Raw genomic sequence first — 54439 nt, forward strand, 5'->3', positions numbered from 1 at the left:
CCCTTCCATCGCCCAGCGGGGCGAGGGAAGGGCGGGGGGTTGGGAGTGGGGAGTTGTGCCTACTGTCGCGGGCTAACCGGCGACGCAGCGTGATGCGGGAGTGGCTAGCGCGCCTGCTGTTCCCCGGCCAAGTCGTTCAGGATCGGACATTCCGGCCTGTCGTTGCCCTGGCAACAGTGCACCAGGTGGGCCAGGGTCTGCTGCATGGCTTGCATGTCAGTAATGCGTTGGGCCAGGTCGTCGGCGTGTTTCTGCGCGATGCGTCGCACGCTGGCGCTGGCGCGGCGGCGGTTTTGCCAGAGGCTGACCAGTTCGGCGATTTCGGCCATCGAAAAACCGAGATCACGGGCGCGCTTGATGAAGCGCAGCGTGTGGACCTCCGCTTCTGTGTACTGGCGGTAGCCGCTGTCGCTGCGGTGCACTTGTGGCAGCAGTCCCAGTGACTCGTAGTGGCGCACCATCTTGGCCGACACACCGGACTGGCGCGCCGCCTCGCCGATGTTCATGGGCGCGCTCATGCGGTGGCGTAGCCTTCTTCGGTAATCGCCGCGATGAGGGCCTCGCGCGCTTGGTCTGACTGCACTTCCACCTTGCCCGTCGCGCGGTCTATCTTTACTTCTGCCTGCGGGTCCAGGGTTTTGACGGCCTGGGTCACGGCTCGTTCGCAATGGCCGCAGGTCATGCCTTTGACGTTGAAGGTCTGGTTCATGGTGTTGTCCTCTGATGTGAAAGTGGAAGAAGCCTCAAGCTTGAACCTTGCCATGATGGTAAGGTCAAGCCGCTCGGAATCAAGCCCCTGAACCGCGTGAGGTTGATCTGCATCAAGTCTTGACCTTGCCATCATGGCAAGGTTGATGATTCACCCATGACTACCACCACCCTCTCTTCCTCTACCCTGGACCTTGGCGTCGGCGGCATGACCTGTGCGTCGTGTGTGTCGCGCGTCGAGAAAGCCATCAAAAAAATTCCCGGCGTGCAGGATGCCACCGTGAACCTGGCCACCGAAACGGCGCGTGTGGTCTATGCCCCCTCGGCGCAGATGGATGCACAAATCCGCCGTGCCGTGCGCAACGCCGGTTACGAGCCGATCTCTCCCGAAGAAGCAATGCCGGAAGACCTGTCGCCCTGGGCCGGCTTCCTGCCGGTGGCCATCGGCCTGCTGCTCTCGGCGCCGCTGGTCGTGCCCATGTTCGGTGACTTGCTGGGTTACCACTGGATGCTGCCGGCGTGGCAGCAGTTTCTGCTGGCAACCCCGGTGCAGTTCATATTGGGTGCGCGTTTCTACAAGGCCGGCTGGCACGCGCTGAAGGCGCTGACCGGCAACATGGACCTGCTGGTGGCCATCGGCACCAGCGCGGGCTGGGGCCTGTCGATGTGGTTGTGGCTCAGCGCCGAGACTGGCACGATGCCGCATCTTTATTTCGAGGCATCCGCCGTGGTGGTGACGCTGGTGCTGCTGGGCAAATGGCTCGAGGCGCGCGCCAAGCGCCAGACCACGGCGGCCATTCGCGCGCTGCATGCCTTGCGGCCCGAGGTGGCGCACGTGCTGCAAGGTACGGGCGAGGAAGCCGACCTGCCGGTGGCCGAGGTGCTGCTGGGCGACCGGCTGGTGGTGCGGCCAGGCGAGCGCATTCCGATGGACGGCCTGCTGCAGGAAGGCCAGACGCAGGTGGACGAATCCATGCTTACCGGCGAGCCGCTGCCCGTGACCAAGCAGCCCGGCGACAAGCTCACCGGCGGCAGCATCAACGGCGACGGGCGTGTGGTGCTGCAGGTGAGTGCGGTGGGCAGCGAAAGTGTGCTGGCGCACATCATCCGCCTGGTCGAGGACGCGCAGGCGGCCAAGGCGCCTATCCAGCGCCTGGTCGATCAGGTGTCGGCCGTGTTTGTGCCGGTGGTGCTGGTGATTGCGCTGGCCACCCTGCTGGGCTGGCTTTTTGTCGGTGCGGGCATAGAGGCTGCGCTGATTCACGCGGTGGCGGTGCTGGTGATTGCCTGCCCCTGTGCGTTGGGCCTGGCCACGCCGGCGGCCATCATGGCGGGCACCGGGGTGGCGGCGAAAAACGGCATTTTGATCAAGGACGCGCAGGCGCTTGAGCTGGCGCACAAAGTCGACACCGTGGCGTTTGACAAGACCGGCACGCTGACGGTCGGGCGGCCGCGGCTGGTTGCATTCATTGCGACGCCGGGCGTGGACGAGGCAGAACAACTGGCGGCGGCCGCCAGCCTGCAAAGCGGCAGCGAACACCCGCTGGCGCGGGCCGTGGTGGCCGCCGCGCAGGAGCGCGGCATGACGGTAGCCCAGCCCGACGGCCTGCGTGCCGTGCCGGGCCGCGGCAGCGAAGGCGAAGTGGGCGTGCGCAGCTACCTGATCGGCAGCCTGCGCTGGATGGACGAGCTGGGGGTGGACCTCGGCGCGCTGGCGCCGCAGGCGCAGCGGCTGCAGGGGGAAGGCGCCACGCTGGCGCTGCTGGTGGAACGCACGACCCAAGGTTTGACGCCGATGGCCCTGATGGCGTTTGCCGACGAACCCAAGCCCGAAGCGAAACAGGCGCTGGCAGCGCTGCGGGCGCGCGGGATCCGGGTCGTGATGATCTCCGGCGACAACCGCGGCGCCGCGTTGGCCATGGGCGCCCGCCTGGGCCTGGGCGCTGACGAGGTGATGGCGGAGGTGCTGCCTGGCGACAAGGCCGCCGCAGTGACAAAACTCAAGGAAGAGGGGACGGTCTTGACCAGCCGGGGCCGCGGAACCGGCTTTGCCGGGCCGCAGGCGCAGCGCCCCCCCGGGGGGCAGCGTAGTACACGAAGTGACAAGCGTGGGGGCCATACAGTCCTCATGGTTGGGGATGGCGTCAACGATGCACCGGCGCTGGCGGCAGCGGATGTCGGCATGGCCATGGGCACGGGCACTGATGTAGCCATGCATGCTGCCGGCATCACGCTGATGCGCGGCGACGTGGCGTTGGTGGCCGGCGCGCTCGACATCTCGCACCGCACGGTGATGAAGATCCGGCAGAACCTGTTCTGGGCCTTTGCCTACAACGTGGCCGGCATCCCGCTGGCGGCGCTGGGTTTCCTGAGCCCGGTCGTGGCGGGTGCCGCCATGGCGCTGTCCAGCGTCAGCGTGATCTCCAACGCCCTGTTGCTCAAGCGCTGGCGGCTGCAGAGCCAGCGCAGGCCTTGACCTGGATCAACCCGCAATCCCGGCGCCTGTGTGAAGCTTGCAGCCATGCCGAATTCGACTCTGCAAATCATCCGTGACGAACACGCTGCCGTGGCCGCCGTGCTGCGCTCGCTGTCGATGATGCTGGAGCGTGGTCCGGGCGACGAGCCCGAGCGCTTTTTTGACGTGCTGCGCGCGATGCTGTTTTACATCGACGAGTTTCCCGAGAAGCTGCACCACCCCAAGGAGTCGGACCTGCTGTTTCCGCGGATCGCACGCGCGGCCCCCGAGCTGATGCCGGTGATCCAGCGGCTGGAGGCCGACCACATGATGGGCGAGAGCCGCGTGCGCGAACTGCAACACCTGTTGCTGGCCTGGGAGCTGATTGGCGAGTCTCGACACGCCGCTTTTGCCGAGGCGGCGCAAGCCTATGTGAGCTTTTACCTGGACCACATGCGCACCGAAGAAACGCAGCTGCTGCCGGCCGCGCAAAAAGCACTGACGGCCAGCGACTGGGCCCAGCTCGACGCGGCCTTCCAGCATGAGCGCGACCCTCTGGCCGGTGGTATGCGCGACCCGTGTTACGACCGGCTGTTCACACGCATCGTGCTGACCGCGCCCGCGCCTATCGGTGTGGGCGCCGCCTGAATTCTCTTCAAAAGTGCCTGTGTCCCTTTTCTGACGGGCGGCGCAAGCTATCTATTTGGTAGCGAGCCCGGCCCGGCGCTGCTGCCAAGCCTCAAAATGACTGCTTGAGCCCGATGCTGACCAGTGTTTCCCGGTTGCTGCGGCCCACGGTCGCATCGAGCTGGAGCTGGTTTGTCAGGCTGGCGCGTGCGCCGACCTGGAAGGTGGGCTTGGCCAGCCGCTGGCCGAAAGCCTCCACATGCAGGGTAGCCGGGCCGAACCCGCGTTCATGGGCCAGCCCCCAAGTCGTCACGCCAGGTCCGCCCGAAGGCCGCTGTCCGCCAAGGTTGAAGTGCGAGGTACCCCACGCGCTGCTGCAGCTCAGCAGGCCGTTGAGGTAAGGCGTGGTGCCGCCCTGGCCTCGGGTTTGCGTGGCGCCCAGCACGGCGGCGGTATTGCAGCCGGCCTCCTGCGACGGAGTGATGCGCCACTTGGCCTGCAGCGCCTGACTGGTGGCGGCGGCGGTCCGGTCGCGCGTGACCGAGGCGCCAAGCTCCAGGCCATCGACCGGCGCGTAGGCCGGTGCCACCGTCCAGGTGTGTGCGTGGCCTGGCTGGCGCGCGTACCAGCCTTCGACGTGGCCGGTCCCAGCGTCGTCGGTGCTGGCATCGTCCACCGTCAGCGGTCGCCCGGCATGGGCGGCGCTGCTGGCGAGCAGGCAGGCCGCCAGGGCCAGGCGGCAGGGACAAAGCGGCAGGGTCCACATGCCGCCGAGTTTATGTCAGCTCAGGGCGGCTCAGGCCAGTGCAGGGTAGTCGGTGTAGCCCTTGGCGCCGCCGCCGTAGAAGGTCGCCTTGTCGGGCGTGTTCAGCGGCGCGCCCTCGCGCAGGCGGCGCACCAGGTCGGGGTTGGCGATATAGGGCTTGCCGAAGGCGACCAGGTCGGCGCCTTCCTTGACGGCCTGCCCGGCCAGGGCCTGGTCGTAACCGTTGTTCACCATCCACGCACCCTTGCCGCCGGCGGTGCGGTAAGCCGCCTTCAATGCCGCGTAGTCAAACGGCCGCTCCGGCAGCTCGCGCGGGCCGCCGGTCGCGCCTTCGATGATGTGGATGTAGGCCAGGTTCAACGTGGCCAATTGCCTGACCACGTGGTCAAACAGCGGCTGCGGATCGGGATCAAACGCGTCATTGGCCGGCGTTACGGGCGACAGGCGTATGCCGGTGCGGCCACCACCGATGGCGCTGGTGACGGCGCGCACCACCTCGAGCATCAGTCGGGTGCGGTTTTCAATGCTGCCGCCGTAGTCGTCGGTGCGCTGGTTGGAGCCGCTCTTGAGGAACTGGTCAAGCAGGTAGCCGTTGGCGCCGTGGATTTCCACACCGTCGAAGCCCGCGGTTTCAACCGCGTTGCGCGCCGCGGCCTGGTAGGTGTGCACGATGCCTGGCAGTTCCTGCGACTGCAGGGCTCGCGGCTCGGAGGTATCGACAAAACCGGGCACCCCGTCCTTGATCAGCACGGTTTTGGTTTTGGCAGTGATGGCCGACGGCGCCACCGGCTTGCCGCCGTCGGGCTGCAGCTCGTTGTGCGAGACGCGGCCCACGTGCCAGAGCTGCACCACAATCTTGCCGCCGGCCTGGTGCACCGCCTCGGTGACGCGCTTCCAGCCATCGAGCTGCTCCGTGCCGTACAGGCCCGGCACGTCCGAATAGCCCTGGCCCTGGTGGCTGATGGCCGTGGCCTCGGTGATCAGCAGGCCGGCGCTGGCCCGCTGGGCGTAATAGGTGGCGGCAATGTCGGGCGGGATCGCGTTGGGCGAACGGTTGCGCGTGAGGGGCGCCATGACGATGCGATTGGCAAGTTCAAGGTCACCGGCCTGGGTGGGGTCAAAGAGGGTAGGCATGGGAGGTCCGCTGTTGGTGAAGTTGTTGGAACACCTTGCAGTGTGGGCTCAGTTCAATTGGCTTGTGCAACACGGGGTGCTGGTTTCGTGGTATCCGGGGTTTGGCAGGCTCTTGAAAGTCTGTCGTCGATTGGAGGTCATGGGTGTGCCAGCTAGCCGGGGGTTGCCCGGCGGCTACTCACTTTCTTTTGCTCGCCAAAAGAAAGTAAGCAAAGAAAAGGCGACTCCGCTGCCTGCGTCCCTCCGCTACGCTGCGGGTAGCCTGCGGTGCTCGGTCCAGCCGGGGTCGAGCTAGCACTCTCCCGTCTCAGACAATCGCTCGCCCTGATCCGTCTGGCCCTGCGCTCCTCGGCGCAGTCAGAAGGGGTTGGGACGAAATCGGGAGCGGCAGCGGGAGCGCAATCGGACTCCGGCGAGGTCGCGCAAAGCGCGTCCTCGCCTCCCCGAATTTGTTTTTGGTATTTGTCTTTCCCCCCAACCCGTCGGGCTGGGCCGAGGAGCGCAGGCAAAAGCGGATCAGGGCTCGCGATTGTCTGAGGCGTAGCCGAGTTCGAGCGAGACCCCGCTTTTGGCGAGCACCGCAGGTCGCCCCGAAGCGCAGCGCAGGGGACCCAGACCATCGGGTCGCCTTTTCTTTGGCTTACTTTTCTTTTGGCGACACAAAAGAAAAGTGAGCTGCCGCCGGGCAACCCCCGGCTAGCTGGCAAGCTACAGCACGTCAAAAAAAGTAGTGAACATACATGGATCCCGAATCAAGTCCGGGGATGACCAACCGGCTCAAGTCCGCTTACTTGATCAACCCTTCATGCTTCATCGCCGCCTGTACCGCAGGCCGCGCCGCCATGCGTTCGCGAAACGCGTTGATGTTTGCAAAGCCTGTGATATCCACCCCCATGCGCGGCGCCCAGTTGGTGACGGTGAACAGGTAAGGGTCGGCCACGCTGAAGTTGTCGCCCATCAGGTACTGCTTGCCGGCGAGCTGGGCGTCCACCCATTTCAGGCGGGACATCAGCTTGTCGATGACCCCGGTTTTATAGTCGGCCGGTGTCGCCGGGTTGAACAGCGGGCTGAAGCCCTTGTGCAGCTCGGTGCCGATGAAGGTCAACCAGGACTGCATCTTGTAGCGTTCCAGGGTGCCGTTGGCCGGCGCGAGTTTTTTGTCGGGGACCTGGTCGGCAATGTATTGCACGATGGCCGGGCCCTCGGTGAGGCGCGTGCCGTCGTCCAGCTCCAGCAGAGGCACATAACCGAGCGGGTTGATGGTGTAGTAGTCGGTGCCGTCGTCAAGCTGGTGGGTTTTGGTGGGGGCAGCCAGGTGTTCGAACTTCAGGCCGGACTCGTGCAGCGTAATGTGGGGAGAAAGGGAGCAGGCGCCGGGAGAATAATAAAGTTTCATGGTTTTCCTTCGGGATGGAGGCGTGGGCGCCAGGACGGGGCCACGCGCCTGCCGATGCTATCGCTTACCGGCCTTCCTTGCAGGCCCAGCACAATACGTGCATGGCAAGAATTTTCAAATGGGTGTTGGCTGCGGCACTGGCCGCTGTGCTTTTGCTGGTCGGTGTGGCGCTGGTGCTGCAAGGCTGGGTGAGCAGCGACGATTTCAGGCAGCGCATGGAGCGTGAGGCCACGGCAGTGCTGGGCCTGCCGGTTCAGCTCGAGGGTATCGAGGTGGCGCTCTGGCCGCTGCCTGCGGTGGCGCTGAACGGTGTTCGTGTGCAGAGCCGGCCGCCCCTGACCCTGGCGCGCCTGGAGTTGCGGCCGGGCTGGCTGGCATTGCTGCAGGGTCGGCTGGAAATCGCCACGCTGGTGCTGCGCGATGCGGTGCTGCCGCAGCAGGCGATTGATGTGGTGCTGCTTTCGCTACAAAAAAGGAAGCAGTCTGCGCCCGCCGGATCCGGGCTGCCGCCAGAAAAAGCGCCCAAGCCGGACGGCGATGCCAAAGTTGCCGTGACCGACTGGCTGCCGCGCCGCGCGCTACTGCAGGGCGTGAGCTGGATCAGCCTCAAGGGCGCCGCCACTACGATGGATGCGGAACTGCGCCTGGGCGGCGACGGCCTGCTCGACGACGCGACACTGCATGTGGTCAAGGGCAACCTGCAGGGGCTGCGCGGCCGCCTGCAGCGCGAGGAGGCCGGGCAATGGGCGCTGCATGTGGACGTTGGCGGCGGCACGGTGGCCGGCCGCATCGGCATGCAGACCGCACCGGGTGCTCAGGCGCTGACGCTGCAGGGCCAGCTGGAGACCAGGGGCGTCGAGGTTTCGGCGCTGACGGCGCCGAACCGGCCGCTCAGCGGCAAGCTCGAAGCATCAACCACCCTCAACGCCAGTGCCGCGACAACGGCCGGCCTGGTGGAGGCGCTGCGCACCGAGACACGTTTCACGGTGAAAGATGCTGTGCTCAACGGCATGGACCTGGTGAAAGCGGTGCAAACCGTGGGCTTGAACCGGGGCGGGCAGACGCGGCTGGACACCTTGGCCGGGCAGGTCCAGTCGCAGGGCCGGGCGGCGCAGCTGAACAACCTGGTGGCAAGTTCGGGTGCGCTGAGCGCCACCGGCCAGGTGGCGGTGTCGGCCACGCAGGCATTGAACGGGCGTGTCAACGTGAGCTTGGGCAACACCTTGGGCGTGCCGCTGGTGGTGGGCGGCACGCTGGCTGCGCCGGAAGTTACGCTGACCCGGGGTGCCCTGCTGGGTGCGGCCATCGGCACGGTCATGGTGCCCGGCGTGGGGACCGGCGTCGGCATGGAGCTGGGCGACCGCGCCAGCGAGCGCCTGAAGAAGCTTTTTGGCCGTTGAGTAGCTACCATTTTTCGGTCAGAATGACCGGAAGCCCCTGTTGAGCGTGCATTTTCAGCTATTGAAAATATAGCGCTATGGGGATCCGGGTATTGTCCTACAGCGGCATGGGTGGGCTGCTGATTCGTCAGGCGGCACCCGGGATTTACGATTTCCCGGATGTATGGACAGTTCGCACGCGGAAGCGTTCGATGTGTTCGTGCACGGTATTTTCCGGGAGAACCAAGATGTTGAAGTACGCCATTATTTTCGCGATCATTTCTCTGATTGCCGGAGCCTTGGGCTTCGGCGGCATTGCCGCAGGATCGGCGGGCATTGCCAAGATCCTGTTCGGCCTGTTCCTGATCCTGGCCGTTGTTTTTGTGGTGTTGGCAGCCCTCGGTGTGGGTGCGGCCAAAAAAGTACTCAAGTAGATGCCGGCTGGGATTGTCTGGACTGGCAATGGCATGGCTGTGCTGAAACCGTCCCGGCCGGATGGCCGGGCGACGGAAGTAGAAGTAAAGCGCGACACGGGGCGGTGGGCCAGCATTGCGCAGCTATTGTTGCTGGCACGCCTGCGCGCACGCAACCGCCGCGACCTCGCCGTAGACTCACTCGAGCGCGCTGCCCAGGTGATGCTGGTCACCTGCAAACACTGGTTTTCCGTGGCTCACGGCAGCGCCCCTTCCGCTGAAGAGCCGGCACCGGTTGCCGACGCTTCATCCACCTCCAAAGGCCCTGATGCACATCGCGACGATTGACTGCCTGCTCGAGTACGAGGTAGCGAGCCCCACCCATTTCTGTTTCAACATTGAGGCGGCCTTTCACGAGGCCCACCAGGTGGTGGAAGAGCGGCTGACGGTGACGCCCAGCGTCAAGGTGCGCCACTTCTGCGATGAGCGCACCGGCACCCGCTTTTTCCGGCTCGATGCGGCGCGTGGCCAGGTGTCGGTGAACTACCACGCGCAGGTCGAGCTCCGGCATGCGCCTGTGCCGGCGCACCTGGAAGAGGCGGCCGTGACAGCGGTGCCCGACGAGGTGCTGCATTACCTGATGCCCAGCCGCTATTGCGAGTCCGACGTGATGAGCCGTGCGGCGCAACAACTGTTCGGCCATATCTCGCCGGGCCTCTCGCGGGTGCAGGCCATTGAAACCTGGATTCACGATTCCATCCAGTACCTGCCGGGCTTCAGCAATTCAACCACCACCGCTCAGGAGGTGTTTGTGCAGCGCGCCGGTGTCTGCCGCGATTTTGCGCATCTGGGCATCACGCTGTGCCGGGCGCTGAACATTCCGGCGCGCCTGGTGGTGGGCTATGTTTATTTTGACGAGCCGCCGCAGGACTTTCACGCGGTGTTCGAAGCCTGGCTTGACGGCCGCTGGGTGCTGTTTGACGCGACCCGCATGGCACCGAACGACCGGCTGGTGCGTGTGGGCACCGGACGCGATGCCAAGGACGTGGCCTTTGCCACGATATTCGGCCAGGTGCAGATGCTGCGCAAGGAGCTCATGGTGGACCAGGGCGACAGGCCGGCCGACGAGGCTGTCGGTGAACAGCCCGCCGCGCCGTCCCTGGTGCCGGCCTGATCAGGTTCCGGCTGCTTCGGCCGCCGCCGCCCGGGTGCCGCGCCTGAGCACCAGCAGCCCGAAGAGCGTGGCCGTGATGTACATGCTGACGGAATAAATGGCCGCCGGCAGCGCAAGCTGAAAATTGTCCAGCACCGCCAGTGCAATAAAAATAGCCAATGTGGAGTTGTGGATGCCGATCTCGTAGCTGATGGCGGTAGACATGGGCTTGTCCAGGCCGGCCGCGCGCGAGAGGTAATAGCCGGCCAGCAGGCTCACCAGATTGAACGCCACCACGGCCGGACCTATCGATGCAAAGCTGGTGCTCAGCGCCTGCCACTCCTTGGCGAGCGCACCGATAGCCACCACGGCCAATACCAGGGCGCTGAATACCTTCATCGGTTTTTCCGAGCGTGCCGCGAAAACCGGCTTCAGCCGGCGCACCCACATGCCGATGAACACCGGCACCAACACAATCGCGATCACCTCGACGACCTTGCCGAACTGCAGCGGCACCACCTGTCCGGTTTTGGCAAAGTGGTTGATGGCCCAGTTGGCGATCAGCGGCAGGGTGACGATGGACAGCACGGTGTTGATGGCCGTCAGCGAGATGTTCATGGCCACATTGCCGCCGAACAGGTGGCTGAACAGGTTGGCCGAAATACCGCCGGGGGAAGCGGCCAGCAGCATCAGGCCCACGGCAAACAGCGGCGGCACCTTGAGCAGCACAATCAGCCCGTAGCAGGCCAACGGCAGGGCTACGATTTGCAGCAGCAGCGCAACCACTACAGCCTTGGGGTGTTTGAAGAGGCGCGTGAAGTCCTGGGTGCCCAGCGACAGCCCCAGGCCGAACATGACCAGGGCCAGCGCGGCCACCAGCAGCTGGGTCACGATGGGTGAACCGGTCATGCGGATGCCTCCGTGCGGTTCATGACTTGTAGCTTTCGTCGAGCCGGTCCAGCTTTCTGATCAGTGCCGGCCAGGCAAAGGCGCCGCCCAGGCCGCTGGTCTGTACCCGCATAGCCTCGGCCACACCCTTGACGATTTGCGGATGGACTTCAATGAGTTCGCCGCCAGCCTGGGCGTCGAGCTGGATGCGGCAGGTGTTTTCGAAGGTGTACATGGAGAGAAAAGCATCGGCAATTGTCTTGCCGACCACCAGCAGGCCGTGGTTGCGCAGCATGAGGAAGTTGGCCTTGCCCAGGTCGGCCTGCAGGCGCGGCTTTTCGTCGTCACGGAAGGCCACGCCTTCATACGCGTGGTAAGCCAGCGAGCCCAGCACAAAGGTGGACTGCTGGCTAATGGGCAGCACGCCGCATTTTTGCGCGCTGACGGCAACGCCGGCGCGGGTATGGGTGTGCAGCACGCAGCCGGCGTCGCTTCTGGCTTCATGCACGGCGCTGTGGATCACAAAGCCGGCCGGGTTGACCGGAAACGGCGAGTCGATCACCTTGTTGCATTTGTCGTCCACCTTGACCAGGCTGGACGCCGTGATCTCGTCGAACATCAGGCCGTAGGGGTTGATCAGGAAATGGTGCGCGCCTGCACCGCTGACGGAGTCGGGCAGCTTGGCGCTGATGTGGGTGAACACCAGGTCGCTCCAGCCGTAAAGGGCTGCCAGCCGGTAACACGCGGCCAGATCGCAGCGGAGCTGCCATTCTTCGGCGCTGACAACTTCCTTGAGTGAGGGGATATGCATGGTGTCTCCTGTGGGGTGGTTGGGTGTGTGTTGCACGATACGCCGGTACCAAGGTGGCAGCGGTCACCTGTTTGACATGCGACACATGAGCGTGGGTGTTTTTGGTTGCTATAAAATCAGGAGCTGACAGCGCCCGTGTGATAAGGGCTGAGGGCCAGTTTGACCTTGAATTTGGGTTGGTGTCAATGCCGGACCGGACCGGCCTCCAGGCCTGGTGGGCAGGCCTGCCGGAATTCGCTGGGGCTCAGGCCCGTGTGCTCGCGGAACACGCGGCTGAAGTGCGAGAGGTTGCTGAAACCCCAATACAGCGCTATGTCAGTGATGGGGCGCGCCTGGGGCCCGCTTTGCTGCAGCTCGCGTATGCAGGCCTCCAGACGCAGGTGCAGGATGTGGCTGGCCAGGGTGTCGGTTTCGCCGGCGAAGGCGTTGTGCAGATGCCGCTTGCTGCAGTTCAGCGCCTGGGCAATCTGGTCGATGGACAGGGCCGGGTCGCGCAGCCGGGTGGCGACGTAGCCGCGTATCCGGTCCTTGAGCGCTTCGCGCTGGGTCACGGCGGTTTCCTGCCCGGCGAGTTCGATCAACGAGAGCCGCACCAGCTGGGCAATGAGTTCACCGGCACCGCGCGCCGCGGCCGCGCTCATGTTGGGCAGCTCCTGGTAGGTGCTGCGCATGGTGGTCAGCGCCACGCGGGCGATGCCGCTGGCGCCACCGACATGGCGCGCCATCAGGGTGTCCAGCGGCAGGCCGCGCTCGAGGATCTGGGCCTTGGGCAGCATGACGATCAGGTGTTCTACGCGTTCGGGGTTGTCCACCGCGTAGGAGCCGGTGGTGTCGTAAATGGTCCAGGCTCCTGGGCTGACCCAGGCGCGCCGGCCCATCTGCTCGACACCAGCGCGGCCCTGCAGCGGCGCGACGATCTTGAGGTAGCCGGCGTCGCTGGCGCGCGCCATGTCGGGCGTGCGCACGACGCGATGGCGGTTCGCTTCCAGCCGTGTCAGCACCACATCGCCCGCCTGGGCAGTGACCATTTCACCGTCGAAATCGGTGTCGCCGTAAAGGTCCGATTCCAGGCCACCGAAATGTTTCCAGACCCACTCGCGCCACACGGGCGCGCGCTCACGCGGCGCGAAATTGTCGGTGGATACCAGGGTGGCCGCGGTCATGCTTGTCTCCGGTGGGATGGGGCTCGGCCCATGACAAAGATTATGGGCGTTGGGGCCGGTTCTGTTGCAGCGTGGGGCCGAGGGTTAACCCCAGTCGCCATGCGCTGCCCGACAACTGCTTTGTGCGCGCTCAGCAAAGCGCAGACGGCTGCCCCTGCTTACCATCTGCTTTCACTGCCCGCCGGGCGCCTACAACGAGGAGACATTCATGGTTCAGCCATCCAGACGCACATTGATCCAGGGCGCCGCAGCCGCCGTCGGCGCCGCGGCCTTCGCGCCTTCCCTTTTTGCCCAGACGGGCCCCGTGCGCATCGGCTACGCGATTGCCCGCACTGGCCCGTGGACGGGCGGCGCGCAGGTCAGCCAGGAGCCCAACTACCTGCTGTGGGCCGAGCAGCAGAACGCGGCTGGTGGCCTGGACGTCAAGGGCACCAAACGGCCTATCGAGCTGATCAGTTCCGACGACCGCAGCGACATCGAAACCTGCGTGCGCTCGTATGAAAAACTCATGGGCAGCGACAAGGTCGATTTGATCCTGCCGCCCTGGGGCTCGAACGCCAATTTTGCGATCGCTCCGTTGGCCAACCGCATGGGTTACCCAGTGCTGGCGCCCACCGCGCTGTCGCGCAAGCTGGTTGAGCTGAAGCTGCCGAACTTCTTCTTGCTGCTGCAGCAGCCCGACCGCATGGTGGGCGCGCTGGTAGACATGCTGGTGGCGAATGGTGTGAAAACGGTGGCCGTTATCTACGTGGACGACCTCTTCGGTCTGGAGAATTTCTCGGCGCTGAAAGTGGCGCTGCGCAGCACCGGCATTCAGGTGGTGGAAGAAAAAAGCTACCCCGGCGACATCAAGGATCTGTCACCGGTGCTGCGTTCCATCAAGGACAAGAACCCGGAGGCCTTCATTGGCCTGAGCTACCCGCCCGACACCATCCTGGCCAGCAAGCAGTCCAAGGAAATCGGCTTCAACCCGCGCTTCTACTATGCCTCGGTCGGCACCGCCTTCCAGCTTTACCGCAACGTGATGACACCGGCCGGCGCCGAAGGCGTGCTGGGCATGGGCTCGTGGAACAGCAAGACCAGCCCGGCCGCCAAGGCTTACTTCGACGCACACACCAAGAAGTTCGGCGGCAAGGAGCCGGACCGCTGGGCCAGCGGCCACTGCTGGGCCGGCCTGGAGATCCTGCAGGCGGCCGTGGCCAAGGCCGGTCTGGACCGCAAAGCGATCCGCGACTACATTGCCGGCAACACGCACAAGACCATCATCGGCGACATCAAGTTCACCGGCAGTGAAAACACCGCCACGCCGGGGACGGTGGGCCAGTGGCAGAACGGCGAGTTCGAGGTGGTGTGGCCGCAGAAGGTGGCCACTGCCAAGCTCAGCCTCGTCAAGTCCGCCTGGAAATAAATAGAAGACTCCCCCCGAAGCGCCTTTGGCGCCTCCCCCTCGAGGGGGCGACACCTGCGGCCCGGCATAGCCGGTTCCGCGGTGTCCCTGAAACAGACACCCATGTCCCTTTTTTCCTGGTTTGAATTGATTGCCTCCGGGCTCATCACCGGCGGTATTTACGCGCTGGTGGCGCTCGGCCTGAATTTGCAGTACGGCCTGATGCGCATCCTGAACATTGCGCACGGCGAGTTCCTGATGCTGGGCGCCTACCTGACCTGGATGGCGCACACCACACTGGGCCTCTCGCCGCTGCTGATGGTGCCGGTGTCCTTTCTGGCGCTGATGGCGCTGGGCCTGGTGATCCACAGGCTGTGTTTCCGGCGCCTGACCGTCACCTCGCCGAATCTCGACATCTTCGAGGCGCGCGGGTTGATGGTGGCTTTCGGCCTGATGTTCCTGGTGCAGAACTTTGCCTCCTTCATGTGGGGCGGCGACCTGCGCGGCTACGACTATCTGGCCGAGCCGGTGAAGATTGGCGAGGCGCAGTTTGCCGGCAACAAGCTGCTGGTGTTTGGCCTGGCGTTGTTGTTCAGCGGCGCGCTGATTGCGCTGCTGCGTTTCACGCTGCTCGGCAAGGGTGTGCGCGCACTGATGCAGTCACCGACCGGCGCTCAGCTGGTTGGCATCGACACCCAGCGCCTGCACCCGCTGATGTTCGGCATTGGCCTGGGCCTGTCCGGCGTGGCGGGCTGCCTGCTGTCCATGGCCTACACCATCACGCCTTCCATGGGCGAGCCCTACACGGTGACCGCGCTGATCGTCATCACCTTGGGCGGCTTCGGCAGCATGAGCGGCGCGCTGGCCGGCGGCCTGCTGCTGGGCGTGGTCGAGGCGCTGGGCATGCACTTTACGAATCCCTCGCTGAAGGCGTTGCTGTCGTACAGCGTGTTTATTGCGGTGCTGCTGCTGCGGCCGCGCGGTTTGTTTGCCAAATAAGAAGAACATGAAAGACAAACAAGTTTTGATCCGGGATCTGCTATTGCTGCTGGCCTTTGCCGGCTGGGCGCTGGCACTGCCACATTACGGCAGCGAGTTCGTCGTCTCGATGGCGCTGACCTGCCTGATGTATGTGGCGCTGTCCTCAAGCTGGGGCCTTTTCTGTGGCAGCACGCGTTACCTGTCGCTGGCGACCTCGGCCTTCTTCGGCATCGGGGCCTACAGCAGTGCAATTGCACTGGAAAAAATGGCCTGGCTCGAGTCGATTGCGCTGGGCGCCGGCATTGCGGCCGTGGTGGCGGTGGTCATGGGTGCTGCCGTGCTGCATTTGCGCGGCACCTACTTTGCGGTGCTGACCTTCGGCATGACCGAGCTGATCCGCCATGCGGTGACCTACTTCGAGAAAAAGGTCACCGGCACGGTGGGCCGGGTGTTGACCGTGGTGCCGGATCGCGACACGATTTACCTGACCGTGCTCGCGCTGGCCGTGCTGGCGGTGTTGGTGTCCATCATCCTCCGGCGCAGCCGCTTCGGCCTGGCGCTGATGGGCATAGGCGCGGACGAGCAGCGCGCGCAGACCCTGGGCGTGAACACACGGCTGATCAAGGTGGCAGGCTTTGCCATGACGGCGGCGTTTGCCGGCGCCGTGGGTGCGGCCATGGCCGTGCGCTGGACCTACATCGACCCGCACACGGTGTTCAATCCCTTCATTGGTTTCCAGACGGTGCTGATTGCGCTGATCGGCGGCGCGATGACTTTGTGGGGGCCGCTGATTGCCGCGATTGTGTTCAGCGTGCTGGCCGAGACCCTGCGACTGCAGGCGCCGCAGGTCTACATGATGTCGCTGGGTTTGCTGCTGATTTTGAGCGTGCTCTACCTACCGGGCGGCCTGGCCTCTCTGCGCTGGGCTACCTTCAGCGGCTGGTGGCGGGACAGCCGCGGCTGGCTGCGCGACCTGGGTAGCAAGGAGCGCAACAATGGCTGAGCTCCTTTTGCAGGCGCGCGACGTCACCGTGCGTTTCGGTGGCCTGACAGCCGTCGATGCCGTCAGTGCTGATTTTCATGCCGGCGAGCTGGTGGGCATCATTGGCCCCAACGGCGCCGGCAAGACCACTTTCTTCAATGCCATCTCCGGCGTGATTGCTCCAACCTCGGGCCAATTGATGGCCGACGGGAAGAATCTGGGCGGCAAGGGTCCGCATCGTTATGCCGCGGCGGGCATTGCGCGTACGTTCCAGACGCCGCGCGTGTTCCCCGACATGGCGGTGGCCGCCAACATTGACTTCGGGCTGAAGTTTGCGGGGCGAAAGCGCAAGGGCTCCTGGCACCTGCGCGACGCGGACAGCATTCTTGAGCTGATTGGCCTGCAAGGGCAGGCAGCGCTGCCTGCTGGAGCCATCACGCCTTCACAGCAGCGCCTGCTTGAGGTCGGCATGGCGCTGGCCACGCGGCCGCGCATGCTGCTGCTCGACGAGGTGGCGGCCGGGCTGACCGAAGCCGAGATTGAAAACATGGCGCAGCTGATACGCCGCATGCGCGACGAACTGGACCTGACCGTGGTGTGGATTGAGCATGCGGTGACGACCCTGTTGCGTCATGTGGAGCGCGTGATCGTGCTGCACCAGGGCCGCAAGATTGCCGACGGCACGCCGGCCGAGGTGGTGCGCAATGCAGAAGTGATTGAAGCCTATCTGGGTGATGAGATGACATCATGATGTGGTTTGCTCCCCCCTTCGTGCTTGGCGGTGCCAGCGGCGCGCATCTGAAAGTCCAGGGCCTGAGCGCCGGTTACGCCGCTTTCCTGGTGTTGCGTGATCTGACACTTGACGTCGAACCGGGCTTGACCTTGATTCTCGGCCCCAATGGTGCGGGCAAGACCACCTTGCTCAAGGCGCTGTCCGGCCTGATTCCGCGCGGCGGGGAAGCGCAGCTCAATGGTGAAGCGCTGCCCAAAAAAGCCAGTGACATCGTTAAAGGCGGCATGGCTTTGGTGCCGGAAGGCCGGCAGTTGTTCCCCCAGATGACGGTTACTGAAAATCTGGAGCTCGGCGGCTGGCTGGTTGCCAAGGCCGAACGTGCGCGGCGGCTGGAGCAGGCCTTCAACGATTTTCCCAAGCTGCGCGAACGCGCGCAGCAACTGGCCGGCACCATGAGCGGCGGCGAGCAGCAGATGGTGGCGGTGGCGCGCGCCATGATGAGTGCGCCGCGCCTCTTGATGCTCGACGAACCGTCGCTGGGCCTGGCGCCGCGCATGGTCGACGAGCTGCTGGCGATCACGCGCCGCATTGCCGACGCCGGCACCACGGTGCTGATGGTCGAGCAGAACGTGAAGAAGGCGCTGGCCGTGGCCGACCGCGGCTACGTGCTGGAGCGCGGCACGCTGGTGGCTAGCGGGCCGGCGGCGCTGCTGGCGCGTTCGACCGTCATTCGCGAAGCCTATCTCGGTGCGGCGCCCGCGCCCACTAAAACCATCGCGTCTCAACCCGAGCGCATCCTGTAATTTTCAAGGAGTATTTCCATGTCTGACATGTCCATGCAGATCAACGGCCTGAAGGTCACCGCTGAAAAGGGCGCCACGTTCGAGCGCCGCAACCCGCTTGATGGCAGCGTCGCCACGCGCGCGCCGGCAGCCTCGCCGGCCGACGCGGTGATGGCGGTGGAAGCTGCTGCCGAGGCCTTCAAGACCTGGAGCGAAACCGGACCGGGCACGCGCCGGGCCTTGCTGCTGAAGGCCGCCGACGCCCTCGAAGCCAAGACGCCGCAATTCATAGAGGCCGTGGCCGCTGAAACCGGCGCTTCGGGCATGTGGGCCGGCTTCAACGTGATGCTGGCTGCCGGCATGATCCGCGAGGCGGCCTCGCTGACCACACAGATCAGCGGCGAGGTGATTCCATCCGACGTGCCGGGCAGCCTGGCCATGGGGGTGCGCCAGCCGGCTGGTGTGGTGCTGGGCATTGCGCCGTGGAATGCACCCATCATTCTCGGGGTGCGCGCGATTGCCACGCCGCTGGCCTGCGGCAACACCGTGATCTTCAAGGGCTCGGAAAACTGCCCGCGCACGCATCAGCTGATCGTGGAAGCTTTTGCCGATGCCGGTTTTCCGGCCGGGGTGGTTAACTACATCACCAACGCACCGGCCGACGCCGGCATCGTGGTCGAGGCCATGGTGGCGCACCCGGCGGTGCGGCGCGTCAACTTCACCGGTTCCACCAAGGTCGGCAAGATCATTGCGATGACCTGCGCCAAATACCTCAAGCCCGTGGTGCTGGAGCTGGGCGGCAAGGCGCCGCTGGTGATTCTGGACGACGCGAACATCGACGACGCGGTTAACGCCGCCGCCTTCGGCTGTTTTGCCAATAGCGGCCAGATCTGCATGTCCACCGAACGCATCATCGTGGACCAGAAGATCGCCGACGCTTTTGTGAAGAAGTTCGCGGCCAAGGCCAGCGCCTTGCCGGTGGGCGACCCTCGCAAGCCCGAGCCAGTGGTGCTGGGCTCGGTCATCGGCATGGGCACGGTGGAGCATTGCAACGCGCTGATCGACGATGCGCTGGCCAAAGGCGCGAAGCTGGCCTGTGGCGGCAAGGCCGAAAACACGCTGATGCCCGCGACCGTGCTGGACCATGTGACACCCGCCATGCGCATCTACCACGAAGAAACCTTCGGTCCGGTCAAGTGTGTGGTGCGTGTGAGCGGCGTCGAGGAGGCCGTGGCCTGCGCGAACGACAACGAATACGGCTTGTCGTCAGCCGTCTTCGGCGGCGACATCGCGCGCGCGTTCGGTGTCGCGCAACGCATCGACTCCGGCATCTGCCACGTCAACGGCCCGACGGTGCACGACGAGGCGCAAATGCCGTTTGGCGGGGTGAAGGGCAGTGGCATGGGGCGCTTTGGTGGCAAAGCGGGAGTGGCCGAGTTCACCGAGCTGCGCTGGGTCACGATTCAGACGACGCCACGGCATTACCCGTTCTGACCTGGCGTCAGCCGGGGGAGGGGATTCCTTGCATCACGCTGCGTCCCCGGTTTGCGTTGAGTTGGTAGGTCGGACTCCCCACTCCCAACCCCCCGCCCTTCCCTCGCCCCGCTGGGCGATGGAAGGGAGCCTCATTTGGCCGTGTGTGCTGCGCTCGCGTGCAAACATGAAGGTCAGTTGGGATTCCCGTGCAGGAAGCGGTGCGCGCTTCCTGCACTCCGGATTGAGTCCGGTATTGGTTGCTCTCCCACCCGTTGGGCTGGGCTGAGGAGCGCAGGCAAAAGCGGATCGCGCTTTTTCAGTATCGGCTTATGTCTTGCCCCTGAATGCAAAACTGACTTTGAGGTCGTTCAACCACCGCACATCGAGCAGCCCGTCGTGCTGCATGCGCCCCACGACGATGGCAGGATGCACGCCAATGGATTTCGCGAATTGGGTGATGGCGGGCTTGGTTTTTGGAAGGTCGGCCAACGCAGCTGCGGCAACCGGCGTAATCAAAAAATCACGCGCCCACGCATTGGCCTCTTTCTCTTCCTTTGATGAAGACCCCCCTTTTGAGGGATCATCCAAAAACACGGATTTTTTCTGCTGGCTGTGCAGCAATATGTGCGCCGCCTCATGAAAAAAGCTGAACCAAAAGCGGTCGTTTTGCTTGCCGTACAAAGACAGCTGAATCAAAGGCCGCCGCGCATGCAACCACCGCGCGACACCGGATACATGCGTTCGGGGCAATGCAGGAACCAGCACAAACGCAACGCCGGCCTCGTGGAGAAGCCGCTGCATGGGGGGCTGAAACTCTTGGGGCGCTTGACAGGTCAACCCACGCACTTCCGCCAGTGCCGTCTTGAACCGCGCTTCGTCATAGGCTGGTCCATCCAGCTTTTCCGCCATGCGTTCGCCCATGCGCAGCCAAGCGGATATGGCAGCCACATCTGCCTGATCTTCGCGGCTGCGGCGAAAGGCCAGTTCCATACAGCCGTATTGGCTGTCCCACTGGTCAGGGCTGGCTACCCCGAAGAAGCCGAGCAACTCGCCGACCAGACCGGGTTTGGACTTGGCATCGAGTCGCCGCTTCGGCAGCACGCCAATGTCCATCAGCTCTTTGATCGGAAAACGCTCCAGCCAAGGCACCATGGCCGTTTGGCGCTCGGTAGCATCCTGCATTGCCACGCGCTCACGGTACTGCGCTTCACGGGTCAACCAGAAACCAACCGATGCCCCCAGCACGTTCTGCAAACGAATGGCTGCGTCTTCCGTCAGCGGAACTTTGGCCTTGATGAGTTGGTTCACGTGCTTGAGCGAGTACCCCAAGCGGTCCGCCAGCTGCTGCTGCGTCCACTCGCGCTCTTCAAGCAAGTCAAGAATGGTGTCCCCGGGAGGTGACACCCAATCCGGCGCGAAAGGCGCATCTGCGCCGCGTTGTGCCAAGTCAGTCATGGTAGTCCCCGATGTATTCAATGCACACGATGGTCACTGCGGACCAGTCGATGGATGCGTCGTCCCGACGCGGTATGGGTTCATTCGCAGGCGCAAAGACAAGGCGCCAGCCGCCTGCCAATTCCAGAGAAAATTGACCAAGACGATTCCCTTTGAGTGGATGCGGTTTGCCTGCCACCAAATCGGTAACACGCGAGTTTGCTGCAATATCGGCCAATCGCGTTTGCAGCTTGCGTGCACAGTTATCCCCAAGCTTCTTAGCCGCTACCGCTTTCTTTTCACAAAGTTCGCGTAGCTGCTGGTCCTTGAATTTGATCTCCAAGAACGCCTCCGTTTCGTTTCCGGGATTCTATCATTTATTTACCTATCAGGTAAATAACATTAAGCCGCCTCGCCGATCAACACTTCCGCCAGCAGCGCCTGCTGGGTGCGGGCGGCGGTGAGGCGCTGGCGCAGGTCGGCGCACAGGGCGCGCAGGGAGGCTACGCGGGCGACGATGCGGGATTGTTCGGCGAGGGGAGGCATGGGGAACGCGCAATCCTTCAACTGCGTCATATTGATCGAAGCCAAGTTCGTAGTCTGCTTTGCAGATGAAGCGAAATAGGCCCGAGCAACTGCCGAATTCAGATACATCTCAGCCCAAACAGGGTTCCATTGCGATGAGGTGCCGCGGGCTTTGAATATGTGGTTCTGATGCCCGCAACTGGGAATTTCGTCGCGCCAAATGGCGGTGCGACCGACCTTGTCCCAATCGCCTCCCTCGGTGATGAGCAAATCACCATGCACGAGCTGAAAGCGCTCAAGTTCACTGCTGTCGATTACGACGTCTTTCATTGAAGCCAGGTTCAAATGCCAACGCTGGACATTCGCCACACGCAGGTATGGCAACGAAATAGGAGAAGGAATTGCAGTTTTTCGACCCAGCGTGACGCCGCTTGAAATCACCACGATCTCGCCTAGCTTCACCCATTCCCATCCCTGAGGCAACTCAAACGGCTTCTCATCCTCCGCAATCGGCGGCAGGGGTTTGTCGCGTTTGATCTTGCCCTCGGCAATAAGGCGGTCTTTCTCTGCGCGGATTTTTTGCAGGAGGGTGCTGGCGGGTTCGTCCTGGGGGTCCTGGGGGACGAGGAGGCCGCGCACGGCGAGTTGGAGGATGGTTTGCTCCAGGGTGTCCACGGCCTCGGGGCGGTCGAGCAGCAGGTCGAAGTGGGTGGCGACGCGGTGCCAGTGGTCGGTCAGCTCTTCGGGGGTGGAGCTGGTGGGGAGCGTGCTGAGCAGGGTGCGAACCAGCTGTTCGTGTTGTGTGGCTTCGAGGCGGGCCTTGGCCTCAAGCGCGTCGCACAGGCGCATGAGCTCTTCGACGCGAGTGACGATGCGAGATTGTTCGGCGAGAGGTGGGAAGCCAATAACTGTGGCGATAACTTTCTCGCGTGAGATGTTGGGTTGTGCGCCACCCGCACCGATGCTGATGAAGTATGGCTTCAACGCCTTCATAAGCAGCAGCAGATACGTGTTGGACAAACCCGCGAAGGGCGTGCAGGCACAGACCGCCTGGTTGGTCGTAGCAATAACGGACAGGATCGCAGTTTTGCCAATGGTTGCGCCATACATGGCAATCAACACATCCCCGACTTGATTCAGACGAAGGGAGCAATCGCGCAGCGCCGCGTCGGTCACCGTTTCTTCTGACTCAGATAGGAAGTCTGCGTTTAGTTCGCCGGATTTGAACCAGGGAATATCACCGCCGTAGTAGCTGCTGTTTGATCGCGAGGGCGTTGCGCCAGCCCCCCAGTCGCCAAGATTTCCGAGGCGCTCCCATTCCCAGGTACTTGGCAAGGCAAACCCGGTTTCGCTTTCGTCAATCGGATCAAGCGGCTTTAAGCGCCGAATCTTTCTTTCGGCAATCAGCCGGTCTTTCTCGGTGCGAATCTTCTTTAGCAGCTCGCTCGCCGGCTCCTCGCTGGGGTCTTGCGGTACCAGTTTCCCCTGCACGGCCAGGGTCAGAATCAGCTCACGGAGTTTGGCCACGCCGTCGGGTGCGGTGGCCAACAGGTTCAAATTTGATAGCAGCATGCGCTCATTCAGCAAGGGCTAGAGGGTGTTTTTATTCATCAATGCCTGCAGTTGCTGCTCGGCCAGGTGGATGAGGGACGCGGCCTGTTGCAAGCATTCTTGCAGGGCCTGGTCGGTGACGAGTTCGCCGTCGTAGTCGCTGAGGTTGCGCTGCTTGCGCAGGGCGTCGAGCACGCGCACGGTGGCGGGGCTGACCCCAAGCGTGTGCACCAGGCATGCGATGGTGGTTTGGTGGTGGCCGGGCTTGCTGGTGCTGGTGCGCCAGCCCTGGGCGTGCAGGGCGGCATCGGCCACGGCGCGGATGGCGGTGTAGGCGCAGTCGAAGCGGGTCTCGGTGCTGTTGTCGGTTCGCTGTGCGTCTTGCAGGCGGGTGTGTGCGTTGGCCAGCAGTTTGCGCAGCAGGGCGGCAGAAAATGGCACTTGGTCGAGCTGACCGATACGCGCCAGGTTGTTGAGCTCTTCTTCAGGCATTCAGGCTTCCGATCAACAGGATTTGGGGCTTGGCCAGCAGTTCTTGCACAAAGGGGTTGGCCTCTCGCTGGCTGGTGGCCCATTCGGTGGGCGTCATGACCTTGGGATTGATGTCGCGCCCCAGCTGGGTCTGGGCGGCGTGGGTGGCTTCCACCACCTGGCCAAAGCTGGCGCTGCCCACCACCAGCAGGTCCACATCGCTGCCGGCATGCGAACTGCCGCTGGCCATGGAGCCAAACACCAGCGCCAGCGTCACGTGCTCACCGAGGGGTTGCAGGGCCTGGCGCAGCACATCAGCCAGGCCGGTGGTTTTGCGCACCAGGGCCTGCAGTTCGGCAAAAACGGGGTGATCAGGGTTGGCCTGAAAGTGCACCTGGTTGCCCACGCGCTCACTGTGCAGCAGGCCGACGTGGCACAGCGCATCAAGCTCTTTTTTCAAGGTGCCAGGGGCGGCCTGCGTTTGTCGGGCCAGTTCGCGCAGGTGCACTTTTTGGTCGGGCTGCATGAGTAGCAGCGCCAGCACTTTGCGCCGGTACTGGTTGGGGAACAGCAGCTCAGAGAGGGATTGGTGTGTTTTCAAAATAGAAACAAACGTTTTTTAATTGAAAACGAATTATCCGAAAAAAGCTGCAATTTGGCTACTGCTGGTTGCCAAGCGAAGCCGAGGCCAATGACATATTGCTCCGAATTTCATAGCGCTTTGCGCATATTCAACGGGGGTTTGACAGCGATTTGGCCAATATATCGCGCAGTTCGTCGCGCAGCGCCTGCGCCTCGCCCTGCAGGCGCTGGTAGTCGGCCAGCAGGTGTTCGGGGTTGTGGTCTTGTACCTCGCCGACATGGGGGTTCTTCTGGTCGAGGTTGTAGTTGGCGGCCTTGATCTGCGCAATGCTGACCTTCCAGGCGCGTTCGTTTTCCACCCGGCTGGCAAAGCCATCGGCCTCGCTGCCCCACCAGGCTTTCTCCGCATCAAACTCTTCGATGCGGATGGGCTTGGTCTTGTTGTAGTTCTTCACGCCCGCCGGGTAGGGGTGCTCGTAGTACCAGACGTCGGTGGTGGGCTGGCCTTTGGTGAAGAAAAGCAAATTGGTTTTGATGCCGGTGTAGGGCGCGAACACGCCGTTGGGCAGGCGCACGATGGTGTGCAGCTTGCACTCATTCAGCAGTTGCTCCTTGATGCGGGTTTTGACGCCTTCGCCAAACAGGGTGCCGTCGGGCAGCACCAGCGCGGCGCGGCCGCCGGGTTTGAGGATGTGTTTGATGAGCACGAGGAACAAGTCGGCCGTTTCCTTGGTGCGCACGTCGGCAGGGTAGCCGTGCTCGATGCCCGGCTCTTCGGTGCCGCCAAAGGGGGGGTTGGTCAACACGATGTCTACACGCTCAGCAGATGTGTATTCCCTCAGCGGCCGGGCCAGGGTGTTGCCGTGAATGATCTGGCTGGGCACGGGGATGCCGTGGAGCATGAGGTTGGTAATACACAGCATGTGGGGCAGCTGTTTCTTCTCGACGCCGCCGACGCTGGTTTGCAGCAGGGCCTCCTGGTCGGGCGTGTGCACCTGCTTGCGCAGATGCTCGATGGCGCAGACCAGAAAGCCGCCGGTGCCGGTGGCCGGGTCCAGCAGCTTTTCGCCCAGACGCGGGTTGATCTGGTCCACCATGAACTGGGTGACGGCGCGCGGGGTGTAAAACTCGCCCGCGTTGCCGGCGCTTTGCAGGTCACGCAATATCTTTTCGTACAGGTCGTTGAACTGATGCCGCTCGGTCTGGCGGTTGAAGTCGATGGTGGCAAGCTTGTTGATGATCTGGCGCAGCAGGTGGCCGCTTTTCATGTAGTTGAAGGCGTCTTCAAACACGCCGCGCACCACAAAGCCGCGCGGGTTGCGCACGGGGTCAGCGCTCAGGCCCTTGAGGCCGGGGAACAACTCGTTGTTGACGAAGTTGAGCAGGGTGTCGCCGGTGATGCCCTCCGCATCGGCAGCCCAGTTGCGCCAGCGCAGTGTTTCTGGAATGGGGCTGGTGTAGCTGTCGCGGGTGAGTTCGAGGTCTTCTTCCAGTGCGTCAAACACCTTGAGGAACAGCAGCCAGGTGAGTTGGCTGATGCGCTGGGCGTCGCCATCGACGCCGCTGTCCTGGCGCATGACGTCCTGGATGGATTTGATGGTGGGGGTGAGGTTGGACATCTATAAGGTTTGAGGAAAAAGTTCGGAGTGTTTTAAGGCTCTGGCCCTTGTGGGACGGGCGCAACCAGCTATAAATTCAGTAGCAAAAGATGGCTTATGGCGCGGCCGTGTAGAGCTCGTTTTCCAGCGCCTGCAGGGCGGCCAGGTACTGCGGACGGCCACCGAAACTCTTGACCAGTTCCACCGGGCTGCCCAGTGCGTTGAGCGGCTGCACGCGCAGCACCTCGTCGCTTTCCATGGCGGCGATGCCTTCGTCGGCGTATTTGTCGAGCAGGGCTTCGAGCACCTTGCGGGCGGTGGCGCCGTACTGGGTGAAGACGTTGCGCTTTTTGACGCGCCGCGCGCGCTCGCGCCGGGTTAGCGGCGGCATGTTCCACGCCACATGCAGCAGCAAATCAAACGGGTCCAGCCCGGTGAGGCCAGAGGCGGCCACTTCTTCGGCCAGCGCATCCACCAGCACGCCGTGTTTTTCAAGCTCTTCCAGCAGCGCAGCCTTGCGGTCGGCGGCGCTCCAGGCTTGCAGAAAGGCGTCAAGCGAGGTGTATTGCTTTTGCAGGTTGATGCGGGTGTAGTCGCGCAGGCTTTCGGTGATGAGCTTGCCCTCAGCGTTGAGGTACTGCACGCGCTCACGCGCCACCGAAACGGTGACCTGGTTGCCCAGCACGTATTTGACGACGGGTGAGCCGCCGCCACCGAAAGGGCCGAGTGGGTCTTGGGGCTGGCCTTCGACAGGCTCAGGCCGAACGGGGTTGAGGTTGGCAGGGTCCAGCGGATCGGGGGTATCGGGCGGTGCGATCGGGTCGTCACCCTTGGGCTCGTAGATCTGCACCGGATCACCGTCAAAGTCCTTGTCGGCAAACAACTCGGTGGCGCGTTTGAAATCGAGAATGGTGAACCAGCTTTTGCCCAGGTCTTCGCGCAGGCGGGTGCCGCGGCCGATGATCTGCTTGAACAGGGTCATGGACTTGATGTTCTGGTCCAGCACGATCAGTTTGCAGGTTTGCGCGTCCACGCCGGTGCTCATGAGTTTGGACGTGGTGGCGATGACCGGGTAATCCTTTTCGGGGTCAATGAAGTTGTCGAGCTCGCGCTTGCCTTCGGGGTTGTCGCCGGTGACCTGCACCACGTAATTGGATTTGGTGGCGCAGAGGTCGGCGTTGGCGTTGCTGAGCGCCTGGCGCATGCGGGAGGCGTGGTCGATGTCTTCGCAGAACACGATGGTCTTGGCCATGCGGTCGGTGGCCTTGAGGTAGGCGGTAATGCGTTCTGCCACCACGGCGTCTCTTGGCTCCAGCACCAGCTTGCGGTTCATGTCGCGGCCGGTGTAGACGCGGTCTTCGATGATCTGGCCGGTGTTGTCGGTCATGCCTGCGGTGGGGCGCCAGCCGAAGGTGTCTTTGTCGAGGTCCACCCGAATGACTTTGTAGGGCGCCAGGAAGCCGTCTTCAATGCCCTGCTTGAGGCTGTAGGTATAGATGGGCTCGCCAAAGTAGAAAGTGTTGGAGATCTCTTTGGTTTCCTTGGGCGTTGCGGTCAGGCCCACATGCGTGGCACTGTTGAAGTAGGTCAGGATGTCGCGCCACGCAGAGTCTTCGGAGGCGCTGCCGCGGTGGCACTCGTCCACCACGATGAGGTCAAAAAAGTCGGGGCTGAACTGCTTGTAGATGTTGGACGCTTCCTCGGTGCCGGTGACTGCCTGGTAGAGAGAAAGATAAATCTCGTAGCTCTTGTTCACCGCTTTGGTGGTTTTATCTACCGCCAGGTCCACGTCGTCCGCCTCGATCTGTCCTTGCGCATTGATGCGCTCCACGCCTTTGGCATTGGGGCTGAGCTTGGCCATCGCGCCCTTGAAGGGGCGGAAGTCATTGACCATGGTCTGGTCGATCAGGATGTTGCGGTCGGCCAGAAACAGGATGCGTTTTTTGGTGCCGCTCTTCCACAAACGCCAGATGATCTGGAAGGCGGTGTAGGTTTTGCCGGTGCCTGTGGCCATGACCAGCAAGGCGCGCTGCTGGCCAGCGGCAATCGCTTCTACCGTGCGGTTGATGGCGTTGATCTGGTAGTAGCGTGGTGTTTTGCTTGGTGAGTAGGCAAAACCTGCGACGCGTTGTACGTCGGGCGTCCAGCCCTTCCACGCGCAATACCGCGCCCACAACTCGGCAGGGCTGGGGAATTCGTCGAGCGTAAGGTTTTGTTCCAGAACGCCGGTGGTCAGCGTGGTGTCGCGGAACACAAAGCCGTCGCCGTTGCTGGTGAAGCTGAAGGGAACATCAAGCAGCTGCGCATAGTTGATGGCTTGTGCCATGCCGGCGCCCATGGCGTGGTTGTTGTCCTTGGCCTCGATCACTGCAAGGGGTATGTTGGGCTTCAGGCACAGAACATAGTCAGCAAACAGAACGGTTGACTTGTCACGCTGTGCCTTGTTGCCCCTGACCACCACGCGGCCGGCCCGCAGCGGAAATTCCCGATAAATCTGGTCCATGGCATGCCACCCGGCTTTCTCCATGGCCGGGCGGATGAACTTGTCGCAAATGTCGCTTTCGGAAAGCTTCTTCTTGTCCACGAGCATCTCCTCCCTTGAGCCTGATTGTCGCCGCAGAACTCGCCCGGTCTGATGCTTGCGGAATTGCTCTAGGAGGGGGAGGTCAGGCTCTCAAGTTGTGCGAGGTAGCGCAGGGCGTGGCGGTTTGCGTGCTCACCGCTTCCGCACATGTCGAGTGAGGCGGAGAGCCCACCACATACCGCCGGCCGCGTCGGTAGGCCAAAGATCATGCAGCGGTTGGCTGGGTCCAGCTGCACACAGCGCACCCCTGCGGGCTTGCCAAGAGGCATGCCGGGAATCGGCGAGCTGATGGAAGGCGCAATGCAGCAGGCGCCGCAGCCGGGGCGGCAGTTCATCGGAGTCATTTGCTATCAAATAAAGAGCTGTCGACGCCCGTGAAATAAGGGCTAGGTGCCGATTCAGGCATGAAGCCTGCTGCTTGCAAACAACACCTGGTCAATCACCGCCTGCACGTGCTTGCGATGCGCTTCGCTCACCAGATGACCTTGCGTGTCAAACGCATCACCCGCGTGGCCCAGCGCAAACGCACGCGGCGCGACCCAGCATTGCGCGTTGAGCAGAAGCGGCGCCAGATGACTTTGCGAACGCAGGCCGCCGAGCGCGCCCGGCGAGGCGCTGAGCATGCCGACGACCTTGCCGCTGAAGGATTTGAAGCCCTCCTGCCAGGCTGGGTCGGCCTTGACGGGGCTGGAGACCCAGTCGAGGGTGTTTTTCAGCAGGGCGGTGTAGCTGCCGTTGTACTCGGGCGAGCAGATGATCCAGGCCGGATGCTCGAACATGATCTGCTTGAGCTTCATGACATCGGCCGGTGTGCCTTCGGCTTCGAGGTCGGCGTTGTACATCGGGATGTCGAAATCGGCCAGCTCGATGTGGGTCACGTCGGCGCCGGCGGCACGCGCGAGGTCGGCGGCGGCGCGGGCCAGCTTGCGGTTGGAGGAGGCCAGGCGCGTGCTGCCAGCAAAAATCAGGAGTTTCGGGGATGGGTTCATCGCCTGATTTCACCACAGGCCGTGGGGTGAAGAAGCGCATGCCCGACGGGGCGTGATAAACCGGCTAAAATGTACAAAATCCTCTTTTTTGTACAAAATGCACACCATTCCTCTCAGTGAATTCCGCGCCCACGCATCAGCCATGATTGATCTGGTAGAGCAAGGCGAAACCGTGCGGATCTTGCGCCATGGCAAGTTGGTCGCCGAACTGGTTCCGCCCAAACCGGAAGCGCCTGTCAAGGTGCCGAGCTGGAAGCGGCCGATCACGCCGGTGAATATTGTGCGCCCCGACGGAAAAACCGGCGCCCAGCTGATTATTGAAGAGCGCGAAGGCGGCTGGTGATGCGTATCCTGTTTGACACCTCCGCTCTGTACAAGCGCTACAACATCGAACCGGGCCGCGACCAGGTGCTGGCGGCCAGTGACCGGGCCACCGAAGTGGTGGTGGCGGCGCACTGCAAATCCGAGATCGCTTCGGCACTTAATCGCAATCGCCATGACGGATTCCTCAACGCCGATGACTATGGGCGGATCATGCGCGACGTGCAGGGCGATTTTGCAGACTTTACCCTGATGGCGCTGGACAGCCAGGTGGAGGCCCACTCGATCTCGGCCATGGAAATGAGCCGCTTGCGCGCTATGGATGCGCTGCATATCGGCACGGCACAGGCTGCGCGGGTGGACCTGTTTGTCACTGCTGACCGCCGCCAGGCCCTGGCCGCCCAAGCCGTTGGCCTGAAAACGGAATTGATCACGGCCTGAGTGGCCGCTTCCCTGAAAGATACCCATGTTTTACCCGCAAGAATTTGATGTGATCGTGGTCGGCGGCGGCCATGCTGGTACCGAGGCCGCGCTGGCTTCGGCGCGCATGGGCTGCAAGACTTTGCTGCTGTCCCACAACATAGAGACGCTCGGCCAGATGAGCTGTAACCCGTCGATAGGCGGCATCGGCAAGGGCCACCTCGTTAAAGAAGTTGATGCCATGGGCGGCGCGATGGCGCTGGCGACAGACGAGGGCGGGATCCAGTTCCGCATTCTCAACAGCTCCAAGGGCCCGGCCGTGCGCGCCACCCGGGCGCAGGCCGATCGCATTTTGTACAAGGCGGCCATCCGCCGCCGGCTGGAAAACCAGCCCAATCTCTGGCTCTTCCAACAGGCGGTCGATGACCTGATGGTGGAGGGCGACCGCGTGGTCGGCGCCGTCACACAAGTCGGCATCAAATTCCGTTCGCGCACGGTGGTGCTGACGGCCGGGACTTTTCTGGACGGCAAGATCCATGTGGGTCTGCAAAACTACTCGGCGGGGAGGGCGGGCGACCCGCCGGCGGTGTCACTGTCGGCACGGCTCAAGGAACTCAAGCTGCCGCAGGGCCGGCTGAAAACCGGTACGCCGCCACGCATTGATGGGCGCACCATTGATTTCAGCAAGTGCACCGAACAGCCCGGTGACGGCATGCCGGGTGGCACACCCGGGCCGGTGCCGGTGTTCAGCTTCATGGGCGGGCAGATTGCACACCCGAAGCAGATGTCGTGCTGGATCACCCACACCAACGAGCGCACGCACGAGATCATCCGCTCCGGCTTTGACCGCAGCCCGATGTTCACCGGCAAAATTGACGGCGTCGGCCCGCGTTATTGCCCGAGCGTGGAGGACAAGATCAACCGCTTTGCCGGCAAGGAAAGTCACCAGATTTTTCTGGAGCCGGAAGGCCTGACGACGCACGAGATTTACCCCAACGGCATCTCGACCAGCCTGCCTTTTGACATCCAGTACGAACTGGTGCGGTCCATGGCCGGCATGGAGAATGCCCATATCCTGCGGCCCGGCTATGCCATCGAGTACGACTACTTCGATCCACGCGCCCTGAAAACCACGTTTGAAACACGTGCCGTGGGCGGGCTGTTTTTCGCCGGGCAGATCAACGGGACTACCGGCTACGAAGAGGCGGCGGCCCAGGGCATGTTCGCGGGCATCAACGCCGCGCTGCAATGCCAGGGCAAAGAAGCCTGGCTGCCCAAGCGCGATGAAGCCTATCTGGGCGTATTGGTGGACGACCTGATTACCAAGGGCGTGACCGAACCCTACCGCATGTTTACCAGCCGGGCCGAGTTCCGCCTGATGCTGCGCGAAGACAACGCCGACATGCGCCTGACCGAAAAGGGCAGGGAACTGGGGCTGGTCGATGACGCCCGCTGGGATGCCTTCAACCGCAAGCGGGACGCTGTTTCACGTGAAACAGAACGGCTGCGTTCGACTTGGGTCAACCCGCGGAGCCTGCCTGTGACCGAAGCCGAGCGGGTATTGGGCAAGGCGATAGACCACGAGTACAACCTGCTCGATCTTCTGCGCCGGCCCGATGTGAACTACGCCTCCCTGATGTCGCTGGACGGTGGCAGATACGCCAACCCTGACCTGGGACCAGAGGTTTCACGTGAAACATCGGCAGTGGCCGACATGGCCCGCGACGTGGTCGAGCAAATCGAAATTGCCGTCAAATACGCCGGGTACATCGACCTGCAGAAAACCGAGGTCGAGCGGGCGGCCCATTATGAAAACCTCAAGCTTCCGGCCGATCTGGACTACCTGCAGGTCACGGCCCTGAGTTTCGAGGCACGGCAAACCCTGGCCAAGCACCGGCCCGAAACCTTGGGCATGGCTTCGCGTATTTCCGGCATCACCCCGGCGACGGTGTCGCTGTTGCTGGTGCACCTGAAGAAGAATCTCTGGAAAAACATCACCCCGCTGCCATCCACTGCCGAGCAGGCCGAAGCCTGATGCGTGGCGGCGAACAGGATTTGCGCGCCGGACTGAAGGCGCTGCAGCTGGAGCTGAGCGATGACCAGGTGGGCCAGCTGCTGGATTACCTGGACCTGATTGGCAAGTGGACCAAGGTCTACAACCTGACGGCCGTGCGCGACCCGGCGGAAATGCTGACCCACCATCTGCTGGACAGCCTCGCGGCCGTTCCGCCCCTGCGCCGGCATTTGCAACAGGCCGGCCTGGAGCAGGGCGCGAGTCTGCTGGACGTGGGCGCGGGGGCTGGTCTGCCGGGCGTGGTGATCGCCATCTGTTGCCCGGCTGTCCAGGTCACCTGTGTAGACACGGTGGCCAAGAAAGCAGCCTTCATCAAACAAGCGGCGCTGGCGCTGAAGCTGCCCAACCTGGCTGGCCTGCATGCGCGGGTCGAAACCATCAAGCAGCCATTCGACGTCATCTGCTCGCGGGCCTTTGCTTCCCTGCCAGATTTCACGCAATGGTCGGCGGAGGCATTGGCTGCGCATGGCGTCTGGATGGCCATGAAAGGCAAGCACCCAGCCGACGAAATAGTCGCCTTGCCTGCTGGGATGGAAGTGTTTCACGTGGAACAACTGGTGGTCCCTGGGCTGACTGCCGAGCGCTGCATGGTCTGGATGCGGCCCTGCCGCCCTGGCTAATTCCGGCCAATCGCTCTCCTTGGCGAAACCAGCCCCACTTCAGAGCGGGTAACGAATTTCAGCCTCGCGGGCTGACGTAAACTCAAGCCCTCTGTTTCGGAGGTTTTCATGCTCGGTTCATTTGTCGGCGTTGCCGATTACGGCGCGTTTGTGCTCGCCATCGTCGTTTTTCTGTTGATTCCGGGCCCTGGCAACTTGGCGCTGATCACCTCCACCAGCAAAGGCGGAATAGCCGGTGGCATGGGTGCGACTTTCGGGGTGATCGCTGGTGACCAAGTGCTACTCTGGGCGGCTGTGGCTGGCGTGGCGGCGGTGATGGTGGCGTATCCCACGGCTTTTCACCTTATTCAGTGGGTGGGCGCCGCCTATCTGGTCTGGCTGGGTATCAAGATGCTCCGGGCTAAAGCCGGCGACGCGCCCATCCTGCAAATCAAGCCCCGGCATTACTTCCGCCAAGCCTTGCTGATCACCTTGCTGAATCCCAAGGCCATTGTTTTTTACATGGCTTTTTTCCCGCAGTTTGTAGACCCGGCCCAACACCAGGGCCTGAAGACTTTTGCGGTGATGGCTGTCACGATTGCCGGGCTGACCTTTCTGTACGGCCTGACCTCGGTGTTGATCACTTATTTCCTGGCTGAGCGCATTCGCGCCAACCCAAGAATCTCTGCCTGGCTGAACAAGGCGGCGGGTGTTTTCCTGATCGGCTTCGGCATCAAGCTCGCTGCCAAGTAAATCCAGTTTCCTGAACAAAAGAAAAACAACATGGCCAAGATATTTTGCGTTGCCAATCAAAAGGGCGGAGTAGGCAAGACCACTACGACTGTCAATCTGGCCGCGGGCTTGGCCAAGGTCGGCCAGCGCGTGCTGATGATCGACCTGGACCCGCAGGGCAATGCCACCATGGGTTCGGGTGTGGACAAGCGCAAGCTTGAACTCACCGTGTACGACGTGTTGCTCGAATCGGCGTCGGTGCTGGAAGCGCGCGTGCATAGCGAAAAGTGTGGCTACGACGTGCTGGGCGCCAACCGCGAGCTGGCCGGTGCTGAGGTGGAATTGGTCGATGTCGAGCGCCGCGAAAAACGCCTCAAGCTGGCGCTGGCCGATGTGGGCAGCGAATACGATTTTGTGCTGATCGACTGCCCGCCCTCGCTGAGCATGTTGACGCTCAACGGCCTGTGCTGTGCACACGGCGTGATCGTGCCCATGCAGTGTGAATATTTTGCGCTCGAGGGCCTGACGGATCTGGTGAACACCATCAAGCAGGTGCACGCCAACCTCAACAAAGACCTCGCCATCATCGGCCTGCTGCGCGTCATGTTTGACCCGCGCATCACCCTGCAGCAGCAGGTCAGCGACCAGCTGAAAGAGCATTTCGGCGACAAGGTGTTCAACACGGTGATCCCGCGTAATGTGCGGCTTGCCGAAGCGCCCAGCTACGGACTGCCCGGCGTGGTGTTCGACCCCTCGTCCCGGGGCGCGCAGGCCTTTGTGACTTTTGCCGAGGAGATGGTCCAGCGCATCAAAGTCATGTGATGGCGAAATATATAGCCAAAATGGCCTCCAGCCCTTGTCTGGCAAGCGCTAGCAGCTATCAAATAAATAGCACAATTCCTTTCCCGGCATGAAGCCCTCGAACATCTTGATTCTTCCTGGCTGGCAAAACAGCGGCCCCGACCACTGGCAAAGCCGCTGGGAGCGGGCCCACGGCTACCAGCGTGTGGAGCAACACGACTGGATGCATCCCCTGCGCGGGGACTGGATCGCCCAGCTTGAAGAAGTGCTGCTGTCTTGCGACGAGCCGGCCGTTCTGGTGGCGCACAGCCTGGGCTGCATACACACGGCGGCCTGGGCCGCCCACTCGAAAAACACACAGCGCGTTAAGGGCGCGCTGCTCGTCGCACCGCCTGACGTGGAGCGCGAGGACATCCGCCCCATGCTCAGCAGCTGGGCGCCAGTGCCGCTGCAGCCGCTGCCCTTTCCGGCGCTGGTGTTTGCCAGCAGCAACGACCCGTTTTGCGCGCCGGCGCGGGCGGCGCAATTCGCCGCCGCCTGGGGCGCCACGTACATGGACGCCGGTGCACGTGGGCATCTCAATGCCGAAAGTGGCCTGGGCGATTGGCCCGAGGCGCATCTCCATCTGCAGTGCCTGCAAGGTTTGCCGGGCACCTCACAAACCGCAGCACGGGCCGCGTCATGAACACATTCCCCCGGCATCGTTCTTCTGGCCGCTTTGTACTGGTGCTGGCTGCCTGCACCGCATTGGCCGCGCCGGTCTGTGCCGAACCCGACGAAGACCGGCTGGGAAAGGCGCAGGGCTACCCGTTGGGCACCGCGAGTAACTGGCAACTCAACCCTTACCGCGTTGGCTCCTGGTCGGCGCTGGACAAGGTGCCGGGTGTGCAGACCCGCCTGGTTGCCCGCGGGCCGGACGTCCGCGTCCTGCCGCGTGCTGTCCAGCCGCCGGCCATCAGTTACCGCTATCGCAACATCGGTTACACGCTGGTTGAGTACCTGGAGCGTCAGCGTGCAACAGGGTTGCTGGTGCTCAGGAACGGCGAGATTGTTGCCGAGCACTACCGCTACGGGCGCAAGGAGGATGCGCGCTTTATTTCGTTTTCGATGGCCAAGAGCGTCACCTCTCTGCTCATTGGCCAGGCCCATGCGCGCGGCTTGATCGCGTCGCTGGATGATCCGGCCGAGAAATATGTGTCCGCGTTGGCGGGCAGCCCCTACGGCGCCACCACGATTCGTCAACTGCTGCGCATGAGCTCGGGCCTCACCTTCACCGAGCGTTATGACGGCCAGGACGACATTGCGCGGCTCGCGCGAGCCGGCGCCGGTGCGCCCGGGGCCGGCAAACCGGTGGATGTGCTGCGTTCCATCACCGACCGCCACGCGGCGGCCGGTGAAAAATTTGTATATGCCAGTGCCGAAACCGATGTGCTGGGCCGTGTGCTGACGGCTGCTTCCTCGAAAAACATGGCCGAGCTCACCAGCGAATGGCTGTGGAAACCGATGGGTGCGGAGCACGACGCCTTCTGGCGCATTGGTGTGGATGGACAGGAGCAGTCCTATGGCGCTTTCAACGCCAGCTTGCGGGACTGGGCGCGCCTGGGTTTGCTGCTGGCCAATGACGGCAAGGTGGGTACGCAGCAACTGGTGCCGCTTGACTACCTGCGGGAAGCCACGGATCCGGCGCGCCAGCCGGCGGCTTTTCAGCCACGCAAAGCCACGCCGTATTTTGGTTACGGCTACCAGTTCTGGCTGATGCCGTTGCGCGAGCGTACGTTTGCGCTGCAGGGCATCCACGGCCAGACCGTTTATGTGCAGCCTTCCACCGGCCTGGTGCTGGTGCTGACCTCGGTATTTGAAAGCGCCAGCGGCCGGCAGGACCCGCAGCCTTATGAAGAACGCGCCGCGCTCTGGCGCGGTGTCTTGCAGTCGCTGGGCGGCAGCACGGCCGAATGATTTATTTTTTTGAATATTGAGAGAGAAAAGAAACCATGGTCACCAAAAAACCCAAAGGCCTGGGCCGCGGACTCGAAGCCTTGCTGGGCCCCAAGGTCAGCGAATCTTCCAGTGCTGACGACAACGGCAACAGCAGTGCCACCAGCCCTGGCCAGCCGGCCTCGCTGCGGCTGGCCGATCTGGTGGCCGGCCAGTACCAGCCGCGCACGCGCATGGATGAGGGCGCGCTCTACGAACTGGCCGAGTCCATCAAGGTGCAGGGCATCATGCAGCCGATTCTTGTTCGTCGCCTGACCTCCGGCGCCAACGACGGCAAGTACGAAATCATTGCTGGCGAGCGGCGCTTCCGGGCGGCGAAACTGGCGGGCCTGGACAGCGTGCCGGTGCTGGTGCGCGACGTGCCGGACGAGTCGGCTGCGGCCATGGCGCTGATCGAAAACATCCAGCGTGAAGACCTGAACCCGCTTGAAGAAGCGCAAGGCCTGCAGCGTCTGGTCAAGGAGTTTGGCCTCACCCACGAGCTTGCCGCGCAAGCCGTGGGACGCTCGCGCAGCGCCGCCTCCAACCTGCTGCGCCTGCTGAACCTGGCCGAGCCGGTGCAGACCATGCTGATGGCCGGCGACATCGACATGGGCCATGCGCGCGCACTGCTTGCCCTGGACCGGGCCACGCAGATTACCGCGGGCAACCAGATTGCGGCCAAAAAAATGTCGGTGCGCGAGGCTGAAAGCCTGGTCAAAAAGCTCAGCGCCGAGTTCTCGCTCAAGCCGCAGAAAAACACCAAGGAAAAGTCGCGTGATACCCGCCGCGTGGAAGAAGAGCTGGCCGACCTGCTGATGGCGAATGTTGAAGTGCGGGTCAAGAAGCAGGTCAAGCGCAATGGCCGGCGCGAAGACACCGGCGAAGTCGCCATCCAGTTCGCCTCCATGGACGAACTCAACGGGCTGATCGAGCGCCTGCGCGGCGGTAAATAAGACTCGAACTTCCCGGCTTTCTGAGGGCTGCCGGCACGGCCTGCCCGCCTCTCCGGGATCCGCGCGAGCGCGGGTGCCTAGTTATGGAGGTTTCACCCAGCCTCCCACATTCATGGGATGGTGCTACTGGCGGGCGGTAGCGATACTAATTTTGTAAACAAGCGTCGTCTTTTGTACGAAATTGTGTTTCGTTTGTGGCTGCTGACCTGGCGGCCACGCACCGTCGCCATGAAAGAAGCCCGGACATGAACAGAACCTCCCTCAAAACAGCATCGCTGCTGCTGCTGGTTTGCAGCCTGGCCGCCTGCCAGACCAACCCGCCCCTGCAAAACGCCACCGGCGTGTCGTCGATGGACGTGGACCCGGGCCGCAAGGGGCCGGTGTCCGGCGTCGGCGTCGAAAGCCAGGACATCCTGGCCATGACGGACCAGATGATGCGCGACATGCTGGCCGAACAGATTTTTGCCGAAACCGGCAAGCGTCCGCGCGTCATCATCGACAGCCAGTATTTCGTCAATGAAAGCTCGCAGGCGATCAACAAGAACCTGATCACGCAGCGCCTCATGGTCAACCTCAACCGTGCAGCCCGCTCTCGCATGCAGTTCATCAACCGCCAGAACACCGCCATGATCGAGCAGGAGCGCGCGCTCAAGCGCAGCGGCACCACCGACGTCGGCACCACCGGCCTGACCAAGGCACAGCTTGGCGCCGACTACCGTCTCTCCGGAAAAATCGGCTCGCTCGACAGCCGCAACACCAAGACCGGGATGATCCAGCGCTACACGCAGATCGCCTTTGAAATGACGGACCTGGAGTCCGGTGAAATCGTCTGGAGCGGCATTTACGAATTTGCCCGCGCCGCAGCCGACGACGTGATCTACCGCTGAACCCAACCAGAGGACTCTGCCCATGTTCCGCATTCTTGCCATTGCTGCAGCCGTTGCCGTCCTGGCCGGCTGCGCCGCCACGCAGTCCACACCGCCCACCTTTTCCGGTTGCAAGACCTGGGAGCAGCAGGCCGGCTCGCCACACCTGGTGTCGGTGGCCGTGCTCTCGCCCGAGCTGGCCAAAGTCATTGGCGTGCAGGAGGTCTCCACCGCACGCACAGGCACCGGCATGGCTGCCGTGCAGACCACGGTCTACAACTGTTCCGACGTCGATGTGGTGCTGACCATGCGCACGCGTTTTACCGGCAACCGCGGCCAGAGCGAGCCGCCCAGCGCCTGGAAAACCGTGTTCCTGACGCCGCGCGGCCAGGCGACTTACGGCGAGTCGGCCATCTCCCAGGCCACCGACAAAGTGGCGGTAGACATCAACGACGGCAACCGCGGCCAGTCGCAGTTTGCACCGGGCCAGAGTTACGTGATCCCTGCCAAATAACATTTGCGCACGCGCCGAATAACAAGAAAAGGCACCCCATGAGGCAACCCACCCTGTCCCTTGGCCTGGCCATGCTGGCGGCCAGTGCGCTGGCGCAAACCCCGGCGCCAGTCATCCCCGAAAGCGCCTACCGTCAGGGCATGCCGGACACGATCACGCCGCCGCCAGTGGCCGCGAGCACCGGGCCCCAGTTCAACCGGTCCGGCTTCGGCAGCGCCTATGCGCGCGCGGGCCGCCCGACCATCGCCGTGCTCTGGAACCGCGAATTCACCGACATGCTGCAGCAGCACAGCGCATCACAGGTGAGCATCGATACCTTGCGTGCCGGCGCTGTCAGCGGCGAAGCGGTGCGTGTGCCCGGTTATTCGGCGGCGCAGGTCAGCGGCGCCACGATAGGCAACACCACCATTACCACGCAGGACGTCAAGACGCAGCAGGCGCAACGCAGCAGCCCCGTGGAGCGCGTGGACCTGCAGATGCGCAGCGCCTTCATGCAGACCATGGCTTCCTCGGGCGTCAGGCTGGTAGACCGCAACGTGGTCATGCGCACCACAGCCGCCAAACAAAAGGGCGGTGGACTTGATGCCCAGCAGGTTGAAACCGATGCGCTGACTCGGCACGCCAAGTTGCTGATGGAAGTCCTCAACACGCGCGATGCGGCGTCGCCGACCGGCTGGGCCACCTATGTGTCCATCAAGCGGCTGGCTGACGGCGTGGTGCTGGCCGAAGGTTATATGGACGGCCGGTTGCCCGAAGATGCGCCCAAGCCGGCTCCCCGATTCGAAGCCGACCCGCGCGGCGGTTTCCGCGAAATCGTCAAGCCCGTCACCGTCGGCGACACCGGCAAGCTGGTGGCCGAGCAGACCCTCGCCAGGCTTGGCGAAGCATTGAACCGATAAACAAACACCGTACTGGAGTTTTCATGATGAAGCACTCGTTCTTCAGGACCCGTCCTGCCTCAGGCTCCGTCGCGGCAGCCGCCGCCCTGTTGGTGGCCGCACTGTCAGGCCCGGCCCATGCCCAGTTTGGCGGCTTGTTCCAGAGCCTGATGCAGGCGCCCAGGCAGCAGGCACAGCAGCAGGCCGCAGCGCAAGCCAGTCAAAAGCCTGCCAAGCGTTGGGCGCCCACCGCACCAGTGCCGCCCGACGTGCTGGCCGCTGCTGCCGAGTTTGCCGAAAAAATGCCCAGCGCCGAGCTGCGCCCGTTGTTCCAGCGCCTGTACATCGAAGGGGAGCGCAATGCCACGCTGAACTTCCAGCGCATCGGCATGGCCGCGCTGGCAGCCGGTGATATTGAGTTGGCCGAGAAGGCGTTTGATGCGGCGGTGACCCGCATCGACCTGATCTATGCCGACAACCCCGAGGCGCAAAAAGCCAAGTCGCTCTGGACGGCCGAGAAAATCAAGGACTACAAGGGCGAGCCCTACGAACGCGCCATGGCGCATTTCTACCGGGGCCTGGTATACGCGGCCAAGGGCGACTTCCAGAACGCACGCGCGCTCTTCAAGCAGGCCGACTACCAGGACACGGTGGCCGAGGCCGAGCAATATGCTGGCGACTTCGGGCTGATGCCTTACATGGCAGGCTGGGCGAGCTACTGCGATGGCAATACCGGCATGGCCAAGGATTTCCTGCAGCAGGCCATCAAGGGGGACAGCAACTACAGCACGGTCCAGGTGGACCAGCCGGTGTTGGTGCTTTTTGAAAGCGGCCGCTCACCCTTTAAATATGGCAGCGGCAAGTCGGGCGAAGTTCTCAAATGGCAGCCTCACGAGATGCCGGTGCAAACCGCAAAGATGGCCTGCACCTCTACCAGCGGCACGGGCTGCGCCGTCAACTCTTTTGTCATGGGTGCCGATCTCGGTTTCCAGGCCACCACCCGCGGTGGCCGCCCCATCGACGGCGTGCTCAATGGCAAGGCCTCGTTCAAGGAGGGTGCACAGGGCGTGGCAACGGTAGCCAGCGCAGTGGGCGATATCGGCATGCTGGCGGCAGCGTCAACAGGCAACCGCGACGCTGCAGGCCTGGGCATGCTCGGCATGTTTGCCGGCCTGATCGCGCAGGGCGTGGCCAACGCCACCCAGGCGCAGGCCGACGTCCGCGAGTGGGAGCAGTTGCCGGCGACGGTCTGGCTTGGCACCGGCGCGCAGAAAACCAGCGCCAGCACCCTGAACGTGGCGCTCGACACCGAGGGCAGCGTCTCTCACGGTGCGGCCACCCGGCTGGTCAACACCCCTTCTTGCCAGCTCTACTGGGGCCGTTCGCTGGCACCGCTGTCGCTGCTGGGTGAGGCTGGCCCGCTGGAGCCCGGTGCACACCCGCGCGACCCGGTCTTCCGCAAAGAGATCGAAGCGGCGTTTGTCAGTTGAGGCACTGAAAGGCGTGAAAAAGGCCAGCACTGCTGGCCTTTTTTATGGGCGGCCGCCCATGACAAAACTGTTGTTGCTGAATGACTGAGCAGCAGCTTTCGATAAGGGCTGTTCACGCGCCAGAGGACGTTCAATCCCGCGGCACCGCCAGCCAGGCGCCCAGCCCGGCACCGAGAACCGCTGAAGCTGTTCGCCCATGGCCCTGGCCAAATCGCGAACCCACCAGCCCGCCGATCAGCGCACCGCCCGCAGCCTCGTTGCTGTAGCCGCCCTGTGCTGCCATGGCACCGGCTGCAGCGCCGACCGCCGCACCGGCCACCTGGCCGCTGCCCTGGCCGAAGCGGCTACCCACCAGCCCACCCAGCACGGCGCCGGTTGCGACCCGGCCCGCATCGTTTTGAGGCGCAGGGGCTGCCTGCTGGGCCGCCACCTGATTGAGCGCGGGATGGCCGTAGTTGGCCGAGGGCTGCCGGGGCGCGGCACAACCAGCGGCCATGCCGCTGGCAACAAGTAGGAACAGGGTGGGCAAGGTGTTCATTGTGAGTTTCCGTGTTGGACAGACGAGATTATCCTCTCGGGTCTATTTTTACAAGCAAAAAGACCTCGCAGCCCTTTGACACTGGGCGCAAACAGCTATGAATATCATAGCGCACGCAAGAGGTTCACCAGATCGGCCGTGCAAGTCGGGCACCAATCACTATTCAAATAACAGCCCGGTGGCCTGCTGATCGCATCACGCATGCCTGCAATAGCCGGACGCCGAAGGGTTGTTGCGACCGAACCAGTAACAGGAGAAACTGGGGAACACAAACTCCGACATGCCGATCGACATGAATCCAGACTACGACCCCGACAAGCCACACCATCGTCCGCAAGGTTTCCAGAATGTTCACGCCGAGTTCACGGCCAAAAGCCTGGCAGAGGTGCTGCGCTGGCGTTGGGATGCGTCGCGCCGCGGCTTGCCGCCGCCGCCCACGCAAGCCATTCCCACGCAAATAGCCGACATCGATTTTCTGCACCGCAACGCCGCGGCGGCAAAGCAGATGCTGCCGTCAGTCACCTGGATCGGCCATGCCACGGTGCTGGTTCAGCTGGGTGGGCTGACGCTGCTGACGGACCCGATTTTCTCCGAACGTGCCTCGCCCTTTTCTTTTCTGGGGCCGAAGCGCCATCAGCCACCGGGCATCGCTGTGGGTGATCTGCCGCGTGTGGACCTGGTTCTGACTTCGCACAACCACTATGACCATCTTGACGAAGCGTCGGTGAATGCGCTGAACCGCCAGCCCGGTGGCCCGCCCCTGTTCGTGGTGCCGCTTGGTCTCAAGGCCTGGCTGGCAGGGCGCGGGATCCGTCATGCCGTGGAGCTGGACTGGTGGCAAAGCCACATGCTTCAGGCACCCGGCGGTGATGTCGAGATCACGCTCGTGCCGGCGCAACACTGGTCGGCGCGCGGCTTGACGGACCGGATGGCAACACTGTGGGGCGGCTTTGCTGTTTTCGCGCAGGATTGTCATCTCTTCTATGCGGGTGACACCGGCTATTCGCGGGACTTCACCGACATGCGTACACGTTTCGCCCACCGGCAGGGTCACGCGCAGGGAGGCGGTTTCGACATGGCCCTGATTCCGATTGGCTCCTATGAGCCGCGCTGGTTCATGGCAGCGCAACATGTGAATGCGGAGGAGGCGGTGAAGATCCATCGCGACCTTGGCGCGAAGCGCTCACTCGGTGTGCATTGGGGAACGTTCGAGCTGACCGACGAGCCGCTGGACGAACCGCCGAGAGCCTTGGCGGTTCAGCGCGGCATCCAGGGTGTGCCGGACGAAGAATTTTTTGTGGTGGCCATTGGCGAAACGCGCGTGCTCAAGCCCCGCTGAGCGTGCGCTCCGCCAAGCCCTCCCGTCAGCGTTCTACCGTCTTGTTCCAGCGGGCATTCCAGGCAGGGCGATTTTGGTTGATCACGTCCCAGTCAACCGTGGTCGCTGTCTTCATGTACTCATTCATTTGCTGAACCAGCGCCGCCGCGGCCCCCGAGGCCTTGGTTTTGGGGTTGGACGGAATCTGGTCGCCGTGTTCAAGTGCCGCGGCCTGCGCCTGCGGCGACAGCAGGTACTGGGCCAGCTTGTGGGCCAGCGCCGGTTCGCTGTTTTTGGCAATCACGCATTCGCCCACTGTAAGCACGGCAGAACCTTCCTTGGGCTGCACATACTCGACCGGCAGGCCTTTGTCTTTCAGCACACCCACAGCTGTCGGGGTCAGCGGAAACATGGCGGCCTCTCCGGTCTGCACCATCTCCGCAATCTTGGCCGAACCCGGGATGTACTCCAGCACGTTGGGGCCGATGGTGCTGGGCCAGGCCTTGAAGCCGGGCTCCACATTCTTCTCGTTGCCGCCCTGGATGCGGTTGAACAGCAGGAAACCATGCAAGCCGAAGGTCGACGAGGCCAGCGACTGGAACACGACCTTGCCCTTGAACTTCGGATCGGCCAGGTCCATCCACGAGGTGGGCGCGGCCCAGCCCTTTTCGGTGAACATCTTCTTGTTGTAGGCCAGCCCGGTCATGCCGACATTAACGCCAGCGGCCATGTCCCCCTTGAAGCGTGCCGTGGGGAACAGGTCGTTGAGGGCCTGGCTGGGCTGCATCTTCTCGCACAGCCCCATGCCGATGGCGCGGTACATGATGCCGTCATCCAGGAACATGACGTGCATTTGCGGGTTGTCCTTGTTGGCCTGGGCCTTGGCCAGAATGTCCGACGAAGTGCCGGGCACCACCACGACTTTCACGTTGTTGGCTTTCTCGAAGGCGCCGAACACATGGCCGGTATAGGTTTTCTCCATCGTGCCGCCGTTCATGCCGATGTACAGGGTTTTGGTTTGCGCCAGAACCGGGCCAGCAGACAGGCCGGCCACGGCAACAGCGAAAGACACCGCAGTGGCGCGGGTGGACAGGAAGCGTGAAGGCAGGTTCATGAAATTCTCCTGGAAACAGGGTTGAGCATCGTGGTCAGGCAACGGCTAAGGGGACAGGTCCGGTGGTTGCTGCACGCGGAGCGGAAGAAAAACGTGAAGCGGAAAAAGCGGCGATAGGTGTGGCGGTCTGGCCATCCCGCACCAGGTCGGCGAGTACGGCGCCCACCCCGGGACCCAGCTGGAAGCCGCCACCGGCGAAACCGAAGGCATGGAACAGGCCCGGGGTGGTGGTACTCGGGCCGAGCACCGGCTGGCGGTCCGGCAGGTAGCCTTCGGTGCCGCTCCAGGTGCGGATGATGTGGGCATGGCGCAGGGCCGGCAGCAAACCCAGGATCTGCTGGCTCAGGGTCGCCAGACCGCTGCGCTGTGCGCGGGCCCGCTGGTCGTCCAGCGCATAACCCTGGCCGCCGCCGATGACGCAATTGCCGCGCGCCACCTGTCGTGCATAGGCGCCGCCGCCTTCCACGCCGAGGCTGAAATTCATGAACACTGGCAGGGGCTCTGTCACTGCCATCTCCGGGTGGCCGGACTCCATCGGTACCGTGTCGCCAAACTGCGCGGCGATGTTGCCTGCCCAGGCGCCCGCGCAGTTCAGCAGATAGCGGGAATGAACCTCCAGTGCCTGGCCTGAACGCAGGACAAACACCGAGCCATCGTGAATTGCCTCGTCAATACCGGTTTGTTCCCGCACATCCGCACCCAGGCGCCGTGCGGCCAGCGCAAAGGCCGGCGACACCAGCCGCGGGTTGGCCTGGCCGTCCTCCGGGCACAGGGAGCCGCCAACGGCGGTCTTACCCAACCAGGGGCAGCGTTCGCGCAAGGCGCGCACCGAGAGCATTTCCAGGTCCATGCCAAAGCCGTGTGTGCGTTCCCGGTAAGCCTCCAGCGAGGCCAGGTCGGCTTCGCTGCGTGCAATCTTCAGGTGGCCGGAGCGCAGGTATTCGCCCTCGGTGCCAATGAGTTCCGGCAAGCGCGCCCAGAGGCCGTGCGCGCGCTGCGCCAGCGGCAGTTGGGCAGCGGGCCGGCCCTGGCGCCGTACACCGCCGTAGTTCACGCCGCTGGAGCGGGAACCGCAAAGGTCGCGCTCCAGCAGCGCCACCGACAGACCCATGCGGCGCAGGAACAGGGCGGCCGAAGCACCCATGATGCCGCCGCCGATGATGGCCACGTCGGTAGAGATGCGCTCTTTCATGCGGCCTCTCCATCCCGCGGCATCATGGCTGCAAACGGCAGCGGCTTGATGGGCGCCTGCCCGCGCAGCCGGCCCACCGCGTCGGGGCTGATGGCGCAGGCGTGCGCCAGAATCTCCGCGGCGGCTGCACCACAGCTGCGGCCCTGGCAGCGGCCCATGCCCACACGCGTCAGGGCCTTGAGCCGGTTCATCTCGCGCGCGCCCGTTTCCTGGCTGCACTGCCGCAGTTCGCCCGCCGTGACTTCTTCGCAGCGGCAAATCACCAGTTCGTCAGGCGCATGAGCGGCCCAGTCACGCGGGAAAGGAAAAGCGCGCTCCAGTCCGATGCGAAACGCTGCCGTCCGCGCCAGCCGGGTTTCCAGTGTGGCCGCACGTGAAATATCGACGGCCTGGCCGGCGTCTGCCAGCAGCGCCAGTGCCGCGCGTTCGCCCGCCCACTCGGCGGCGTCAGCACCCATGATGCCCGCGCCGTCGCCCGCCAGATACACCCCGGGCACACTGCTGCGCCCGGCCGCATCACACTCGGGTAGCGCCGCGCGCTGCAATGTGTTGTAGCTGAAGCGGCAGCCCAGCAGGTCGGCCAGCTGGGTTTCGGAGCGCAGCGCATAACCGAAACCCACGGCATCACAGGGCAGTCGATATTCGCTGCGCCCGTCATGCCAGCGCAGGCCGCTGACCTGTGTGTCACCCGTGGCCCGCACCAACCGCACGCCCTGGTGCACCGGCACACCAAGGGCGCGCAGCCACCCCAGGTAATAAAGGCCTTTGGCAAAAACCGCCGGCTGGCGCAGCAGGGACGGCAGGGCCGCCGCCTTGTCTTTGAAGGCGGCGGTGTCGAGCACGGCAAGCACCTGTGCGCCGGCCTTCGCATACTGATACGCCACCAGGTAGAGCAAAGGCCCGGTGCCGGCAAAGACCACGCGCGAGCCGATCGCGCAGCCCTGGTATTTCAGCGCCACCTGCGCTGCGCCCAGGGTGTAGACGCCGGGCAGAGTCCAGCCCGGAAATGGCAACACGCGATCGGTTGCACCCGTGGCGACGATGAGCTGGCCATAAGGCAGCGTGTCGGTGCGCCCGCGGCTGAGCAGGTCAAGCCGGCTGCCTTCGGCGTTCCAGACCAGGGTGTTGGGCCGGTAGTCCACCCGGTCCAGGATGTTCGCCATGGCGGTATGCAAGGACTCGGCGCGGCCGGCCTCGAACCCATACAGCGTGCGCTTGGACCGATGAAAACCGGGTGGCGGCTGACGATAAATCTGCCCCCCCCAACGCGGCGCTTCGTCAAGCATCACCGGCCGCAGGCCGTGCGCGACCAGCGTTTGCGCGGCCCGCACACCCGCTGGTCCGGCGCCCACGATGACGGGCTGCAGCGCCGTCATGGGAGAGCCTCCGCGCTTATCGTTGTGTCGGCCACCGTGTTGCTCCGGGGCACGGTCTCCATGCCTGTCATCAGTCGCATGCCTTCTTCCACCAGGGTGCCGCAGGCACGCAGGCGCTGGCCCGACTCCGTGGTGACCCAGCAGTCCTGGCAAGCCCCCATCAGGCAAAAGCCGGCGCGCGGCTCGCCGCTGAATTCGCTGTTGCGCAGCTGCGCCGAATTTGTGAGCACCGCGGTCAGCACGGTGTCGCCGGCCAGTGCGGTCAAGGCCTGGCCATTGAGCACAAAGCGCACCGGCGTGCGGTCGGTTTCGGCCACGCGTCTGAGCAGCCCCATGGCTTTTCCTGAAGGAAGGAGAGGGTTCATCGATGGCCCACCAGGATCTTGTCGAGGCCGTACACGCGGTCCAACACCAGCATGGCGACAGCCGTCAGCGCCACCATCAGCGCGGAAACGGCTGCCATCAGCGGGTCAATCGATTCGGTGGCGTACATGTACATGCGCACCGGCAAGGTCACGGTGGACGGTGCGGTGACAAAGATCGACATGGTCACTTCGTCAAAGCTGTTGATGAAGGCCAGCAGCCAGCCGCCGGTCACACCGGGCAGGATCATCGGCAGCGTGATGCGCCGGAACACCGTGGCCTGGCTTGCGCCCAGCGACAGGGCGGCCTGCTCGGCGCTGCGGTTGCTGCCCGCCACGGAGGCCAGCACCAGGCGCAGCGCATAAGGTGTGATGATGACCACATGTGCCAGTGCCAGCCAGAAGAAACTGCCGGTGGCGCCTATCAGCGAAAAAGTGCGCAGCAGCGCCACACCCAGCACCAGGTGCGGAATGATCAGCGGCGAGAGGAACAGGCCATTGAGAAAGTCGCGCCCCGGAAAGCTGTGGCGCGCAATCGCCAGCCCGGCGGGCACGGCAAGCACAGTGGCCAGCGTGGCCGACAGGAAGGCCAGCCACAGGCTGTTCCGGAAGGACTGCACAAAGTCGGAATGGGCAAACACCGCCCTGAACCAGCGCAGGGAGAACTGCGTGGTGGGGATGGTGAGCGTGTTCTCGGGCGTGAAGGCCACCACGCAGACGATGACCAGCGGCGCCATCATGAAGGCGATGACGAGGGCGTTGAAGAGGAGTGCGATGGGGCCGTTTTTTGACATGCTGCAGTCCTGCCTAACCCATGGATTTCTTGTAGGAGCGCTCAAGCACGCGGTTGTAGCTGAGCATCAACACCAGGTTAGCCAGCAGCAGCGTGAGTGCAATCGCCGCGCCCAGCGGCCAGTTGAGCTCGTGCAGGTATTCGTCATAGACCACGGTCGCCACCATCTTCAGACGCCGCCCGCCCAGCAGGCCGGGGATGGCAAATGCGCTGGCGCTCAGGCCGAAGACGATCAGGCTGCCGGACAGGACACCGGGAAGCACCTGCGGAAAAATGATGCGGCGCAAGGTGGTGAAGGGCGAAGCCCCGAGCGACAGCGCGGCGTCTTCCACGCCGGGGTCGAGCTTTTGCAGCGAGGTCCAGACCGGTATCACCATGAAGGCCAGCATCACATGCACCAGTGCGATGATGACGGCCGTTTCGGTGTAGAGAATGCGCATGGTCGGCAGACCCATGGCGCGGACGGCCTGGTTCACCAGACCCTCCGGCCCGAGCAGCATACTCCAGCCGAAGGCGCGCACCACCACCGACACCAGCAGGGGCGCCAGCACCACCAGCAGCAGGATGGAGCGCCACGGGCTGCGCATGCGGCTCAGCACATAGGCCTCGGGCGCACCCACCAGCACGCAGATGAAGGTGGTCAGCGCCGAGATCCAGAAGGTGCGCCAGAAGATGCGGTGGTAATAGTCGTCCGTCAGCACTGCGGCGTAATGCGCCAGGGTGAAACTGTTCTTCACGCCGGTGGCGTGGTCGAACACCTGGAAGGACAACACGGCCGTGAGGGCCAGCGGCACCAGCAGCAGGCAGACAAACAGCAGGAAGACCGGTGCCGACAGCAGCCACGGCGCGCGGGCGGTGCCGGGCCGGTGAGTCGCTGGCATCGGCAAGGCGGCGTTCATGCCTGTGTTTCCAGCGCAGGGTGTGGCTCATGCGGCAGATGCCGGGCACCGGGCAGCAGGCGCACCTGCTGCGCTGTCCAGTCCAGACCGATGTGCATGCCCTCTTCGGCGGGCGCCGCGCCGTCGTTGGAGCAGACCACCACCAGCTCGCCGGCGGCTGTTGCTACCTGATAAAGCCACTGGCTGCCCAGGAAAAAGCGCTGGTGCACGGTACCGGCCAGGCGCCCCTGGCCCTCAGGCATCAGGCGGATTTTTTCGGGCCGCAGGCTGAGCACCACCGCATCACCCGCGGCCAGTCCGGGGGCCTCTACCTCTAGCGATACCATGCCCAGATTCACGGTGGCGCAGGCGCCGATGGTCGTCACATGACCTTCGAGCAGGTTGGCCTTGCCGACAAAGCTGGAAATGAAACGTGTTTGCGGATGTTCGTACAGGCGGTGCGGCTGGTCGATCTGGGTTACACGCCCGGCTTCCATCACCACCACGCGGTCGCTGATGGACATGGCCTCTGTCTGGTCATGCGTGACCATCACGGTGGTGGTACCGACCTTGCGCTGGATCTGCCGCAGCTCGAACTGCATTTCCTCGCGCAGCTTGGCGTCGAGGTTGGAGAGCGGCTCGTCGAGCAGCAGCACCGGCGGCTCGATCACCAGAGCGCGGGCCAGCGCGACCCGCTGGCGCTGGCCGCCCGACAGTTCGCGTGGATAACGTGCGGCATGCGCTTCCAGGTGCACGAGGGCCAGCGCCGCCTTCACGCGTTCGGCACGTTCGGCCTTGGGCATGCGCCGCATCTCCAGGCCGAAACTCACGTTGCCCTCCACGCTCATGTGAGGAAAGAGCGCGTAGCTCTGAAACACGATGCCGAGGCCACGGCTGTTCGGTTTGGCGTGGGTAATGTCGCGGCCATCGAGCGTGATGCGCCCGGCCGTGACGTCGGAAAAACCCGCAATCATCTGCAGCGTGGTGGTTTTGCCGCAGCCCGAAGGCCCGAGCAGCGAGACGAATTCGCCTTTTTCCACGGACAGGTCCATGTCGATCACGGCGTGTGTGGCGCCGTAGGACTTGCTCACATTCGCCAGGGTCAGGAAAGACATGGATACCTCCGCAAACACGGGGAAATTTGAAGGGCGTTGAAAGGGCGATTAGCGCTGGAACGTGCCGACTGAAGACGCTTTGATGGCATTCATGCTAGGGCATGGGGTAAAAAAGCGTCAATAGCTTATTCCGTATACAGAGATTTTTATTAAACTAATTCCGTAGAATGGAATGTATGACTAATCGAAAGGTATTTCATTCCGTTGGAAGAGGCTAAATGAAAAATGAAGACGGCGCCTCCAGCAGTGTGCAGCGGGCTTTTGCCATCATCCGCGCACTGGCCGCCACCCAGGCCAAGGGCGGTCGCATCACGCACCTTGCAAAAGCCACCGGCCTGACCCAGGCCACCACCCATCGCTTGCTGCAAAGCCTGGTGGCCGAGCACATCGTGGAGCAGGACGCGTCGTCCAGGCTTTACCGCCTGAGCATCAATTTTTTTGCGCTGGCCGCACAGGCCGGCAATTCAATGGACCTGCGTGCCCTGTGCCGCCCCTCCATGCTGCGTCTGTGCGCCAGCCTGGGCGACACCATTTTCCTGTTGGTGCGCAGCGGCTTCGACGCCGTATGCCTGGACCGCAGCGAAGGGCCGTTTCCGATACGCTCCTTCACCGGCGACATCGGGGGCCGGGTGGCGCTGGGCATAGGCCAGGGCAGCCTGGCCATCCTGGCTTTGCTGCCTGAGGCCGAGCGCGAGGAGGTGATCCGTTTTAACCTGCCGCGCGTGCGCGAGTACGGCGTGCTCGACGAGGTCTACCTGCGTACCGAAATCGAGCGTGTGCGCCAGCTCGGTTATGCGGGGCGCAACACCGGCCTGCTCGAAGGCATGGCCGGCGTGGCCGTGCCCGTGCTTGACCGCGAAGGCCGCCCTGTGGCTGCGCTCAGTGTGGGCACGATCTCGTCACGCCTGAGCCCTGACCGTTTGCCGACCGTGGTGGAACTGCTCCAGCGCGAGGCTGCGGCCATCGGTGCCCGCATCAACCCCTTTGACGCCACCTTGCGCCGGCCTTCACAAAGCCTGGCCCGGCCCGACACTGTCTGACGGCTTCAGGAGCGAGAAAAAACCGGGCAGCTCACAGCGTGAAAATCTTGCCCGGGTTCATGATGTTGTGCGGATCCAGCGCGCGCTTGATGGTGCGCATCATGTTCACCGCGCCGTCGCCGGCTTCGGTGACCAGGAAGTCCATCTTGTGCAGGCCGACACCGTGTTCGCCAGTGCAAGTGCCTTCCAGGCTAAGCGCACGCGTCACCAGGGTGTGGTTCAGCGCTTCGGCGGTTACGCGCTCTTCGGGCTTGTCCGGATCGATCAGGTAGCCGAAGTGGAAATTGCCGTCGCCAACATGGCCGACCAGGAAATAGGGAATACCGCTGGCATCGGCTTCGCTGACCGAGTCGAGCAGGCAGTCAGCCAGGCGTGAAATCGGCACACAGGTGTCCGTGGAAATCGCGCGGCAGCCGGGCCGCGACTGGATGGCCGCGAAGTAGGCGTTGTGCCGCGCTGTCCACAGGCGCGTGCGCTCTTCGGGGGTGCTGGCCCACTCGAAGGCATTGCCACCCATGTCCGCCGCGATTTCCTGCACGGTCTCGGCTTGCTCCTTGACGCTGTTGGGCGAACCGTGAAATTCCATCAGCAGCATGGGTTCTTCACGCAGGCCCAGCTTGGCATAGGCGTTGACCATGCGCACGGTGTTGGCGTCGATGAGCTCGACACGTGCAATCGGAACACCGAGCTGGATGATCTGGATGGTGGTGCGCACCGCCGCCTCGATGCTGGGGAAAGAGCAGATCGCGGCCGAGATCGCCTCGGGCAAGGGATAGAGCTTGACGGTGATTTCGGTGATGACGCCCAGTGTGCCTTCGCTGCCCACCATCAGGCGCGTGAGGTCGTAGCCGGCGGATGATTTTTTGGCGCGCGTCCCGGTGCGGATAACTTCGCCGCTGGCCGTCACCACCTCCAGCGCCAGCACGTTTTCGCGCATGGTGCCGTAGCGCACGGCGTTGGTGCCGCTGGCGCGTGTGGCGCTCATGCCGCCTATCGTGGCATCGGCGCCCGGGTCGATGGGGAAAAACAGGCCGGTGCTTTTGACTTCTTCGTTGAGCTGCTTGCGCGTGACACCGGCCTGCACGGTCACGGTCAGGTCTTCGGCGTTGATGGACAACACCTTGTTCATGCGGCTCACGTCAATGCTGATGCCGCCCTGCACCGCCAGCAGATGGCCTTCGAGCGAGGTGCCGACACCAAAGGGAATGACCGGCACCTGGTACTGCGCGGCAAGCTTCACCGCGTCGGCCACATCGGCCGTGCTTTCGGCAAACACCACGGCCGCCGGCGGTGGCGCTGCAAACGAAGACTCATCCCTGCCGTGCTGCTCACGCACCACCAGGGCGGTGGTGCAGCGTTCGGCAAATCGCGTTTTCAGGGCCTCGATCAGGTCTGGCGGAGTGGCGCGCAAATTGAGTTGAGGCAGCAGATGGTCGGGATGGGCGGGGGCGTTCATGGTGTCTCCTGGCTGGCCCCCAGTTTACGACGTGTCCGCCCTCTGCAGAAGTAGGGCCAACCATGGCCCCGCGCGCGCCCTGGCGTCAGGTCTTGAGCGCCGCCTGAAACTCCTCAGGCGAGAGCATCTGGTCATGGTTGGTATCGATCTGGTCGAAATGCTGCTCGATCACGGGAAACCGTGCCGCTTCCTGCCGGCTGAGGCGGCCGTCCTTGTTGACATCGGCGCGCTGGAAGGCCGCTTCAACTTCCTGGGCGACAGGAATGGCACGCACCGGCGGAGTGTCCGGGCTGGCTGTTTGTGCCTGGGTGACCAGCGCTGTGCCCACGGTTAGCGCGGCCAGCAGCAGCACACTGCGGACTTCGAAGTTGGGAATAAAATAAGGCGTGGGAGTCATGAGGGGAAGGGGTCCGTGAATTAAACAGGCCGCCATTGCACCGCAGCCCGACAGGGCCGGCCAGCACTCTTGCACGGTGTTGCCTCGCTGACATGTACAGCGCTTCAAACACATTTTCTTTCCTCCCGTAACGCAGGCGTTCCCTGCCGGAAGCATCATTTCATGGCCAACCGACTCACCCAGATCGCCACCCGCACCGGAGACAACGGCACCACCGGCCTGGGCGACAACACGCGAGTGTCCAAAGACAGCCTGCGCGTGCATGCGATGGGCGATGTTGACGAACTCAATTCCCAGATCGGCGTGCTGCTGTGTGAAGAGATGCCGGCCGACGTGCGCGAACTGCTGGTGGAAGTGCAACACCAACTTTTCAACCTGGGCGGTGAGTTGTCGATTCCCGGCTTCGAGCTGCTCAAGCCTGAGGCCGTGGCGCTGCTCGACGCGGCGCTGGAAAAATACAACGCCAACTTGCCACGCCTGCAGGAGTTCATATTGCCGGCGGGCTCGCGTGCAGCGTCGCTGGCGCACGTGTGCCGCACCGTTGCTCGCCGCGCGGAACGCGCCGTGGTGGCACTGGACAAGGCGGAAACCCTGAAGGAATCGCCGCGCCAGTACCTGAACCGGCTGAGCGACCTGCTGTTTGTGCTCTCGCGTGTGCTCAACCGCATGAACGGTGGCGATGACGTCTACTGGAAGAGCGAGCGGCTGGCCCGGTCGGCTGCGGACTGAATCGCCGCTGCTATTGTATTAATAGCTGTTTACGCCCACCCAGAAAGGGCTGGAAGACGATTTTGTTCTTAACGCGGCACCAGCATCGCCATCGTGATGCGTGAGACGCAGGTCAGCTCGCCGGCGTCGTTCGTCAACTCAATGGCCCAGACCTGGGTGCTGCGGCCAATGTGCACCGGCCGGGTCGTGCCGGTGACCCAGCCGCTGCTGACCCCCTTGAGATGATTGGCGTTGATGTCCAGGCCCACGGTGCGGTGGCCTTCCGGCGCAGCAAAGGCGGCACCGCAGGAGCCCAGCGTTTCCGCCAGCACCACCGACACGCCGCCATGCAGCAGGCCGTAAGGCTGGCGTGTGCGGTCGTCCACCGGCACGCGCGCGCGGATGAAGTCGTCGCCGACCTCCAGGAATTCAATGCCCAGGTGTGTCACTGCGCTGTTGGCGTTGTGCAGGGTGAGCAGCTCGACAGAAATCGGTCTTTTCCAGGTAGGCATTGCGGTTCCAAAGGTTTCAGAAAGTCCGAGAAGCACCGACTATAAAGAGATTGCGGCCTACACGGGTTGCGTGTACTGCCGGTTAAGGTGGACCAAGCAGCGGGCAGGCGGGGCGGGCGGAGGCAAGCATCAACAGCAGGAAAAGCATGCAGAAAAAACGTGGATGGATGGTCGCCGTCGGCGCGCTGGCAGTTTTGCTCGGCCTGTCATGGCTGGCGCTCGTGTTCCTGTTGCCCAGCGACGAAGAGCTGACGGCTCGCGCGCGTGCCGAACTGCAGAGCCGGTTGGGTGTTCCTGTGGCGCTTGGTGCGCTGCATTGGCGCCTGCTTCCGGTGCCGGCTGTGGTGCTTGAAGATGCGGCGACTGGCCAGCCGCAGCCCATCACGGTCAAAAAACTCACGGCTTATCCGAACCTGGGCGCACTGCTTGCAAGGCGGCTGCAATTTGACCGCGTCGAGCTTGAAGGCGCTGTGGTGCCGCAACTGTCCTTGCGTGCGATGGATGCCCAGCCTGCCAGCCTGCTGCCGGACGTCGCAGCAACACCGCTCGAGCGCTTCGTGTTTCGTAACCTGACCTGGGTATCGCGCCATGGCGTGGCAGTGGTGTATGACGGCGAGATTGACTTTGATGCGAACTGGCGGCCGCGGCAGGCGCGCGTGCGGCGCCCTGATTTTCAACCCGCTACCGACCTGACCCTGACCCGCCAGGGACAGGAAGACCGCTGGACCACGCGCATCAACGTGGGCGGGGGCACGGCCCATGGCGAAGTGGCAGTGCAGACCCGCGACAGCGGGCGGATGCAGCTCGAAGGCCGCTTGCAGCCTGTGGGGGTCGATGTGGCCAGCGCCGTTTCGGCTTTCAACCGCAAGCCGGTCATTGCGGGCAAGGCCTCGGGCACCACCCAGCTCTCGGCCGCCGGCAGCACTGTGGGTGAGCTGGCGCGCTCATTGCACACGCAAACCGCTTTCACCATGGGCCGCTCCACCTTGCTGCGTTTTGATCTGGACAAGGCGGTCCGCAGCCTGGGCCAGGAACATGCGGGGCAAA

The 54439-nt window shown here is 63.5% G+C and carries 57 protein-coding genes (1 of these 57 cut by a window edge); 29 read left to right on the forward strand and 28 right to left on the reverse strand.

All coding sequences use genetic code 11. The annotated features are described in order from the left end of the window. Positions 1 to 104: 104 nt before the first annotated feature. Both cueR and ABI660_RS09720 read right to left on the reverse strand, forming a co-directional pair. A complete protein-coding gene (gene cueR / locus ABI660_RS09715; protein ID WP_348067339.1) occupies positions 105 to 518 on the reverse strand; it encodes a Cu(I)-responsive transcriptional regulator in 414 nt (137 codons plus the stop codon). Then, positions 515 to 709 carry a cation transporter gene (locus tag ABI660_RS09720; RefSeq protein WP_348067341.1) on the reverse strand — a complete coding sequence of 65 codons (195 nt, stop codon included), beginning with the start codon at positions 707 to 709 and terminating at the stop codon, positions 515 to 517. The genes cueR and ABI660_RS09720 overlap by 4 nt, the downstream gene beginning before the upstream one ends. Positions 710 to 865: 156 nt before the next feature. On the opposite strand from ABI660_RS09720, the gene ABI660_RS09725 reads away from it, so the two are divergent. Next, positions 866 to 3184, forward strand: coding sequence for a heavy metal translocating P-type ATPase (locus ABI660_RS09725; protein WP_348067343.1), 2319 nt, complete (start codon positions 866 to 868; stop codon positions 3182 to 3184). A gap of 45 nt (positions 3185 to 3229) precedes the next feature. Then, a complete protein-coding gene (locus tag ABI660_RS09730; protein WP_348067345.1) occupies positions 3230 to 3811 on the forward strand; it encodes a hemerythrin domain-containing protein in 582 nt (193 codons plus the stop codon). 91 nt (positions 3812 to 3902) lie between these two features. Here the strand turns inward: ABI660_RS09730 and ABI660_RS09735 are convergent, their stop codons facing one another. The 3 genes from ABI660_RS09735 to gstA all read right to left on the reverse strand — a co-directional run bounded on the left by ABI660_RS09735 (position 3903) and on the right by gstA (position 7086). Continuing rightward, complete coding sequence (locus tag ABI660_RS09735; RefSeq protein WP_348067347.1) at positions 3903 to 4556, reverse strand: hypothetical protein; 654 nt, start codon at positions 4554 to 4556, stop codon at positions 3903 to 3905. A 30-nt stretch (positions 4557 to 4586) separates the two neighbouring features. Further along, complete coding sequence (locus ABI660_RS09740; protein ID WP_348067349.1) at positions 4587 to 5690, reverse strand: alkene reductase; 1104 nt, start codon at positions 5688 to 5690, stop codon at positions 4587 to 4589. Positions 5691 to 6477: 787 nt separating this feature from the next. Beyond that, entirely contained in the window at positions 6478 to 7086 is a 609-nt protein-coding gene (gstA, locus tag ABI660_RS09745) for a glutathione transferase GstA (protein WP_348067351.1), read from the reverse strand. Between the two features lie 101 nt (positions 7087 to 7187). Between gstA and ABI660_RS09750 the strand changes: the two genes are divergently transcribed. From ABI660_RS09750 to ABI660_RS09765, 4 genes are all read left to right on the forward strand, one after another. Continuing rightward, positions 7188 to 8486 carry a hypothetical protein gene (locus ABI660_RS09750; RefSeq protein WP_348067353.1) on the forward strand — a complete coding sequence of 433 codons (1299 nt, stop codon included), beginning with the start codon at positions 7188 to 7190 and terminating at the stop codon, positions 8484 to 8486. Positions 8487 to 8713: 227 nt separating this feature from the next. After that, positions 8714 to 8899: a DUF1328 domain-containing protein gene (locus tag ABI660_RS09755; RefSeq protein ID WP_348067455.1), complete on the forward strand. Its 186-nt coding sequence runs from the start codon at positions 8714 to 8716 to the stop codon at positions 8897 to 8899. Positions 8900 to 8932: 33 nt separating this feature from the next. Then, positions 8933 to 9226: a hypothetical protein gene (locus tag ABI660_RS09760; RefSeq protein ID WP_348067355.1), complete on the forward strand. Its 294-nt coding sequence runs from the start codon at positions 8933 to 8935 to the stop codon at positions 9224 to 9226. Then, positions 9207 to 10052 carry a transglutaminase family protein gene (locus ABI660_RS09765; protein ID WP_348067357.1) on the forward strand — a complete coding sequence of 282 codons (846 nt, stop codon included), beginning with the start codon at positions 9207 to 9209 and terminating at the stop codon, positions 10050 to 10052. Before ABI660_RS09760 ends, ABI660_RS09765 begins: the two co-directional genes overlap by 20 nt. On the opposite strand, the gene ABI660_RS09770 is transcribed toward ABI660_RS09765, so the two are convergent. The 3 genes from ABI660_RS09770 to ABI660_RS09780 form a co-directional block, all read right to left on the reverse strand. Next, complete coding sequence (locus ABI660_RS09770; protein WP_348067359.1) at positions 10053 to 10940, reverse strand: bile acid:sodium symporter family protein; 888 nt, start codon at positions 10938 to 10940, stop codon at positions 10053 to 10055. It abuts the gene before it with no gap. 19 nt (positions 10941 to 10959) lie between these two features. After that, positions 10960 to 11730, reverse strand: a complete 771-nt coding sequence (locus ABI660_RS09775; protein WP_348067361.1) for a class II aldolase/adducin family protein — start codon at positions 11728 to 11730, stop codon at positions 10960 to 10962. A 182-nt stretch (positions 11731 to 11912) separates the two neighbouring features. After that, the gene (locus tag ABI660_RS09780) at positions 11913 to 12893 is read right to left on the reverse strand and encodes a helix-turn-helix domain-containing protein (RefSeq protein ID WP_348067363.1); all 981 of its coding nucleotides are present in this window, start codon (positions 12891 to 12893) and stop codon (positions 11913 to 11915) included. A gap of 208 nt (positions 12894 to 13101) precedes the next feature. Here ABI660_RS09780 and ABI660_RS09785 point away from each other — a divergent pair, with 208 nt between their 5' ends. The 6 genes from ABI660_RS09785 (at position 13102) to ABI660_RS09810 (ending at position 19252) form a co-directional block, all read left to right on the forward strand. Then, a complete protein-coding gene (locus tag ABI660_RS09785) occupies positions 13102 to 14301 on the forward strand; it encodes an amino acid ABC transporter substrate-binding protein (protein WP_348067365.1) in 1200 nt (399 codons plus the stop codon). Between the two features lie 102 nt (positions 14302 to 14403). Next, the gene (locus ABI660_RS09790) at positions 14404 to 15279 is read left to right on the forward strand and encodes a branched-chain amino acid ABC transporter permease (protein ID WP_348067367.1); all 876 of its coding nucleotides are present in this window, start codon (positions 14404 to 14406) and stop codon (positions 15277 to 15279) included. A gap of 7 nt (positions 15280 to 15286) precedes the next feature. Next, complete coding sequence (locus ABI660_RS09795) at positions 15287 to 16264, forward strand: branched-chain amino acid ABC transporter permease (protein WP_348067369.1); 978 nt, start codon at positions 15287 to 15289, stop codon at positions 16262 to 16264. Then, on the forward strand, positions 16257 to 16994 hold the full coding sequence (locus ABI660_RS09800) for an ABC transporter ATP-binding protein (RefSeq protein ID WP_348067371.1): 738 nt from the start codon (positions 16257 to 16259) through the stop codon (positions 16992 to 16994). Before ABI660_RS09795 ends, ABI660_RS09800 begins: the two co-directional genes overlap by 8 nt. Further along, positions 16991 to 17779 (forward strand): ABC transporter ATP-binding protein, encoded by a 789-nt coding sequence (locus tag ABI660_RS09805; RefSeq protein ID WP_348067373.1) that lies wholly within the window; start codon positions 16991 to 16993, stop codon positions 17777 to 17779. Before ABI660_RS09800 ends, ABI660_RS09805 begins: the two co-directional genes overlap by 4 nt. Before the next feature lie 18 nt (positions 17780 to 17797). Further along, a complete protein-coding gene (locus ABI660_RS09810) occupies positions 17798 to 19252 on the forward strand; it encodes an aldehyde dehydrogenase (protein WP_348067375.1) in 1455 nt (484 codons plus the stop codon). 309 nt (positions 19253 to 19561) lie between these two features. Here ABI660_RS09810 and ABI660_RS09815 read toward each other — a convergent pair whose 3' ends face one another. The 9 genes from ABI660_RS09815 to ABI660_RS09855 form a co-directional block, all read right to left on the reverse strand. Next, complete coding sequence (locus ABI660_RS09815; RefSeq protein ID WP_348067377.1) at positions 19562 to 20608, reverse strand: helix-turn-helix domain-containing protein; 1047 nt, start codon at positions 20606 to 20608, stop codon at positions 19562 to 19564. Between the two features lie 73 nt (positions 20609 to 20681). Then, a complete protein-coding gene (locus tag ABI660_RS09820) occupies positions 20682 to 21011 on the reverse strand; it encodes a killer suppression protein HigA (RefSeq protein ID WP_348067379.1) in 330 nt (109 codons plus the stop codon). A 59-nt stretch (positions 21012 to 21070) separates the two neighbouring features. After that, positions 21071 to 22765 carry a restriction endonuclease subunit S gene (locus tag ABI660_RS09825; RefSeq protein WP_348067381.1) on the reverse strand — a complete coding sequence of 565 codons (1695 nt, stop codon included), beginning with the start codon at positions 22763 to 22765 and terminating at the stop codon, positions 21071 to 21073. Between the two features lie 18 nt (positions 22766 to 22783). After that, positions 22784 to 23236 (reverse strand): hypothetical protein, encoded by a 453-nt coding sequence (locus ABI660_RS09830; RefSeq protein ID WP_348067383.1) that lies wholly within the window; start codon positions 23234 to 23236, stop codon positions 22784 to 22786. After that, a complete protein-coding gene (locus ABI660_RS09835) occupies positions 23229 to 23816 on the reverse strand; it encodes a nucleotidyltransferase domain-containing protein (RefSeq protein WP_348067385.1) in 588 nt (195 codons plus the stop codon). Before ABI660_RS09835 ends, ABI660_RS09830 begins: the two co-directional genes overlap by 8 nt. Positions 23817 to 23946: 130 nt before the next feature. Beyond that, a complete protein-coding gene (locus ABI660_RS09840; protein WP_348067387.1) occupies positions 23947 to 25416 on the reverse strand; it encodes a class I SAM-dependent DNA methyltransferase in 1470 nt (489 codons plus the stop codon). 94 nt (positions 25417 to 25510) lie between these two features. Next, a complete protein-coding gene (locus tag ABI660_RS09845; RefSeq protein ID WP_348067389.1) occupies positions 25511 to 27979 on the reverse strand; it encodes a DEAD/DEAH box helicase family protein in 2469 nt (822 codons plus the stop codon). A 68-nt stretch (positions 27980 to 28047) separates the two neighbouring features. Then, a complete protein-coding gene (locus ABI660_RS09850; RefSeq protein ID WP_348067391.1) occupies positions 28048 to 28314 on the reverse strand; it encodes a YkgJ family cysteine cluster protein in 267 nt (88 codons plus the stop codon). A gap of 63 nt (positions 28315 to 28377) precedes the next feature. Then, positions 28378 to 28968, reverse strand: a complete 591-nt coding sequence (locus ABI660_RS09855) for an NAD(P)H-dependent oxidoreductase (RefSeq protein WP_348067393.1) — start codon at positions 28966 to 28968, stop codon at positions 28378 to 28380. 97 nt (positions 28969 to 29065) lie between these two features. On the opposite strand from ABI660_RS09855, the gene ABI660_RS09860 reads away from it, so the two are divergent. The 13 genes from ABI660_RS09860 to ABI660_RS09920 all read left to right on the forward strand — a co-directional run bounded on the left by ABI660_RS09860 (position 29066) and on the right by ABI660_RS09920 (position 40593). Further along, the gene (locus ABI660_RS09860; RefSeq protein WP_348067395.1) at positions 29066 to 29311 is read left to right on the forward strand and encodes a type II toxin-antitoxin system Phd/YefM family antitoxin; all 246 of its coding nucleotides are present in this window, start codon (positions 29066 to 29068) and stop codon (positions 29309 to 29311) included. After that, positions 29311 to 29730 (forward strand): type II toxin-antitoxin system VapC family toxin, encoded by a 420-nt coding sequence (locus ABI660_RS09865; protein WP_348067397.1) that lies wholly within the window; start codon positions 29311 to 29313, stop codon positions 29728 to 29730. Before ABI660_RS09860 ends, ABI660_RS09865 begins: the two co-directional genes overlap by 1 nt. 25 nt (positions 29731 to 29755) lie before the next feature. Next, complete coding sequence (gene mnmG, locus ABI660_RS09870) at positions 29756 to 31744, forward strand: tRNA uridine-5-carboxymethylaminomethyl(34) synthesis enzyme MnmG (protein WP_348067399.1); 1989 nt, start codon at positions 29756 to 29758, stop codon at positions 31742 to 31744. Further along, entirely contained in the window at positions 31744 to 32403 is a 660-nt protein-coding gene (gene rsmG / locus ABI660_RS09875) for a 16S rRNA (guanine(527)-N(7))-methyltransferase RsmG (RefSeq protein WP_348067401.1), read from the forward strand. The genes mnmG and rsmG overlap by 1 nt, the downstream gene beginning before the upstream one ends. Before the next feature lie 108 nt (positions 32404 to 32511). After that, positions 32512 to 33135 carry a LysE family transporter gene (locus ABI660_RS09880; RefSeq protein ID WP_348067403.1) on the forward strand — a complete coding sequence of 208 codons (624 nt, stop codon included), beginning with the start codon at positions 32512 to 32514 and terminating at the stop codon, positions 33133 to 33135. Between the two features lie 30 nt (positions 33136 to 33165). Continuing rightward, a complete protein-coding gene (locus ABI660_RS09885; protein ID WP_348067405.1) occupies positions 33166 to 33936 on the forward strand; it encodes a ParA family protein in 771 nt (256 codons plus the stop codon). Between the two features lie 88 nt (positions 33937 to 34024). Next, positions 34025 to 34600 (forward strand): alpha/beta fold hydrolase, encoded by a 576-nt coding sequence (locus ABI660_RS09890; protein ID WP_348067407.1) that lies wholly within the window; start codon positions 34025 to 34027, stop codon positions 34598 to 34600. Beyond that, on the forward strand, positions 34597 to 35871 hold the full coding sequence (locus ABI660_RS09895; protein ID WP_348067409.1) for a serine hydrolase: 1275 nt from the start codon (positions 34597 to 34599) through the stop codon (positions 35869 to 35871). The genes ABI660_RS09890 and ABI660_RS09895 overlap by 4 nt, the downstream gene beginning before the upstream one ends. Positions 35872 to 35906: 35 nt before the next feature. Further along, entirely contained in the window at positions 35907 to 36845 is a 939-nt protein-coding gene (locus ABI660_RS09900; RefSeq protein ID WP_348067411.1) for a ParB/RepB/Spo0J family partition protein, read from the forward strand. 245 nt (positions 36846 to 37090) lie between these two features. After that, entirely contained in the window at positions 37091 to 37732 is a 642-nt protein-coding gene (locus ABI660_RS09905) for a penicillin-binding protein activator LpoB (protein ID WP_348067413.1), read from the forward strand. A 22-nt stretch (positions 37733 to 37754) separates the two neighbouring features. After that, positions 37755 to 38225, forward strand: a complete 471-nt coding sequence (locus tag ABI660_RS09910; protein ID WP_348067415.1) for a hypothetical protein — start codon at positions 37755 to 37757, stop codon at positions 38223 to 38225. Between the two features lie 38 nt (positions 38226 to 38263). Next, positions 38264 to 39124, forward strand: coding sequence for a hypothetical protein (locus ABI660_RS09915; RefSeq protein ID WP_348067417.1), 861 nt, complete (start codon positions 38264 to 38266; stop codon positions 39122 to 39124). Positions 39125 to 39147: 23 nt separating this feature from the next. Beyond that, complete coding sequence (locus ABI660_RS09920) at positions 39148 to 40593, forward strand: hypothetical protein (protein ID WP_348067419.1); 1446 nt, start codon at positions 39148 to 39150, stop codon at positions 40591 to 40593. 130 nt (positions 40594 to 40723) lie between these two features. Here ABI660_RS09920 and ABI660_RS09925 read toward each other — a convergent pair whose 3' ends face one another. Continuing rightward, positions 40724 to 41131, reverse strand: coding sequence for a glycine zipper 2TM domain-containing protein (locus tag ABI660_RS09925; RefSeq protein WP_348067421.1), 408 nt, complete (start codon positions 41129 to 41131; stop codon positions 40724 to 40726). Positions 41132 to 41411: 280 nt separating this feature from the next. Between ABI660_RS09925 and ABI660_RS09930 the strand changes: the two genes are divergently transcribed. Continuing rightward, the gene (locus ABI660_RS09930) at positions 41412 to 42470 is read left to right on the forward strand and encodes an MBL fold metallo-hydrolase (RefSeq protein WP_348067423.1); all 1059 of its coding nucleotides are present in this window, start codon (positions 41412 to 41414) and stop codon (positions 42468 to 42470) included. 25 nt (positions 42471 to 42495) lie between these two features. Here ABI660_RS09930 and ABI660_RS09935 read toward each other — a convergent pair whose 3' ends face one another. From ABI660_RS09935 to ABI660_RS09965, 7 genes are read right to left on the reverse strand one after another with little or no spacing between them, the layout of a single operon-like run. Further along, the gene (locus tag ABI660_RS09935) at positions 42496 to 43563 is read right to left on the reverse strand and encodes an ABC transporter substrate-binding protein (protein WP_348067425.1); all 1068 of its coding nucleotides are present in this window, start codon (positions 43561 to 43563) and stop codon (positions 42496 to 42498) included. A gap of 34 nt (positions 43564 to 43597) precedes the next feature. Continuing rightward, a complete protein-coding gene (locus ABI660_RS09940; protein ID WP_348067427.1) occupies positions 43598 to 44755 on the reverse strand; it encodes an FAD-binding oxidoreductase in 1158 nt (385 codons plus the stop codon). Continuing rightward, positions 44752 to 46131: an NAD(P)/FAD-dependent oxidoreductase gene (locus tag ABI660_RS09945; protein ID WP_348067429.1), complete on the reverse strand. Its 1380-nt coding sequence runs from the start codon at positions 46129 to 46131 to the stop codon at positions 44752 to 44754. The genes ABI660_RS09940 and ABI660_RS09945 overlap by 4 nt, the downstream gene beginning before the upstream one ends. Further along, positions 46128 to 46466, reverse strand: a complete 339-nt coding sequence (locus tag ABI660_RS09950) for a (2Fe-2S)-binding protein (protein WP_348067431.1) — start codon at positions 46464 to 46466, stop codon at positions 46128 to 46130. Before ABI660_RS09950 ends, ABI660_RS09945 begins: the two co-directional genes overlap by 4 nt. A 26-nt stretch (positions 46467 to 46492) precedes the next feature. After that, positions 46493 to 47287, reverse strand: a complete 795-nt coding sequence (locus tag ABI660_RS09955; RefSeq protein WP_348067433.1) for an ABC transporter permease — start codon at positions 47285 to 47287, stop codon at positions 46493 to 46495. A gap of 13 nt (positions 47288 to 47300) precedes the next feature. Continuing rightward, positions 47301 to 48185, reverse strand: a complete 885-nt coding sequence (locus ABI660_RS09960; protein ID WP_348067435.1) for an ABC transporter permease — start codon at positions 48183 to 48185, stop codon at positions 47301 to 47303. Continuing rightward, positions 48182 to 49279 (reverse strand): ABC transporter ATP-binding protein, encoded by a 1098-nt coding sequence (locus ABI660_RS09965; RefSeq protein WP_348067437.1) that lies wholly within the window; start codon positions 49277 to 49279, stop codon positions 48182 to 48184. Before ABI660_RS09965 ends, ABI660_RS09960 begins: the two co-directional genes overlap by 4 nt. Positions 49280 to 49497: 218 nt before the next feature. Here ABI660_RS09965 and ABI660_RS09970 point away from each other — a divergent pair, with 218 nt between their 5' ends. Then, a complete protein-coding gene (locus ABI660_RS09970) occupies positions 49498 to 50319 on the forward strand; it encodes an IclR family transcriptional regulator (protein ID WP_348067439.1) in 822 nt (273 codons plus the stop codon). Positions 50320 to 50350: 31 nt separating this feature from the next. Here ABI660_RS09970 and ABI660_RS09975 read toward each other — a convergent pair whose 3' ends face one another. Both ABI660_RS09975 and ABI660_RS09980 read right to left on the reverse strand, forming a co-directional pair. Next, positions 50351 to 51775 (reverse strand): FAD-linked oxidase C-terminal domain-containing protein, encoded by a 1425-nt coding sequence (locus tag ABI660_RS09975; RefSeq protein ID WP_348067441.1) that lies wholly within the window; start codon positions 51773 to 51775, stop codon positions 50351 to 50353. Between the two features lie 85 nt (positions 51776 to 51860). Next, on the reverse strand, positions 51861 to 52172 hold the full coding sequence (locus ABI660_RS09980; RefSeq protein ID WP_348067443.1) for an EF-hand domain-containing protein: 312 nt from the start codon (positions 52170 to 52172) through the stop codon (positions 51861 to 51863). Positions 52173 to 52334: 162 nt separating this feature from the next. On the opposite strand from ABI660_RS09980, the gene ABI660_RS09985 reads away from it, so the two are divergent. Then, on the forward strand, positions 52335 to 52901 hold the full coding sequence (locus tag ABI660_RS09985) for a cob(I)yrinic acid a,c-diamide adenosyltransferase (protein WP_348067445.1): 567 nt from the start codon (positions 52335 to 52337) through the stop codon (positions 52899 to 52901). A gap of 68 nt (positions 52902 to 52969) precedes the next feature. Here ABI660_RS09985 and ABI660_RS09990 read toward each other — a convergent pair whose 3' ends face one another. Beyond that, the gene (locus tag ABI660_RS09990) at positions 52970 to 53392 is read right to left on the reverse strand and encodes a hotdog fold thioesterase (RefSeq protein ID WP_348067447.1); all 423 of its coding nucleotides are present in this window, start codon (positions 53390 to 53392) and stop codon (positions 52970 to 52972) included. A gap of 146 nt (positions 53393 to 53538) precedes the next feature. Here ABI660_RS09990 and ABI660_RS09995 point away from each other — a divergent pair, with 146 nt between their 5' ends. Further along, positions 53539 to 54439, forward strand: the 5' portion of a protein-coding gene (locus tag ABI660_RS09995) for an AsmA-like C-terminal region-containing protein (RefSeq protein WP_348067449.1). It continues 386 nt past the right edge of the window; 901 of the gene's 1287 nt are visible here — the first part of the coding sequence; its start codon is at positions 53539 to 53541; its stop codon lies beyond the right edge, outside the window.

This window comes from Polaromonas sp. (genome assembly GCF_039930745.1).
GTDB lineage: Bacteria > Pseudomonadota > Gammaproteobacteria > Burkholderiales > Burkholderiaceae_C > Polaromonas.

What these genes read in the sequence shown, in the direction of transcription:
- cueR (WP_348067339.1), bottom strand. Translation starts at nt 518, where the DNA reads ATGAGCGCGCCCATGAACATCGGCGAGGCGGCGCGCCAGTCCGGTGTG.
- ABI660_RS09720 (WP_348067341.1), bottom strand. Translation starts at nt 709, where the DNA reads ATGAACCAGACCTTCAACGTCAAAGGCATGACCTGCGGCCATTGCGAA.
- ABI660_RS09725 (WP_348067343.1), top strand. Translation starts at nt 866, where the DNA reads ATGACTACCACCACCCTCTCTTCCTCTACCCTGGACCTTGGCGTCGGC.
- ABI660_RS09730 (WP_348067345.1), top strand. Translation starts at nt 3,230, where the DNA reads ATGCCGAATTCGACTCTGCAAATCATCCGTGACGAACACGCTGCCGTG.
- ABI660_RS09735 (WP_348067347.1), bottom strand. Translation starts at nt 4,556, where the DNA reads ATGTGGACCCTGCCGCTTTGTCCCTGCCGCCTGGCCCTGGCGGCCTGC.
- ABI660_RS09740 (WP_348067349.1), bottom strand. Translation starts at nt 5,690, where the DNA reads ATGCCTACCCTCTTTGACCCCACCCAGGCCGGTGACCTTGAACTTGCC.
- gstA (WP_348067351.1), bottom strand. Translation starts at nt 7,086, where the DNA reads ATGAAACTTTATTATTCTCCCGGCGCCTGCTCCCTTTCTCCCCACATT.
- ABI660_RS09750 (WP_348067353.1), top strand. Translation starts at nt 7,188, where the DNA reads ATGGCAAGAATTTTCAAATGGGTGTTGGCTGCGGCACTGGCCGCTGTG.
- ABI660_RS09755 (WP_348067455.1), top strand. Translation starts at nt 8,714, where the DNA reads ATGTTGAAGTACGCCATTATTTTCGCGATCATTTCTCTGATTGCCGGA.
- ABI660_RS09760 (WP_348067355.1), top strand. Translation starts at nt 8,933, where the DNA reads ATGGCTGTGCTGAAACCGTCCCGGCCGGATGGCCGGGCGACGGAAGTA.
- ABI660_RS09765 (WP_348067357.1), top strand. Translation starts at nt 9,207, where the DNA reads ATGCACATCGCGACGATTGACTGCCTGCTCGAGTACGAGGTAGCGAGC.
- ABI660_RS09770 (WP_348067359.1), bottom strand. Translation starts at nt 10,940, where the DNA reads ATGACCGGTTCACCCATCGTGACCCAGCTGCTGGTGGCCGCGCTGGCC.
- ABI660_RS09775 (WP_348067361.1), bottom strand. Translation starts at nt 11,730, where the DNA reads ATGCATATCCCCTCACTCAAGGAAGTTGTCAGCGCCGAAGAATGGCAG.
- ABI660_RS09780 (WP_348067363.1), bottom strand. Translation starts at nt 12,893, where the DNA reads ATGACCGCGGCCACCCTGGTATCCACCGACAATTTCGCGCCGCGTGAG.
- ABI660_RS09785 (WP_348067365.1), top strand. Translation starts at nt 13,102, where the DNA reads ATGGTTCAGCCATCCAGACGCACATTGATCCAGGGCGCCGCAGCCGCC.
- ABI660_RS09790 (WP_348067367.1), top strand. Translation starts at nt 14,404, where the DNA reads ATGTCCCTTTTTTCCTGGTTTGAATTGATTGCCTCCGGGCTCATCACC.
- ABI660_RS09795 (WP_348067369.1), top strand. Translation starts at nt 15,287, where the DNA reads ATGAAAGACAAACAAGTTTTGATCCGGGATCTGCTATTGCTGCTGGCC.
- ABI660_RS09800 (WP_348067371.1), top strand. Translation starts at nt 16,257, where the DNA reads ATGGCTGAGCTCCTTTTGCAGGCGCGCGACGTCACCGTGCGTTTCGGT.
- ABI660_RS09805 (WP_348067373.1), top strand. Translation starts at nt 16,991, where the DNA reads ATGATGTGGTTTGCTCCCCCCTTCGTGCTTGGCGGTGCCAGCGGCGCG.
- ABI660_RS09810 (WP_348067375.1), top strand. Translation starts at nt 17,798, where the DNA reads ATGTCTGACATGTCCATGCAGATCAACGGCCTGAAGGTCACCGCTGAA.
- ABI660_RS09825 (WP_348067381.1), bottom strand. Translation starts at nt 22,765, where the DNA reads ATGCTGCTATCAAATTTGAACCTGTTGGCCACCGCACCCGACGGCGTG.
- ABI660_RS09830 (WP_348067383.1), bottom strand. Translation starts at nt 23,236, where the DNA reads ATGCCTGAAGAAGAGCTCAACAACCTGGCGCGTATCGGTCAGCTCGAC.
- ABI660_RS09840 (WP_348067387.1), bottom strand. Translation starts at nt 25,416, where the DNA reads ATGTCCAACCTCACCCCCACCATCAAATCCATCCAGGACGTCATGCGC.
- ABI660_RS09850 (WP_348067391.1), bottom strand. Translation starts at nt 28,314, where the DNA reads ATGAACTGCCGCCCCGGCTGCGGCGCCTGCTGCATTGCGCCTTCCATC.
- ABI660_RS09855 (WP_348067393.1), bottom strand. Translation starts at nt 28,968, where the DNA reads ATGAACCCATCCCCGAAACTCCTGATTTTTGCTGGCAGCACGCGCCTG.
- ABI660_RS09860 (WP_348067395.1), top strand. Translation starts at nt 29,066, where the DNA reads ATGCACACCATTCCTCTCAGTGAATTCCGCGCCCACGCATCAGCCATG.
- ABI660_RS09865 (WP_348067397.1), top strand. Translation starts at nt 29,311, where the DNA reads ATGCGTATCCTGTTTGACACCTCCGCTCTGTACAAGCGCTACAACATC.
- mnmG (WP_348067399.1), top strand. Translation starts at nt 29,756, where the DNA reads ATGTTTTACCCGCAAGAATTTGATGTGATCGTGGTCGGCGGCGGCCAT.
- rsmG (WP_348067401.1), top strand. Translation starts at nt 31,744, where the DNA reads ATGCGTGGCGGCGAACAGGATTTGCGCGCCGGACTGAAGGCGCTGCAG.
- ABI660_RS09880 (WP_348067403.1), top strand. Translation starts at nt 32,512, where the DNA reads ATGCTCGGTTCATTTGTCGGCGTTGCCGATTACGGCGCGTTTGTGCTC.
- ABI660_RS09885 (WP_348067405.1), top strand. Translation starts at nt 33,166, where the DNA reads ATGGCCAAGATATTTTGCGTTGCCAATCAAAAGGGCGGAGTAGGCAAG.
- ABI660_RS09890 (WP_348067407.1), top strand. Translation starts at nt 34,025, where the DNA reads ATGAAGCCCTCGAACATCTTGATTCTTCCTGGCTGGCAAAACAGCGGC.
- ABI660_RS09895 (WP_348067409.1), top strand. Translation starts at nt 34,597, where the DNA reads ATGAACACATTCCCCCGGCATCGTTCTTCTGGCCGCTTTGTACTGGTG.
- ABI660_RS09900 (WP_348067411.1), top strand. Translation starts at nt 35,907, where the DNA reads ATGGTCACCAAAAAACCCAAAGGCCTGGGCCGCGGACTCGAAGCCTTG.
- ABI660_RS09905 (WP_348067413.1), top strand. Translation starts at nt 37,091, where the DNA reads ATGAACAGAACCTCCCTCAAAACAGCATCGCTGCTGCTGCTGGTTTGC.
- ABI660_RS09910 (WP_348067415.1), top strand. Translation starts at nt 37,755, where the DNA reads ATGTTCCGCATTCTTGCCATTGCTGCAGCCGTTGCCGTCCTGGCCGGC.
- ABI660_RS09915 (WP_348067417.1), top strand. Translation starts at nt 38,264, where the DNA reads ATGAGGCAACCCACCCTGTCCCTTGGCCTGGCCATGCTGGCGGCCAGT.
- ABI660_RS09920 (WP_348067419.1), top strand. Translation starts at nt 39,148, where the DNA reads ATGATGAAGCACTCGTTCTTCAGGACCCGTCCTGCCTCAGGCTCCGTC.
- ABI660_RS09925 (WP_348067421.1), bottom strand. Translation starts at nt 41,131, where the DNA reads ATGAACACCTTGCCCACCCTGTTCCTACTTGTTGCCAGCGGCATGGCC.
- ABI660_RS09930 (WP_348067423.1), top strand. Translation starts at nt 41,412, where the DNA reads ATGCCGATCGACATGAATCCAGACTACGACCCCGACAAGCCACACCAT.
- ABI660_RS09935 (WP_348067425.1), bottom strand. Translation starts at nt 43,563, where the DNA reads ATGAACCTGCCTTCACGCTTCCTGTCCACCCGCGCCACTGCGGTGTCT.
- ABI660_RS09940 (WP_348067427.1), bottom strand. Translation starts at nt 44,755, where the DNA reads ATGAAAGAGCGCATCTCTACCGACGTGGCCATCATCGGCGGCGGCATC.
- ABI660_RS09945 (WP_348067429.1), bottom strand. Translation starts at nt 46,131, where the DNA reads ATGACGGCGCTGCAGCCCGTCATCGTGGGCGCCGGACCAGCGGGTGTG.
- ABI660_RS09950 (WP_348067431.1), bottom strand. Translation starts at nt 46,466, where the DNA reads ATGGGGCTGCTCAGACGCGTGGCCGAAACCGACCGCACGCCGGTGCGC.
- ABI660_RS09955 (WP_348067433.1), bottom strand. Translation starts at nt 47,287, where the DNA reads ATGTCAAAAAACGGCCCCATCGCACTCCTCTTCAACGCCCTCGTCATC.
- ABI660_RS09960 (WP_348067435.1), bottom strand. Translation starts at nt 48,185, where the DNA reads ATGAACGCCGCCTTGCCGATGCCAGCGACTCACCGGCCCGGCACCGCC.
- ABI660_RS09965 (WP_348067437.1), bottom strand. Translation starts at nt 49,279, where the DNA reads ATGTCTTTCCTGACCCTGGCGAATGTGAGCAAGTCCTACGGCGCCACA.
- ABI660_RS09970 (WP_348067439.1), top strand. Translation starts at nt 49,498, where the DNA reads ATGAAAAATGAAGACGGCGCCTCCAGCAGTGTGCAGCGGGCTTTTGCC.
- ABI660_RS09975 (WP_348067441.1), bottom strand. Translation starts at nt 51,775, where the DNA reads ATGAACGCCCCCGCCCATCCCGACCATCTGCTGCCTCAACTCAATTTG.
- ABI660_RS09980 (WP_348067443.1), bottom strand. Translation starts at nt 52,172, where the DNA reads ATGACTCCCACGCCTTATTTTATTCCCAACTTCGAAGTCCGCAGTGTG.
- ABI660_RS09985 (WP_348067445.1), top strand. Translation starts at nt 52,335, where the DNA reads ATGGCCAACCGACTCACCCAGATCGCCACCCGCACCGGAGACAACGGC.
- ABI660_RS09990 (WP_348067447.1), bottom strand. Translation starts at nt 53,392, where the DNA reads ATGCCTACCTGGAAAAGACCGATTTCTGTCGAGCTGCTCACCCTGCAC.